The organism is Nodosilinea sp. LEGE 06152, assembly GCF_015207525.1.
Taxonomy (GTDB): domain Bacteria; phylum Cyanobacteriota; class Cyanobacteriia; order Phormidesmidales; family Phormidesmidaceae; genus Nodosilinea.
The window spans coordinates 110607-164978 of the sequence record NZ_JADEWR010000013.1 but is presented as its reverse complement, the minus strand read 5'-3'; the positions used below and the strand labels follow the sequence as shown (position 1 = coordinate 164978).

General features: G+C 56.5%; 66 protein-coding genes and 1 pseudogene (2 of these 67 running past the window's edge). 41 read left to right on the top strand and 26 right to left on the bottom strand.

Annotation, left to right across the window (positions count from 1 at the left end; all coding sequences use genetic code 11):
* Positions 1-1464, bottom strand: partial view of a mechanosensitive ion channel gene (locus IQ265_RS18590; RefSeq protein ID WP_194056279.1) — the 5' portion only. The gene continues 204 nt to the left of window position 1, outside the view; the window shows 1464 of its 1668 coding nt (coding positions 1-1464); its start codon is at positions 1462-1464; the stop codon falls past the left edge of the window.
* Positions 1465-1701: 237 nt separating this feature from the next.
* Between IQ265_RS18590 and IQ265_RS18585 the strand changes: the two genes are divergently transcribed.
* A complete protein-coding gene (locus IQ265_RS18585; protein ID WP_194056277.1) occupies positions 1702-2157 on the top strand; it encodes an SRPBCC family protein in 456 nt (151 codons plus the stop codon).
* A gap of 452 nt (positions 2158-2609) precedes the next feature.
* Here the strand turns inward: IQ265_RS18585 and IQ265_RS18580 are convergent, their stop codons facing one another.
* Together IQ265_RS18580 and IQ265_RS18575 are read right to left on the bottom strand one after the other, a co-directional pair.
* The gene (locus IQ265_RS18580) at positions 2610-3056 is read right to left on the bottom strand and encodes an RNA-binding protein (protein WP_194056275.1); all 447 of its coding nucleotides are present in this window, start codon (positions 3054-3056) and stop codon (positions 2610-2612) included.
* A gap of 703 nt (positions 3057-3759) precedes the next feature.
* The gene (locus IQ265_RS18575) at positions 3760-6303 is read right to left on the bottom strand and encodes a zinc metalloprotease HtpX (RefSeq protein WP_194056273.1); all 2544 of its coding nucleotides are present in this window, start codon (positions 6301-6303) and stop codon (positions 3760-3762) included.
* A gap of 188 nt (positions 6304-6491) precedes the next feature.
* Here IQ265_RS18575 and IQ265_RS18570 point away from each other — a divergent pair, with 188 nt between their 5' ends.
* Positions 6492-7238: a sulfite exporter TauE/SafE family protein gene (locus IQ265_RS18570; RefSeq protein ID WP_194056271.1), complete on the top strand. Its 747-nt coding sequence runs from the start codon at positions 6492-6494 to the stop codon at positions 7236-7238.
* Positions 7239-7265: 27 nt separating this feature from the next.
* On the opposite strand, the gene IQ265_RS18565 is transcribed toward IQ265_RS18570, so the two are convergent.
* From IQ265_RS18565 to IQ265_RS18495, 15 genes are all read right to left on the bottom strand, one after another.
* On the bottom strand, positions 7266-8561 hold the full coding sequence (locus tag IQ265_RS18565; RefSeq protein WP_194056269.1) for a DNA repair exonuclease: 1296 nt from the start codon (positions 8559-8561) through the stop codon (positions 7266-7268).
* Positions 8562-8628: 67 nt separating this feature from the next.
* Positions 8629-9732 carry a peptide chain release factor 1 gene (gene prfA / locus IQ265_RS18560; RefSeq protein ID WP_194056267.1) on the bottom strand — a complete coding sequence of 368 codons (1104 nt, stop codon included), beginning with the start codon at positions 9730-9732 and terminating at the stop codon, positions 8629-8631.
* 60 nt (positions 9733-9792) lie between these two features.
* The gene (rpmE, locus tag IQ265_RS18555) at positions 9793-10044 is read right to left on the bottom strand and encodes a 50S ribosomal protein L31 (RefSeq protein WP_194056265.1); all 252 of its coding nucleotides are present in this window, start codon (positions 10042-10044) and stop codon (positions 9793-9795) included.
* A 159-nt stretch (positions 10045-10203) separates the two neighbouring features.
* Positions 10204-10617, bottom strand: a complete 414-nt coding sequence (gene rpsI, locus IQ265_RS18550) for a 30S ribosomal protein S9 (protein ID WP_194056263.1) — start codon at positions 10615-10617, stop codon at positions 10204-10206.
* Complete coding sequence (rplM, locus tag IQ265_RS18545; protein ID WP_194056260.1) at positions 10617-11075, bottom strand: 50S ribosomal protein L13; 459 nt, start codon at positions 11073-11075, stop codon at positions 10617-10619. The genes rpsI and rplM overlap by 1 nt, the downstream gene beginning before the upstream one ends.
* A 71-nt stretch (positions 11076-11146) precedes the next feature.
* On the bottom strand, positions 11147-12019 hold the full coding sequence (truA, locus tag IQ265_RS18540) for a tRNA pseudouridine(38-40) synthase TruA (RefSeq protein ID WP_194056258.1): 873 nt from the start codon (positions 12017-12019) through the stop codon (positions 11147-11149).
* Positions 12020-12086: 67 nt separating this feature from the next.
* Positions 12087-12437 (bottom strand): 50S ribosomal protein L17, encoded by a 351-nt coding sequence (gene rplQ / locus IQ265_RS18535; protein WP_194056256.1) that lies wholly within the window; start codon positions 12435-12437, stop codon positions 12087-12089.
* A gap of 88 nt (positions 12438-12525) precedes the next feature.
* The gene (locus IQ265_RS18530) at positions 12526-13473 is read right to left on the bottom strand and encodes a DNA-directed RNA polymerase subunit alpha (protein WP_106919546.1); all 948 of its coding nucleotides are present in this window, start codon (positions 13471-13473) and stop codon (positions 12526-12528) included.
* Between the two features lie 74 nt (positions 13474-13547).
* Positions 13548-13940 carry a 30S ribosomal protein S11 gene (gene rpsK / locus IQ265_RS18525; protein WP_035991933.1) on the bottom strand — a complete coding sequence of 131 codons (393 nt, stop codon included), beginning with the start codon at positions 13938-13940 and terminating at the stop codon, positions 13548-13550.
* Between the two features lie 176 nt (positions 13941-14116).
* The gene (gene rpsM, locus IQ265_RS18520) at positions 14117-14500 is read right to left on the bottom strand and encodes a 30S ribosomal protein S13 (protein ID WP_194056254.1); all 384 of its coding nucleotides are present in this window, start codon (positions 14498-14500) and stop codon (positions 14117-14119) included.
* A gap of 205 nt (positions 14501-14705) precedes the next feature.
* Positions 14706-14819: a 50S ribosomal protein L36 gene (gene rpmJ, locus IQ265_RS18515; RefSeq protein ID WP_071527191.1), complete on the bottom strand. Its 114-nt coding sequence runs from the start codon at positions 14817-14819 to the stop codon at positions 14706-14708.
* A gap of 179 nt (positions 14820-14998) precedes the next feature.
* On the bottom strand, positions 14999-15400 hold the full coding sequence (gene psb27, locus IQ265_RS18510; protein ID WP_194056251.1) for a photosystem II protein Psb27: 402 nt from the start codon (positions 15398-15400) through the stop codon (positions 14999-15001).
* Between the two features lie 151 nt (positions 15401-15551).
* Complete coding sequence (locus IQ265_RS18505) at positions 15552-17465, bottom strand: R3H domain-containing nucleic acid-binding protein (protein ID WP_228038071.1); 1914 nt, start codon at positions 17463-17465, stop codon at positions 15552-15554.
* The gene (locus IQ265_RS18500) at positions 17458-18762 is read right to left on the bottom strand and encodes a circadian clock protein LdpA (RefSeq protein WP_194056249.1); all 1305 of its coding nucleotides are present in this window, start codon (positions 18760-18762) and stop codon (positions 17458-17460) included. The genes IQ265_RS18505 and IQ265_RS18500 overlap by 8 nt, the downstream gene beginning before the upstream one ends.
* Positions 18763-18846: 84 nt before the next feature.
* Positions 18847-19314, bottom strand: a complete 468-nt coding sequence (locus tag IQ265_RS18495; protein ID WP_194056246.1) for an NAD(P)H-quinone oxidoreductase subunit N — start codon at positions 19312-19314, stop codon at positions 18847-18849.
* 141 nt (positions 19315-19455) lie between these two features.
* Here IQ265_RS18495 and IQ265_RS18490 point away from each other — a divergent pair, with 141 nt between their 5' ends.
* From IQ265_RS18490 to infA, 22 genes are all read left to right on the top strand, one after another.
* Positions 19456-20598, top strand: a complete 1143-nt coding sequence (locus tag IQ265_RS18490) for an ISAs1 family transposase (RefSeq protein WP_194056244.1) — start codon at positions 19456-19458, stop codon at positions 20596-20598.
* 412 nt (positions 20599-21010) lie between these two features.
* Positions 21011-21646, top strand: a complete 636-nt coding sequence (gene rplC / locus IQ265_RS18485) for a 50S ribosomal protein L3 (RefSeq protein WP_194056242.1) — start codon at positions 21011-21013, stop codon at positions 21644-21646.
* A 68-nt stretch (positions 21647-21714) separates the two neighbouring features.
* A complete protein-coding gene (gene rplD, locus IQ265_RS18480) occupies positions 21715-22347 on the top strand; it encodes a 50S ribosomal protein L4 (RefSeq protein ID WP_194056240.1) in 633 nt (210 codons plus the stop codon).
* Entirely contained in the window at positions 22340-22645 is a 306-nt protein-coding gene (locus tag IQ265_RS18475; protein ID WP_194056238.1) for a 50S ribosomal protein L23, read from the top strand. The genes rplD and IQ265_RS18475 overlap by 8 nt, the downstream gene beginning before the upstream one ends.
* A gap of 57 nt (positions 22646-22702) precedes the next feature.
* The gene (gene rplB, locus IQ265_RS18470; protein WP_194056236.1) at positions 22703-23566 is read left to right on the top strand and encodes a 50S ribosomal protein L2; all 864 of its coding nucleotides are present in this window, start codon (positions 22703-22705) and stop codon (positions 23564-23566) included.
* A gap of 68 nt (positions 23567-23634) precedes the next feature.
* On the top strand, positions 23635-23913 hold the full coding sequence (rpsS, locus tag IQ265_RS18465) for a 30S ribosomal protein S19 (RefSeq protein WP_035991915.1): 279 nt from the start codon (positions 23635-23637) through the stop codon (positions 23911-23913).
* 24 nt (positions 23914-23937) lie between these two features.
* On the top strand, positions 23938-24294 hold the full coding sequence (gene rplV / locus IQ265_RS18460) for a 50S ribosomal protein L22 (protein WP_073609630.1): 357 nt from the start codon (positions 23938-23940) through the stop codon (positions 24292-24294).
* A 72-nt stretch (positions 24295-24366) separates the two neighbouring features.
* Positions 24367-25098, top strand: a complete 732-nt coding sequence (rpsC, locus tag IQ265_RS18455; RefSeq protein WP_194056234.1) for a 30S ribosomal protein S3 — start codon at positions 24367-24369, stop codon at positions 25096-25098.
* A 72-nt stretch (positions 25099-25170) separates the two neighbouring features.
* Entirely contained in the window at positions 25171-25590 is a 420-nt protein-coding gene (gene rplP / locus IQ265_RS18450; protein WP_194056232.1) for a 50S ribosomal protein L16, read from the top strand.
* Between the two features lie 3 nt (positions 25591-25593).
* Positions 25594-25866, top strand: a complete 273-nt coding sequence (rpmC, locus tag IQ265_RS18445; RefSeq protein WP_194056230.1) for a 50S ribosomal protein L29 — start codon at positions 25594-25596, stop codon at positions 25864-25866.
* A gap of 16 nt (positions 25867-25882) precedes the next feature.
* The gene (gene rpsQ / locus IQ265_RS18440) at positions 25883-26134 is read left to right on the top strand and encodes a 30S ribosomal protein S17 (protein WP_035991905.1); all 252 of its coding nucleotides are present in this window, start codon (positions 25883-25885) and stop codon (positions 26132-26134) included.
* 9 nt (positions 26135-26143) lie between these two features.
* Entirely contained in the window at positions 26144-26509 is a 366-nt protein-coding gene (gene rplN, locus IQ265_RS18435; RefSeq protein WP_035991903.1) for a 50S ribosomal protein L14, read from the top strand.
* Positions 26509-26856, top strand: coding sequence for a 50S ribosomal protein L24 (gene rplX, locus IQ265_RS18430; RefSeq protein ID WP_194056228.1), 348 nt, complete (start codon positions 26509-26511; stop codon positions 26854-26856). Before rplN ends, rplX begins: the two co-directional genes overlap by 1 nt.
* A 63-nt stretch (positions 26857-26919) precedes the next feature.
* Positions 26920-27465: a 50S ribosomal protein L5 gene (rplE, locus tag IQ265_RS18425; RefSeq protein WP_194056226.1), complete on the top strand. Its 546-nt coding sequence runs from the start codon at positions 26920-26922 to the stop codon at positions 27463-27465.
* A 26-nt stretch (positions 27466-27491) separates the two neighbouring features.
* The gene (gene rpsH / locus IQ265_RS18420) at positions 27492-27893 is read left to right on the top strand and encodes a 30S ribosomal protein S8 (RefSeq protein ID WP_035991897.1); all 402 of its coding nucleotides are present in this window, start codon (positions 27492-27494) and stop codon (positions 27891-27893) included.
* Positions 27894-27989: 96 nt separating this feature from the next.
* On the top strand, positions 27990-28529 hold the full coding sequence (rplF, locus tag IQ265_RS18415) for a 50S ribosomal protein L6 (protein WP_194056224.1): 540 nt from the start codon (positions 27990-27992) through the stop codon (positions 28527-28529).
* A gap of 3 nt (positions 28530-28532) precedes the next feature.
* Positions 28533-28892 (top strand): 50S ribosomal protein L18, encoded by a 360-nt coding sequence (rplR, locus tag IQ265_RS18410; protein ID WP_194056222.1) that lies wholly within the window; start codon positions 28533-28535, stop codon positions 28890-28892.
* Between the two features lie 70 nt (positions 28893-28962).
* Positions 28963-29484: a 30S ribosomal protein S5 gene (rpsE, locus tag IQ265_RS18405; protein ID WP_194056220.1), complete on the top strand. Its 522-nt coding sequence runs from the start codon at positions 28963-28965 to the stop codon at positions 29482-29484.
* Between the two features lie 36 nt (positions 29485-29520).
* Complete coding sequence (rplO, locus tag IQ265_RS18400; protein WP_194056217.1) at positions 29521-29967, top strand: 50S ribosomal protein L15; 447 nt, start codon at positions 29521-29523, stop codon at positions 29965-29967.
* 109 nt (positions 29968-30076) lie between these two features.
* Positions 30077-31390, top strand: a complete 1314-nt coding sequence (gene secY / locus IQ265_RS18395; RefSeq protein ID WP_194056215.1) for a preprotein translocase subunit SecY — start codon at positions 30077-30079, stop codon at positions 31388-31390.
* Positions 31390-31944: an adenylate kinase gene (locus IQ265_RS18390; RefSeq protein WP_194056213.1), complete on the top strand. Its 555-nt coding sequence runs from the start codon at positions 31390-31392 to the stop codon at positions 31942-31944. Before secY ends, IQ265_RS18390 begins: the two co-directional genes overlap by 1 nt.
* Positions 31945-32000: 56 nt before the next feature.
* On the top strand, positions 32001-32225 hold the full coding sequence (infA, locus tag IQ265_RS18385) for a translation initiation factor IF-1 (RefSeq protein WP_017297627.1): 225 nt from the start codon (positions 32001-32003) through the stop codon (positions 32223-32225).
* A gap of 6 nt (positions 32226-32231) precedes the next feature.
* Here infA and IQ265_RS18380 read toward each other — a convergent pair whose 3' ends face one another.
* Entirely contained in the window at positions 32232-33275 is a 1044-nt protein-coding gene (locus tag IQ265_RS18380) for a DUF1611 domain-containing protein (RefSeq protein ID WP_194056211.1), read from the bottom strand.
* The gene (locus IQ265_RS18375) at positions 33256-34311 is read right to left on the bottom strand and encodes a dipeptide epimerase (protein WP_194056209.1); all 1056 of its coding nucleotides are present in this window, start codon (positions 34309-34311) and stop codon (positions 33256-33258) included. The genes IQ265_RS18380 and IQ265_RS18375 overlap by 20 nt, the downstream gene beginning before the upstream one ends.
* Before the next feature lie 402 nt (positions 34312-34713).
* On the opposite strand from IQ265_RS18375, the gene IQ265_RS18370 reads away from it, so the two are divergent.
* The 8 genes from IQ265_RS18370 to IQ265_RS18335 all read left to right on the top strand — a co-directional run bounded on the left by IQ265_RS18370 (position 34714) and on the right by IQ265_RS18335 (position 41007).
* Positions 34714-35307, top strand: coding sequence for a CHRD domain-containing protein (locus IQ265_RS18370; RefSeq protein WP_347404983.1), 594 nt, complete (start codon positions 34714-34716; stop codon positions 35305-35307).
* Between the two features lie 159 nt (positions 35308-35466).
* Positions 35467-36048, top strand: coding sequence for a sigma-70 family RNA polymerase sigma factor (locus tag IQ265_RS18365; RefSeq protein WP_194056205.1), 582 nt, complete (start codon positions 35467-35469; stop codon positions 36046-36048).
* Between the two features lie 4 nt (positions 36049-36052).
* Positions 36053-36853 (top strand): anti-sigma factor, encoded by an 801-nt coding sequence (locus tag IQ265_RS18360; RefSeq protein ID WP_194056203.1) that lies wholly within the window; start codon positions 36053-36055, stop codon positions 36851-36853.
* A 128-nt stretch (positions 36854-36981) separates the two neighbouring features.
* Positions 36982-38415, top strand: coding sequence for an aspartate aminotransferase family protein (locus IQ265_RS18355; RefSeq protein WP_194056201.1), 1434 nt, complete (start codon positions 36982-36984; stop codon positions 38413-38415).
* Positions 38416-39047: 632 nt separating this feature from the next.
* The gene (locus tag IQ265_RS18350) at positions 39048-39707 is read left to right on the top strand and encodes a DUF3386 domain-containing protein (protein ID WP_194056199.1); all 660 of its coding nucleotides are present in this window, start codon (positions 39048-39050) and stop codon (positions 39705-39707) included.
* A 125-nt stretch (positions 39708-39832) separates the two neighbouring features.
* Positions 39833-40381 carry an RNA methyltransferase gene (locus IQ265_RS18345; RefSeq protein ID WP_194056197.1) on the top strand — a complete coding sequence of 183 codons (549 nt, stop codon included), beginning with the start codon at positions 39833-39835 and terminating at the stop codon, positions 40379-40381.
* 30 nt (positions 40382-40411) lie between these two features.
* Entirely contained in the window at positions 40412-40696 is a 285-nt protein-coding gene (locus IQ265_RS18340) for a 2TM domain-containing protein (RefSeq protein WP_194056195.1), read from the top strand.
* Between the two features lie 2 nt (positions 40697-40698).
* On the top strand, positions 40699-41007 hold the full coding sequence (locus IQ265_RS18335; protein WP_194056193.1) for a DUF3181 family protein: 309 nt from the start codon (positions 40699-40701) through the stop codon (positions 41005-41007).
* A gap of 6 nt (positions 41008-41013) precedes the next feature.
* Here IQ265_RS18335 and IQ265_RS18330 read toward each other — a convergent pair whose 3' ends face one another.
* Entirely contained in the window at positions 41014-42024 is a 1011-nt protein-coding gene (locus tag IQ265_RS18330) for a hypothetical protein (protein ID WP_194056191.1), read from the bottom strand.
* 144 nt (positions 42025-42168) lie between these two features.
* A complete protein-coding gene (locus IQ265_RS18325; RefSeq protein ID WP_194056189.1) occupies positions 42169-42573 on the bottom strand; it encodes a DUF6713 family protein in 405 nt (134 codons plus the stop codon).
* A gap of 96 nt (positions 42574-42669) precedes the next feature.
* Here IQ265_RS18325 and IQ265_RS18320 point away from each other — a divergent pair, with 96 nt between their 5' ends.
* Complete coding sequence (locus IQ265_RS18320) at positions 42670-43368, top strand: response regulator transcription factor (RefSeq protein WP_194056187.1); 699 nt, start codon at positions 42670-42672, stop codon at positions 43366-43368.
* Positions 43369-43427: 59 nt separating this feature from the next.
* The gene (locus IQ265_RS18315) at positions 43428-43880 is read left to right on the top strand and encodes a four helix bundle protein (RefSeq protein WP_194056185.1); all 453 of its coding nucleotides are present in this window, start codon (positions 43428-43430) and stop codon (positions 43878-43880) included.
* Between the two features lie 27 nt (positions 43881-43907).
* Here IQ265_RS18315 and chrA read toward each other — a convergent pair whose 3' ends face one another.
* Complete coding sequence (gene chrA, locus IQ265_RS18310) at positions 43908-45185, bottom strand: chromate efflux transporter (protein WP_194056183.1); 1278 nt, start codon at positions 45183-45185, stop codon at positions 43908-43910.
* Positions 45186-45254: 69 nt separating this feature from the next.
* On the bottom strand, positions 45255-45566 hold the full coding sequence (locus IQ265_RS18305) for a PadR family transcriptional regulator (RefSeq protein ID WP_194056181.1): 312 nt from the start codon (positions 45564-45566) through the stop codon (positions 45255-45257).
* Positions 45567-45715: 149 nt separating this feature from the next.
* Here IQ265_RS18305 and IQ265_RS18300 point away from each other — a divergent pair, with 149 nt between their 5' ends.
* The 3 genes from IQ265_RS18300 to IQ265_RS18290 are packed head-to-tail and all read left to right on the top strand — an operon-like array spanning position 45716 to position 48322.
* Positions 45716-46624 (top strand): LysR family transcriptional regulator, encoded by a 909-nt coding sequence (locus IQ265_RS18300; protein WP_194056179.1) that lies wholly within the window; start codon positions 45716-45718, stop codon positions 46622-46624.
* A 17-nt stretch (positions 46625-46641) separates the two neighbouring features.
* Complete coding sequence (locus IQ265_RS18295; RefSeq protein ID WP_194056177.1) at positions 46642-47367, top strand: M15 family metallopeptidase; 726 nt, start codon at positions 46642-46644, stop codon at positions 47365-47367.
* Positions 47368-47404: 37 nt separating this feature from the next.
* A complete protein-coding gene (locus tag IQ265_RS18290; protein ID WP_194056175.1) occupies positions 47405-48322 on the top strand; it encodes a hypothetical protein in 918 nt (305 codons plus the stop codon).
* Between the two features lie 216 nt (positions 48323-48538).
* On the opposite strand, the gene IQ265_RS18285 is transcribed toward IQ265_RS18290, so the two are convergent.
* A complete protein-coding gene (locus tag IQ265_RS18285; RefSeq protein ID WP_278002772.1) occupies positions 48539-49804 on the bottom strand; it encodes an FIST N-terminal domain-containing protein in 1266 nt (421 codons plus the stop codon).
* A 395-nt stretch (positions 49805-50199) separates the two neighbouring features.
* Here IQ265_RS18285 and IQ265_RS18280 point away from each other — a divergent pair, with 395 nt between their 5' ends.
* Complete coding sequence (locus tag IQ265_RS18280) at positions 50200-50427, top strand: Calvin cycle protein CP12 (protein WP_194056173.1); 228 nt, start codon at positions 50200-50202, stop codon at positions 50425-50427.
* Between the two features lie 123 nt (positions 50428-50550).
* The gene (locus IQ265_RS18275) at positions 50551-50907 is read left to right on the top strand and encodes a Spx/MgsR family RNA polymerase-binding regulatory protein (protein ID WP_194056171.1); all 357 of its coding nucleotides are present in this window, start codon (positions 50551-50553) and stop codon (positions 50905-50907) included.
* Positions 50908-50935: 28 nt separating this feature from the next.
* On the opposite strand, the pseudogene IQ265_RS28840 reads toward IQ265_RS18275, so the two are convergent.
* A pseudogene (locus IQ265_RS28840) lies at positions 50936-51076 on the bottom strand (CsbD family protein); the annotation flags it as partial.
* Positions 51077-51247: 171 nt separating this feature from the next.
* On the opposite strand from IQ265_RS28840, the gene IQ265_RS18270 reads away from it, so the two are divergent.
* The gene (locus IQ265_RS18270) at positions 51248-53308 is read left to right on the top strand and encodes a hypothetical protein (protein WP_194056170.1); all 2061 of its coding nucleotides are present in this window, start codon (positions 51248-51250) and stop codon (positions 53306-53308) included.
* Between the two features lie 452 nt (positions 53309-53760).
* Positions 53761-54372, top strand: the 5' portion of a protein-coding gene (locus tag IQ265_RS18265) for a DUF3747 domain-containing protein (RefSeq protein ID WP_194056168.1). 696 nt of this gene lie beyond the right edge of the window; the window shows 612 of its 1308 coding nt (coding positions 1-612); its start codon is at positions 53761-53763; its stop codon lies off the right edge, out of view.

Here is a 54372-nt window from a genome sequence, read left to right as displayed (position 1 = left end):
CTGGGCCAGCACCCTGGCTTGCCCAGAGCCCATCGAGTTGACCAGGCGAAAAGCCAGGTTGGCCAGGTAGAGGCCGATAGCAAATACCACCACCCCACTCAGCACCCTTGCCCCAATGAGCAAAATGGCTTGCACAATGTTGGTCAGGCCAGGGAAATTCAAAATTTCGGTAGCTGTAACCACGCCAAACAGCACGATCGCAATCAGGGTGAGAATGCCCATCAGCTCCGAAGGCGTCCGGCCTGGGGTCTGCACAGATGCGATCGGGCGACCCTCGGCATCTAGGCCAGGCTGTGCTGTCGCCCCGCTGCCGAGGTTTAGCTCTGGCAACCCGAGAACGCCCATAATGCTGTCGAAGCCCGCCCCTCTCAGCAGACTCGTGACCAGGTCGGCCACAAAGCGACCGACAAAGTAGGCCGCAGCAATGACCACCCCAGCCATAATAATTTGGGGAATGGCGGCGAGCACCCGCTCTAGCATTGAAACGGCAGGGGCCGAAATAGCGTCAATATCGAGCTCATTCAGGGCAGCTACCACGGCGGGTATCAGCACCAGCACGTAGGCCACGGTGCCCGCCAGACTCGATAGAGACATGCCTCCAGCGGTTGAACTAGTAGTCTGAAGCCCCATGCGACGGCCGAGCTGGTCGGCCCCTGCGGCTATCAACAAATTGGTTACCACGCCACGCACAATGCGGGCGATCACCCAGCCAATGGCTAGAACAATAGCCGCTGTTACAATCCGAGGAATGGCCTGTAGGAAGGAGTTAATTAACCCTTCCACCGGGGCTAGCAGGCCCGGCAGCTGCAGGGTGCCTAAAATCAGCGGAATAAACAGCAGCAGAATGAACCAGTACAGCACGTTGCCGATGGTTTCGTTCAAAACGATCGGGCTGCCGCCTCGCTCTACGCCGGTCTGCTCAGCCAGGCGATCGTCTAGGTTGAACCGCCCTAGACCATTGACGACCAGCGATCGCACCAGCGTTGCCGTCAGCCAGGCCACACCCAGCAGCAGCAGGGCTCCGCCGATGCGGGGCAGATAGAGGAAGATTTGGTCTAAAAAGTTGTTTAGCGGTGTCGATACCCCGGCCAGATTAAGGACGTTTAACGCCGCTATGATGGCGAATAGAAAAATAACCCAGTACACCACCGTTGAGACCCATTTCTCAACCTGCACCGGGCTTTCAGCTGGGCGGCCCATGGCCCAGTTGGCCAGTCGATTGTCTATATCGGTGCTGCGGAGAAGTTTGCGGACGGCTAGCGCCACCAGGGTCGCTACCAGCCAGCCCAGCAGCAGCACCGCGATCGCCCCAATCAAGCTGGGTAAAAACTGCCCCAATCTTGCAGCAGCTTCTTCTATGAAGCGATTGGGGGACGTTACCGGATTTGCCAGGGGCTCGCTGTAGTCCGGTTCAGCTCCAGGCTGTGACACCTGAAGCAGCGTTAGTGGAAAAAAATCAATCATGATCCTTGTAGTTGAGAGCGGGCTGTAAAGAGAGCATCGTGCATGGGGGCAGCTTGCGCGATCTCGACAATGGGCTATTAACTACAGGAAACAAACCACCCACGCAACATTAATTGAGTAGGCAGGCCACCGCATCAGCCTAGAGACATAAGACCGCCAAGGTTCGGTACGATAGCTATCGCCAGGGAAACGTTCCCGTACCGCCACCCGGGCTGATTCTCTCAGGAGACCGTCAGGATGTCTACCCGCCAAGTGTTTGAACACAGTATTTCTGTGCGCGCTAGCACCACCGACGTCGAGCAATGCCTGACGCGTCTAGACCTGATGCACCGCTGGCTCAACCCCGCCCTCCGCTGCGAGCCAATTGGGGATTGGAGTACCGATGTAGGTGCCCAGAGCCGCTTTATGATTCAGCTTCCCTTTAAGCAACCTACCCTGATTAGCACGGTAGTTGAACGAGCTCCAGGGCTGGTTGTCTGGTCGTTTCGGGGCTTTTTTGACGGCTGCGATCGCTGGGAGTGTTGCCCCGATGAGATGGGTACACGCCTGCTCAATCGCTTTGAGTTTGAAATTTCTAACCCAGTGGTGCAGGCTGGTTTCAACTGGTTTGCCGTCGGCTGGACAAAGCGCGATATGGCCGCTCAGCTACGTCGCCTCAAACAGGTGGCCGAAACGTTGAAAAATCACGGCTAGGTCGGTGGGCCAATGCAAATGTAGGACGGGCTCGCGATAGTGTAACCCATGCAGGCGCTGGGTTTCGTACCTCAACCCAACCTACATCGACTGATAGTTAATCGCGCTTGCCTACTTAGTTTGCTTTGAGAACTGTGGCACACCAAAGCTTTAATAGAACGCTGGCGCATCTATTGTTGTCATCCCATCTACATCCCGCGTCAAAATCTTGGAAAATTACTCCCGACGCTTGGAGGGGCGATCGCTGCATACCTCCGGCATAGAAATTGCTGGACGGGATGCAGCAAAACGTCGATGTCTCTCGTGAGGGTGAGTCATAGAGCCTTTAGCTACGCCTAGCTCAATTCATGCTGCTATTCGGCACTGCCCCACCGTGTAGACGCGCCAACACAAAGGCCGCAGAGGCTGATTGCTTCTGCGGCCCAGTTGAGGTTGCTAACGTTGAGATTTACCTAGCTAGACGTAGTTTGAGCCGCCAGCATCTGCTTGAGCTTCTCTAGCTCTCCCGCCCAGCGTGGATCAGGTTGAACGGCACCACCGCTGGTAGCCGCTGCCGCTGGGGCAGCTTTACGAGCACCGCCCTTATTGGAGCGCTTGCTGCTAGTTTCGCCGCTAGTAGGACGCGCATCTGCTTCGCCCTCGGGTTTGGTACGGGGCAGAGCTTTCTCAATCTTGAGGGGCATATCAGCCAGCACCTGACCGTTCAGTTTCTCGACGATTTCATCGGCCTTTTCGTCAGTTTTTACCGTTACAAACCCAAATCCGCGACATTTGCCGGTTTTTTTGTCGGCGATAAGCTTTACAGAGACTAGATCGGCATTAAAGTCAGCAAAAGCGCTTTCAAACTCCTGCCGCTCTAAGTCCTTAGAAAGATTGCCAACATAAAGGCGAATTGACATTTGAATACCTCTGGTGTTCTAAAACTAAAGGCAAATGAATCGAAATCGATAACCTTGCCGAATCGAGTTTGGAATTTAGGCCGACTGCTACCTGCCTACAATGCTGCTAATTTAACCAACTACTATCAAGATTGCAGGCTCTGACCTAAAACCACCAATCAGGCCGCATCAAAATGTCAAACGTAAGTCTTTTAGTAGCTTAACAAATTCCGGCTCTGGAACTCGCCCAAATTTATGACTGTATTTATGGCTAGGGCGCTATCACCTGAACATGAACGAAGAGCTAAGGAAAAGCAGTCTCTACCTCGCCCTATTAAGAAGTTTTATGACAGTTAGCTTAAGAGTCACAAAAGCTGCCTGGCTAGTCATCTCCCCGAAGAGAGAGCCATTTTCCACGTATTGGGTAGAGTTGAGCATACCAACTGGCAAAGAGCCGGATTCAAAACCAATCGACTACACCACTTACCAAGGTAACACGGCATTTGCGCGCTGCCGGGCTAAGGTGCTGCACTCAACCGCAGTCTCTAAATAAAAACCAGCCGGCAAGGGCTGGTTTGTTTGCTGTGTTGAGAGTAGGAGAACCCAATACCTAACCAACCCCGAAGCCAACTCATGGACAGATCAGGGAACCTAGGCATGTGTTTCTGTAAACTAATGTAACACTGGCAGAGCTTTGCTGCAACATTACTTCACATTGGCCCGCTTATCCGCCCCTAAAAATGGTCAAGATGCCGATTCCGCTGCTGATCAGGCTAATCAAAGTAGCCCAAAGAGGGCCATAGGTAGAGAAGCTGTGGCGCTGATCGATTTTTACCTGGTTAATATCTACCCAAAGCATGCCGCCACTGTAGCGGCTCCAGCCGGTAACCGTAACCATTCGGCCTACCCAGTTAACCGGATGGGTTTGAGGCTGAAGCAAGCCCTGCACCGTCCCCAGTGGTACAGGGTTGACTAGCTTAACCAACCCCGATGAATCATCGAGGTAAAGTTCTTGGCAGCCCCAGTTGCCGGACCCCGTCAGGCCCCGCAGTTTGCCTCGCAGGCTGACCGGCTGTCCCTGCACCGGTAATGATGAGGAATGCAGCAGCAGGGTGGACACCGTTTCCTCCGGCGGCTGGCTGGCTGGCTGATTGCCAGGTTCAGGGAAAAGCACGTTAATGCGCAGCAGCAGGCCCAGGCCAAGCCCTAGCCACAGCCCACCGACCAAAATACTGGGGTCTTGGTAGAGCCAGCTCAGGCGCTGCCAGCCCAACCGATTGACCACTCCTCCCACGAACCACAGGCCCATAGCCAAGCCGCCGCCAGCTACTAGGCCCGCCAGGGGGCCTTTCTGAAGCAGCAGCAGGGGAAGTGACACTTTGGTTGTGCCTAAAGCGGGCTGCTGGAAGGATTCGGGTGCGAGGCTGAGGCCAGGTTGACCCCGAAGTAGTGCCTGCTGGTGGAACCAGAGCAGCCGCTCGCCCAGCGGTGCGTGGGAGGCGTTAACCCGCAGCCACTGGCGGTAAGGGTTGAGACCATCTACGGCTAAAAGGGTACTGAGAATGGTCGCGCGATAGTCGGAGACTGGCCCCTCAGGGCCAACGCCCTCTGAGGCAGCTAGCAGCCGACCTGGGGTAATCGCCTGACGGCCGCTGACAGGCATCAGTACTTCCAAGCTGGTGTGGAGCGGGTGAAGGGTGCCGTGCTGTTGCAGATAGGTCTCGATCGCAGTTGTTGAGCCAACCGCGACCTCAATGACCTGAGCGGGTTGCTGGGTTAGGGCCACAGCGCGACGATCGTCCCAGCGGCAGCACAGCCGCGATAGCCACAGTACAGCCTGCCGCAGCAGCCAAAACAGGCCGTAGAGAAGACCCGCTCCGCCGCCCAGCAGACCTCGAAGCAGAGGCTGGCCGAGAGCATCTGCCCTCTGAGCCAGCCAGCGGTACCCGCTATGCAGCAGCAGCAGCGGCAGCCCGACGGCTGACAGCACCGGCAGACTGCCGTTGACCATCCGGGCCAGTTCATAGCTGTAGAACGCCGTCAGCGTTTGATCTGACATCTGCTCTAAAAGCCCCTGGCTAATCACAATCCGGGTATAGCGGGGCAGCCAGCCGTAGCTAAAGCACAGGGGGGCCGAGTCGGCAATTAGCCGCAGTTCTGGCATTGGCCACCCCTGCTGGCGGCACACCTGGCGCAGGAGACGCAGCGTGCCAGGGCTGTGGGTTTGCAGCTGACGAATCGATAGGGGCCGCTGACGGTACCAGGTTGCCAGCGCCAGATCCATAAGCCAGGGGCTAGCTAACGCCAGCAGCACCAGCCCGCTGACAACCCAAATCGTATAGGTCTGATAAGCCTCAGGCAGACTCAGCTGAACAGGCCAGCGCACCCAGCGCAGCAGTCTGTCTACTGTTCTTAAGGTGAAATGGAAGGCCCAGTTGGTTACCCATATCAAGGCGATCGCCGTTAACCCCTGGCCCAGCCATAGACCTAGGGGGCGCTTCGGTAGAGGCACCTGGCGCTGGGGCCGAGCCTGCTGGGGCTTAGACGACGGCGCGGCAGGCGACGGTACTGCAGGCTCAACCGGCAACGGTGGCGAGGATGCCGAACGGGAGGCTCCAGCTGGTTTTGACGGCACATCTCCACCCTCTGCATCAGTCTGCTGATTGAGCTGCTGATAGTGAAACAGAGATCGCATTTCTGGCTCCGCAGCATCCTGATCCTGAGCCGGTGTGGGCTGGGTCGAATCATCGACATCCTGGGTTGCGGGCTGAACTGGTTTAATGGACCGCTTGGCAGGGACAGGTGTAGGCGGTTGGGGAGCGACTGGGGGCCGCTGCGACAAATTTTTAGAATTTTCTAAGGGGACGAAGCCGCTCAAATCTGACCCGGCGGCGGTAGTTTGAGGCTCAGCGTCTGGGGTACTAGCGCTTGGGGCACTGGCGATCGCGGCCGATTTAGACTGGCTCAGAACCTGATCGGCCCACTGCTTAGCCTGGGGTGAAGGGCTGTCGAGTAGCTGGTGACAAACGCGCTCGACCTGGTCATTCTGGCCTAAGCGCTGGTGCACTCGCACTCGACCCATCAGGGCTTTGAGGTAGTAGGGCGATGTCCGTGGGAGCTGCTCTAGGCGCTGAAACCGGGCTAGGGCCTGGTCATAGTCTTGGGCCTTAAAGGCTGCGATCGCCTGTTGATAAAAGGCCTCAACCGACAGTTTTCCGGTGTGCCTAGAACCAGAGGCTTGAGAATTGGAGTCTGTGGGCTGCGCCATAGGCCGCTATTAAAATTAAAAAGGAGGTGAGGAGAAAAGTTAAAGCATAACCAACTATTCCCCATCTGTTTCTGTTTGCCTGCGTTTAGGCATTAAACGATTGGAGTGAACAACGGGGCAGGACGCGCTTACTGAGAAGCATTGTTGCTGCCTAGACTAAAATTTTAGTCACAGTGTTGCCGCTACCTATGATTGCTTTGAGCTTGTTTGTGGCTAGTTTTCTGGCCTGGTTTCTCAGCATGCTGGCAGGGGGTGGTAGCCCGTTCATTCTAATTCCCATAATTTCGCTGCTGCTGGGCACGCAGGCCGTAGCACCCGTTATAACCACCGGGCTGCTGATTGGGAATGCGCAGCGAGGGTTTGTCTTCTGGCATGACATTGATTGGAACGTGACTGTCTGGTACGTGCCGGGTGCTACCGTAGGCGCTCTTCTCGGTTCCTACGGGCTGACTCAAATCCATGCCGAGAGCCTGCAGCTACTGCTGGGAGCCGGGCTGTTAGTTATGGTTGTCAACTACCTGCTGCCTGCCAAGGAAAACTGTTTCACGATCCAGGCCTGGTATTTTTTGCCGCTGTCTTTGGTCAACGCCATTGGCTCTGCCCTGGTTGGCAGCACCGGCCCGATTATGAACCCGCTGTATCTCAACTATGGGCTAGAAAAAGAAGCCATGGTGGCCACCAAAGCTTTTAACAAGGCTGTGCTGCACCTCGTTAAGCTGATCGCCTACGCCGCTTTTGGCAGCTTGAGTGGAGAGTATTTAGCCTACGGTTTAGTGATTGGTTTGGGAGCCGTACCGGCTAACTGGTTGGGTAAACAGGTGCTGGCAAAACTGTCGGCCCAGCAGTTTCGGCAGCTAGTCTTTGCCTTTGTGGCCGTCAGCGGTGTAGCTATGATTTGGCAGCAGCGCCATTTTCTCGCCGTTTGGTTCATGTAACCCTGACCGAGGGCAGGCGCTCTGGACTCATTCTTGGGATGCGGCTTGGGGCTGTGGAGCTGCGATCGCCTCATCAAGGCCCAGCAGGGTTTCTACTAACCCATACAGATCGATCTCGTCAGCCCCGGCAAGCTGACGATCTTTGAGGTCAGTTAGCCCACGAGCCAGCTCTGGAGCGCGAGTCTTGTAGTCGCGGTGCGCCGTGAGCATGTCTTCAAAAATGGATTGCTCAATTTCAGTTCGGTTTTGACCTTCGCTCAAGGGCGTTTGGTAAGCTACGTCTTCCACGTCATATTTGACCAAGACTACCAGCGCATTGGTGGCCGCTTTGAGGCTCTCCTGGAGGCGGCGCGTGTCTAGCTCCAGGCGATCGAAGCCCACCTGACCCGTAATTTTCAGCTCTAGAATAGGAGCCGTGTCGCCCTGATGCTCAGCGGCGGCGGCGATCGCTTTATCCATCGCCATTTGGGTTAGCTGATCCAGGCTCTCCTGGCCTCTGGCTACCAGCTCCAGTCGCACAATGGGGCGCTGAAAGTAGTCGGTTTGCAGCCGTGCATCAACGCCCTGAGGCGACAGCTCTACCAGGTACGCGCCCCGCTGAAAACGACTTTCTTCTACGTTGTTGGCCTCTAGCGAGCCGGGGTTAAACACCCAGCCCTCAGCGGTGTAGTTCTTGTGGATATGACCCAGGGCTAGGTAGTCAACCCCGGCGTCCTTAAGCGGCAACAGCTCGCTGTAGCGCAGCGCCCCAGCGTAGCGAGCAATTTGCCCCTCCAAACCGTGGTGAAAGAGCAAAACAGTATAGTCAGGGCCACTGGGCAGTGCTTGAATGGCCCCTGACAGCAGCTCAATAGCACGGGGAGCGGTTGCTCCATACCAGTTTGAGCCAACGACGCGCACTCCGCAGGGCAGGTCAATATAGGCCCCAGAACGCGTGGCTTCGTCCCAGGGGGGGAGGCGATTTTCGGCATCGGCTCCGTCGTTGGGTTCAAGTAGCTTGAGTAAATCCCACTCGGCTAGGTACTTGAGCCAGCTGGTGCGAGTGCCGTAGGGGCGATTGTCGTGGTTACCCTCAATTGCCAGCACCGGAATTTCGGCATCTTTCAGCGCCTGTAGACAAATCTGAGCCTGATTAAGGGTAGCGGGCTTGATGTTGCGGTGCTCGAAGAGATCGCCCGCGATCGCTACAAAATCTACCTTTTCTTCAATGGCGTAGCGCTCCAGCACCGTCTGTAGGGCACGAAAAAAGTCTTTGGTGCGCTCTGGGGTGTCGTAGCGGTCAAACCCGAGGTGAATATCGGCAATGTGGAGAAATTTCGCCATACGCTTTCCTGGGGGCAATAGTCAAAAACTGGCCTCGCGGGCCAGTGCAACGAACCCAGGCTAGCACCTACACAGGAGAAGATGACTCGGCGGCTAGCTCCTCCAGACGCTCCTGCTGGTCACGGCTGATGCATGATTGAATCAGCACGTCCACATCTCCTTCCAGCACTGGGGTGAGCGTAAAGTTTTGATTGAGGCGGTGGTCGGTAACCCGGTTGTCTTTGTAGTTGTAGGTGCGAATTTTTTCCGATCGCGCCCCCGTACCCACCTGCGACTTGCGCATAGACGAGACGGCCTCCTGCTGCTCCCGAAGCTTCATGTCGTAGAGCTTGGCGCGTAAGATCTGCATGGCTCGCTCGCGGTTTTGCAGCTGCGATCGCTCCTCGGTACAAAAAATTCGAATGCCCGTCGGCTTGTGGAACAAATCCACCGCTGTTTCCACCTTGTTAACGTTTTGGCCACCAGCACCGCCCGATCGCGCCGTCGTCAGCTCAATATCCTTCGGGTCTATCTGTATCTCTACATCATCGACCTCAGGCATAATCGCCACAGTAGCGGTAGAGGTATGGACGCGCCCACCCGCCTCAGTCACCGGAACGCGCTGCACCCGGTGCACCCCAGCCTCAAATTTGAGCTTGCTGTAGACGCGATCGCCCGCAATCTCCAGAATCGCCTCTTTAAACCCACCCATATCGGCGGTAGATTCACTGAGCAACTTTACCTTCCAGCCCTGCCCCTCGGCATAGCGAGAGTAGAGCCGCACCAGATCGCCGGCCCAAATGCTGGCCTCATCCCCACCGGTCCCGGCCCGAATCTCCAGCATGATGTTCTTGTCATCATTGGGGTCGCGGGGCAGCAGCAAAATTTTGAGGCGAGTTTCTAGGGCCGCTAGCTTTTCATCCAGGGCTTCTACCTCTAGCCCCGCCATTTCCTTTAGCTCAGGATCGCTGTTTGCTTCCTTGTAGATTTCCCGTGCCTCTGCCAGCTCTTGCTCAGTAGCCTTCCACTCGGTGTAAGTATCTACGGTTTCTTCGAGTGAGGATCGAGCCTTAGCAATACGCTGAAACTCATCCGGATCCTTAGCAACATCAGGATCGCCTAGTCTCCGCGTTAGCTCCTGGAACGTTTGCTCCACAGAGTTGAGTTTTTCAATTAAGTACGCCTCGGCCATAGGGTCCTCTTGTCTGCCGTCTAGCTAGAACATCTACTCTAAGTGCTACAGCAGAGTTGGCTAAGCGTTATCGGCAGCCTTGTCGTCAGTGGCAGCGGCTGACGTATCAGTCATGCCGTACTTACGCATAAAGCGCTCAACCCGGCCCTCGGTGTCGATAATCTTTTGGGTGCCAGTGTAGAAGGGGTGGTTTCCAGACCATACGTCTACATGTAGCTCAGGCTTGGTAGACCCAACGGTCATAATTTCCTTGCCGTCACAGAAAACCTTGGCTTCGGGATACCAGGTGGGGTGAATCTCAGACTTTGCCATAACGATGGATTAAAACAACATCAGCAGAAGGAAAACGGGCGCAATTAGGTTCGGTTAAGAGGCTCTGACCATCACGATTTAGTTTAGATCAAGATTCTCTACAGAGCAGGCTTAACCGCACCAAACAAAACTAGTCCTTGAGAACTTAGCGTTTGGAGATTAACGCTTAGAGAACTGAGGTGCCTTACGGGCTTTCTTCAGACCGTACTTACGGCGTTCCTTAGCGCGGGGATCGCGGGTGAGGTAGCCTTCAACCTTCAGCGGCTTACGGTTTTCAGGGTCAAGTTCACACAGTGCTCGGGCTACCCCAAGGCGAATGGCATCAGCCTGACCAGTTAGCCCACCACCCTTGACGTTAACCAAAACATCGTAGGCGTTTTCCAGACCTAACACCTCTAGGGGAGCCTTGGTGGCGTTTAGGTAAGCCGGGTTGAACTGCAAATAATCGTCGCCTGGGCGCTTGTTGATGACCAACTGACCGCTGCCAGGTACCAAGCGCACTCGGGCGATAGACGTCTTACGGCGACCGGTGCCCCAGTACACAGCCTGTTGAGATTGATCGGTAGCCTGCATTATTTCGCTTCTCCAGGAATGGTGTTTACAACATGAATTTCAGGGCTTTGGGCCTGGTGGGGGTGCTCTGGCCCGGCATATACCTTGAGCTTGGTGAACTGCTTACGGCCCAGAGAATTTTTCGGCAGCATACCCTTCACAGCCTGCTCAATAATGCGCTCAGGAATGCGAGCCTGAAGTTTGTCAAAGGTTTCTACCTTCATGCCGCCGGGGCGACCGGAATGGCGACGGTAGAGTTTGGTACTGGCCTTGCGACCGGTAACCACAACTTTCTCAGCATTAACCACAATAACGAAATCACCCGTATCCATGTGAGGGGTAAAGGTGGGTTTGTTTTTGCCGCGCAAAATAGTGGCAATTTCAGTGGCCAGCCGTCCCAGGCGCTGACCTTCAGCGTCGATTACGTGCCACTGCTTCTGTACAGAATCGTGGGGGGGAATGTAGGTCTTAGTAGTCATAGCGCTTGAGCTGCCTTTCTTGGATGAACCACGTTAATAAAACAAACCATCTAATCAAACTTGAATTGGCTTTAGGCTACAGCTGAACCCCAGAAAAAGTGGGGCTGGGTGTCAAACCATGCCTCTGGGGCAAAGGGAGTATGGTCGTAGCCGACCCGGAGTAGGCACAATCCCTGAGCCGGAGCGGCATATTTGACGCGGTGACGCTGGCGCTGCTGCCAAAGCTGGCCAAACTCCGCTGGAGTTAACTCTCCACTGCCTACCTTTACTATCAGGCCCATAATCAGCCTCACCATGCCGTACAAAAAGCCTTTGGCCTGAAGCTCAACGGTAAGGAAGGTGTCCTGACGGCGGCATTCAGCTGCCTGAAGGTCTACCCAGGAATGGCTTTTGCCCGATCGCGTCCGGTGGAAAGCGGTCATGTCGTGGTGGCCAACCATGTCATCCAACGCCGCTTGAATTTTGCCCTGATCTAAGTATTGGCGGTAGTAGTGCCACACAAAGGGACGCACAAACAGGTTGGGCCGCTGCCCGGTGTAAAAGGTGTAGCGATAGCGTCGCCAACAGGCCGAAAACTGGGCATGCCAGGTATCGGGTACTGTTGCTGATGCCCGAATCAGGACGTCGTCAGGCAGACGGGCGTTGAGCACGTCTGCCCAGCGGTGTGACGGAATGAAACCCGGTGCATCAAAGTGGGCTATCTGAGCGGCCGCATGGACACCAGTGTCGGTACGCCCTGCGCCGCTAAGGCGTACGTCGTAGCCTAGCACCGAGCGAATCGCAGCCTCGATCTCGCCCTGTACAGTACGAGCATTGGGCTGCCACTGCCAGCCGTGTAGATGGGTACCCACGTACTGCACCACCAAAGCAACCCGCTGAGTTGCCTGGGCAAACTCGACAGGTTGGCTCTCCAAACTGCGCTGTATGGGTGATGACTTCTCCATGGGACACGGACAGGTACAAACAGTGGACTAATGGACAGAGGTGACCTGAGCAAACGTTGAAAAATGCTTAGGTCAGCTCGATAATAGCCATTTCGGAGTTGTCGCCCCGACGGCGAACGGTTCTGACGACGCGGGTGTAGCCACCATTGCGATCGCCGTAGCGCTCATCGGCTTGGCTAAACAGGGCATGAACGAGTTGTTTGTCGTAGATGTAGCCTAGGGCCTGCCGACGGGCCGAAAGCGAACCATCCTTAGCTAGAGTGATCATGCGGTCAGCCTCTTCGCGCACCGCTTTAGCCCGAGCCTTGGTAGTCGTAATTCGACCGTGACGGATGAGCTCCGTGGTCAGGGAGCGAAGCAGGGCTTTACGCTGGTCTGCAGGCTTCCCGAGTTGATGAACGCGACAGCGGTGACGCATGGTACTTAACTCAGATGAACAACAAAATTAAAAGCAACACAGGGAAAAATTAGAGGAGGCTAGGGCTAACCCTAAAGTAACTCTCTCGTCAAGCCGTTTTTGAAGCCTTCTCCAAGGGTAGGGTAATCCCTAACCGCTCCTGGAGAGCCTCGATAACCTCTTCGGCAGACTTTTGGCCAAAGTTTTTGATCTCCAGCAGGTCTTCCTGGCTGAAGTCCAGCAAATCTGCCACCGAGTTGATCTGGGCACGCTTCAGGCAGTTGTAGGCCCGCACCGAAAGCCGCAGCTCTTCAATAGGAATTTGATTGTTTGGATCTTCTTCCTTAACCTCTTCGTCAAACTTAGGCTCGAGGGTGACGTCTTTGAGCGGTACAAAAAGACTGACCAAAATATCAGCGGCCTGACTCATGGCCTGCTGAGGCGTAATGCTGCCGTTGGTCCAGATATCCATAATCAGCTGGTCACGCTGCATGGAGCCAGAAACAACTACTTCCTCGACGGTGTAGTTGACCTTCTTGACCGGCATAAATACTGAGTCAATTTGAATGAAGTCAAGGGCGGTGGCGTCGTCTTTGCTGCGCTCTACGGCCCGGTATCCCTGACCTCGCTCAATTCTGAACTCCATTTCCAGGGTGTGGCCATCGGCAACGGTAGCCACATACTGCTCAGGGTTAACCACTTCCACTTCAGAGGGTAATTCAAAGTGCCCGGCGGTGACTCGGGCTGGCCCCTGAACCAGAAGACGACCGATTTGAGGCTGACTAGAATAGCTCCGCAGCACAATCTCCTTCATGTTGAGGAGAATGTCGAGGACATCTTCTCGGACGCCAACAATCGTAGAGAACTCATGGGTGGCGCCAGCAATTCTGACGGCTGTAATCGCAATGCCCTCCAGGTTAGAGAGCAACACTCGCCGTAGAGCATTGCCTACTGTGGTTCCCTGGCTGCGCTCCAGGGGTTCGATTACAAATCGACCGTACTGACTCTGATCGCTTTCAACGACAGACTCTACGCAATCAACATGAAACTGTGCCAAAATCCTGCCTCCCTTAAACCTCGCAATACCCTGTCCACCGATGGAGCTACGTTCCTAATGCTTAAACTGAGCGCTTAAACTCGACGGCGTTTGGGTGGCCGGCAACCGTTGTGGGGGATAGGAGTAACGTCGCGAATTAGCGTTATTTCTAAGCCTGCTCCCTGTAGGGCACGAATGGCGGTTTCACGGCCTGCCCCAGGCCCACTTACCATTACTTCAATCTGGCGCATGCCCTGATCCATAGCCCGTCGGGCAGCGCCATCTGCCGCTGTCTGAGCTGCAAAAGGGGTGCCTTTTTTAGCTCCTTTGAACCCGCTAGATCCTGCCGAAGCCCAGGAAATTGCTTCCCCTGATTGGTCAGTGATGGTCACGATGGTGTTGTTGAAGGTTGAACGAATGTGGGCGACCCCACTGGGAACGTTCTTTTTACTCTTGCGAGGTCCGGTCTTTCGGGTTGGTTTGGCCATGGCGTTGTCACTAAACTTAGTTCAAGGAAACTTAGATCTGAATCACGTAACTGTCGGTGAGCAGTCAAAATTGGCAAGCACCGCTAAACAGTCGGAAAAACTCGCCACAAAGGTCAGCGAGCTTTCATACCTCAACCCTCCAATAGTAGCTGGGGGTTTAAGAAGTAGGACTAACTCTACTTCCGCGGCGCTTTCTTCTTACCTGCAACGGTGCGACGAGTGCCGCCCCGACGGGTGCGAGAATTGGTGCGGGTACGCTGACCCCGGACGGGCAGACCTGCCCGATGTCGCCGACCTCGGTAGGAGCCAATATCCATTAAGCGCTTGATGTTCATGTTCTCAAGCCGCCGCAGGTCACCTTCTACCTGGTAATCGCTTTCGACAGAATCGCGCAGCTTGGCCACGTCACTGTCTGTCAGGTCTTTAACGCGCACATCAGGACTGACCCCGGTTTTGGCCAGGATCTCCTTGGAACGGGTAAGGCCAATACCGTAGATGTAGGTCAAGCCAATTTCAACTCGTTTGTCGCGTGGTAAGTCCACGCCTGCTATCCGTGCCACCTTAACTATCTCCCCCAATACTTGGTTCTAACCAAACAGCCCCGTAGCGGCTACCCAGTAACTTTACTCGGGCTGCTGCCCAGATCTAGAAAACCCTATTAAACTGCTAAAACAGTCTGTTTTAGCCACTTTGCTCATCTATCTTTGCTCAATCACTGTTTGATGGGTTAGCTCTTCTCAGCAGGAAAAAGCCGCCGCACCAAACTTACCCTTGCCGCTGCTTATGCTTGGGGTTTGAGCAAATCACCATGACCCGACCGCGGCGGCGGATGACACGGCACTTATCACACATCTTGCGCACAGACGCACGGACTTTCATGTCCAACTCGCACTTTACTACAGAATTGCTATGCTAGCAAACCAACGCCAACCCGTCAATTGCAAATTTGAACTTGCCCCACGGGTTTCGCAGTCTCGGTGTGGCGACGACGGCGGTAGGGGCAAAAAGAAACCGCCCCGAGGCGGCTTCAGCTAGTTAATTAGTTTGCTCGCAGGTTTCTAGGCTCCTCGGTTGAGGGCCGATTCTACCTGTTTGAGCTCTTGCTCGACTCGGGTTTTGAGCTTCTCGGGCAGGGGGCGGTTGGGGTAGCTGCTGTAATGCCCTGCGATCGCATTCAGCGCAGTTCGCATTGTAGTGAACGAGCTGAGGTTGGCGACTGAAGAATCTCGGCGATAGCGAGAGGCAAAATCACTGATGACGGCTTTGGCCTCGGCTTGAGCCTCAAGTTTTGCCGGATCGTCGTCAGGCAGCGCGAGCGAGTTTCTGAGGCTATCCACCAGCATCAGGGTGTCCTGGCGATAGTCGCCAGTGAGCATGCCGCTGGTGCCTGCACTGCACCCTGTTAGGCCAACGACGGCCACCAGTACCAGGGCTAAAAGACGAGCAATTAAGGATTTCATAGGCTTCTTTGAAAAAGTTCAGGCCGAACGACAGGCCCTGAAGAATAGGCACTGAATCCTGCGCCAAAGCTGCGCTGGTGTCATTTCGGTGCTCTTATTCTATAGCGCCCTGTGGTCATAGTATTTTGGGTTTTGACCGGGACTCTCTGCCCTAAGCTGGATAAATACGCAGTCGGCGGTTGGGTTCTTCGCCGCAGCTGAGGGATTTGAGCCGGTAGTGTTCGGCCAGCTCGTGTTGCATTTTGCGAATACGGGCCGATCGCGGCAGTAGCTCCACCGGCTGCCCCTTCGGAATCACAATTTGCTCCACTGCTAGGCGAGCTTCTTCCAGGGCTTCTAGCTCATCGTCGCCGCCACTGTGGCTAAACAGTTCTAGATCCACCGCGGCGGGGTTATCGTCTAGATCCAGCAGCCGCTGTAGGGCGCGAGTAATTTGAGGAATGCTGTTGGACTTAACCAAGTGAACCGGAATCTGCCGCCCCTGGGCCATGTGTTTGAGCTTGGCCTGGGCTTTGGCATGCGATCGCAGCGCCAGCACCGCATCCGCGTTGTCTAGGTCTTTAGTGACTACCACTGGCATGTGCAGCGTTTGAATCACCCGCTCTAGCTGGTGGCGGCTGAGGCCGTAGGGGTAGAGGCGCATGGCATCTTCCCCATTGGGACCCACAATATCGCCGTCATCGACCGTGTCGAGTAGGTGAGCAAACACAGGATCTGTCGTCGGTTCTGGGTTAAATGCCTGCCCCAGGGGCCGGACATTGCTGCCGTTGCCCAGGGTGCGTTGGGCCACAGCAGAGCTAGCGGTAGGCGGCACCATCTGCCCAGCCGCTCGCCAGCCCAAACCCGATCGCGAGGGCTTGGCGACCTCTCGTCCTGAGCCAGGTAGCTCGTGGGTAATCACCACCTTCTGGTTTTCATCAACAGTGCGAATTTGCAGCCCCGGCTGTCGCCCACGCAGAAGGTTATCAATGGTGACAGTCACATCGTCATGGACGGCCCAGCGCTGGCGCTCCAGCATTTCTACCGCAATGTCAAAGGTGGGTGGTGCTTTGCGCTCCAGCACGCTCTTCTGGCTGCCCCGGCGACGGGCTTCCTCATCCCCGAGGGTGACCGACTGAATGCCGCCGATTAGGTCAGAGAGGGTGGGGTTCTTAATCAGGTTTTCGAGCCGATTGCCGTGGGCGGTGCCAACGAGCTGCACTCCGCGCTCCGCGATCGTGCGAGCGGCCAGGGCCTCTAGCTCGGTGCCAATTTCGTCAATGACGATGACCTCAGGCATGTGGTTTTCCACCGCCTCAATCATCACCCGGTGCTGCTCCTCGGGACGGGCCACCTGCATACGTCGCGCGCGACCAATGGCTGGGTGGGGGATATCGCCATCCCCGGCAATTTCGTTGGAGGTATCGATGATGACCACCCGCTTTTGCAGATCATCGGCCAGCACACGAGCAATTTCGCGCAAGGCGGTGGTTTTGCCGACGCCAGGGCGGCCCAGCATGAGAATGGAGCGACCGGTTTCGACCAGATCGCGAATCATGCCAATGGTGCCAAAGATCGCCCGACCTACCCGACAGGTGAGGCCTATTACCTCACCGGATCGGTTGCGAACGGCGCTGATCCGGTGCAGAGTTTTCTCAATTCCGGCGCGGTTGTCGCCGCCAAAGGTGCCAACCCGCTTGATGCAGTGATCTAGGTCGACGTGGGTGACGGGCTCCTCAGCTAAGTATTCCACGCTGTTGTAGAACCGGGCTTCGGGCAGACGACCCAGATCTAAAATGACCTCAATCAAACTTTGACGCTGGGGGTGCTGGGTCAGCCGCAGGCGAATCGCAGGCGGCAAAATACTCAGGAGCTGATCTAAGTCGTCGATAGGAGGGGCTTGGGCAGGGACAGGCTGTGGTGGGGCTGTCCCTTCAGGTTCGGTGGGTAAAAAGTCCACGGCGAGATTGTGAGTGGCAGAAATGTTGTTGGCGGAGCTTTTGTCGGAGGCACTGTCAGGGGCACCGTTGCCCAAGTCGTTGTATATTTCGTTGTTGACGCGGTCACTGTTGCTTGAGCTAACCATACCGTGTGGGTAAAAAATGTCTATCTATCTTGAGCTGGTTCACTAGTTGTTGAGCTAGGGCCAACCCCTGACCTAGGGCACTGTTATCAAGGCGTTGCCAAGGGGCGACGGGGGCTGTGTCAGACGTAGGGCTGCCCCACTGACCGTTAGAAGGCTGGTTTAGGGAGGCGTTTCCTAACCAGGGCTGAAGTTCGTAGTCAATGGCATCGAGCAGCGGCAGCACCTGCGATCGCCCGTAGCCACCGTAGGCAATACCTGAAATCGTGTTGCGGACTAAGACTGAACCATGGCTGGCCATCCCACCGCTCTGGGAGGACGCCAAGCCGCTAGGGGGAAAGTCTGGGTAAGAAGCAGAGGGCGTGTTTTTTATCAAGCCAAGAGCGAGCAACTTATCTACAGTGTAGCCATTGGTGCCACCAGCGGGTTGAACGTGACCCGGTAGACCAGCCTGTAGAATCTTTTGGGCCAGGCGAATGGCGGCATGGGTTGTACCCTTGCCCAGGTCACCGCTCATCGGGCGGCCGTCGGTCTGCCAGATCAGTGGCACTGCAAGGGGAGCCATCAGGTTGTAGAGGTCTTGCAGATAGGGCACTACCCGATCGTGGTCAGGGCAGCTGATGGATATTAGTTTGAGGTGAGGTCGCCAGGGCTGAAGCCGCTGCCAAAGCTGCTCAAACTGGGCCTGGTGCCCGGTCTGGGTGTGAATTTCAACGGCATCAATCTGGACCAGTTGTTCACTGGAAAACGCTTCTGGCCGAGCCATGTAAGACTGCGCTTCAATACGGTCTAGCGGGCAGACGGCTATGCAGCGACCGCAGCCGTAGCAGAGATCCGGCTTCACCCCGCCCTGACTGGCTGAACGAAACTGAATCGCGGCGGTGGGGCACACGGGCTCGCAGGGGCGATCGCAGTCCGGCGGACAATGGGCCGCGTCGAAATGCGCTTTGCGAAAATGGGGGTCTTCGCTGTCGTTGAGGCTGACCATAAGCCAGGGTAGGCCGCGATTTGCCAGCGCAGACGCTTTGCGATCGCCCAAACGCTCAGTCAGCCATACCGCATCCTCCAAGCCCTGGCGAGCAGCGGCCACTACGGCCCCATCGGCGGCCACATCAATACAATCGGCCCCGGCTAAAGCGTAGAGCATGGCCAATCGCCGTATGGTTGGCATGTCCTGGTAGCTGGCACCGCAGATCAGCTTGACCCAACTTCCCGCCTGTAGCGATTGGTAGGGAGATGGCGACGGGTTTTCTGCGGTGTAGCTCCCGGCAGCAGTCCCAGGGGCGGTTTCAGTATCCATGCAGGTGGCAAATCCTGGCAGGGGGCATCCAGCTTTTCTAGCGCAATTTGGACGTCGCGGGCTGGCTTGAGGGCCAGAGCAGGGCTAGATCAAATTGGCTAGGGGTTCCCAGCTAAAAGAGCGATCGCCACCCACTTCAACCACCACCTTAACCCGAGGCTCGATAGTCGGCAGGCTGACCAGGTAAGACAGCTCCTGGTGCGACAGAATGTGTCCCTCAATCAGCCAGAGCACCATGCCTTTGGCCTTAGCAGACATCGACTCAAGGCGATAGGTCAGCATTGGCGGAATGAAATAGGTGTAGCCCACTGCCGCACCGCTGCCCAGCGTTTTTTTGCCCAGGTGGGGCGGGCGCACGCCGTGCACAGCCGTGAGGTAGGACGATAGATCCCCCAGACCGCGGGCCGTCAGCTTCATCGTTTCGTAACCAGTGGCCTTGAGGCGGCGCTCGTAGCGGCCTTCAAACCCACCTTCTAGGGGCATGCGCACGGCGATCGCGCCATTGCTTTCCAAGTCCTTAATGAAAGGTTTACCCGTTGTTAGCAGCGCCATAGTTGCCCTCGGCCAAACAATATCAGGTGTTATTGTACTGTGTTCAGGACAGAGTAATGTATCAACATGGGTTCCCGCCAGGGCAAACGCATACTCGGCGAGTAGGGATACTAATGGATAAGTTTGACATCGAGGCTATCCATGTCCCCTTCAGTGCCACCGACCGATTCACTGTTAAGCCACTTTGGGGGTCTAGAGGATCCTCGTACCGGCTATCTGATTGAGCACCGCTTGGTGGATATGGTGGCCTTGACCATCTGTGCGGTGGTCTGTGGCGCAGAGACCTGGGTCGATATCGAGGCCTACGGCCAGAGCAAGGTGGATTGGCTAAGCACCTTTCTGGCGTTGCCGCACGGCATTCCGTCCCATGACACGATTAGTCGGCTGTTTGCCCAACTCGCTCCCGAGCAGTTACAAGACTGCTTCCTGAGCTGGATTCAAACCGTGGCTCAGCTTAGTGCTGGAGCGGTCGTTGCTGTGGATGGCAAAACCTTGCGGCACTCCTATGACCGAGGCCAGGGTAAAGGCGCTATCCACATGGTGAGCGCCTGGGCGGCTGAGAATCGCCTAGTGCTGGGGCAAGTTAAGGTGGACGAAAAATCGAACGAAATTACGGCGATTCCTGACCTGCTAAAGGTGTTGGCTCTCAACGGCTGCATCGTCACCCTCGACGCCATGGGAACCCAGAAAACGATTGCGAAACAGATTATCGGTCAAGGCGCTGACTATATCCTCAGCCTCAAAGGCAATCAAGAGGGACTGTACGAGGATGTTCAACAAGTCTTTGCCTGGGCGCGGCAGCAGAACTTCAAGAACATCCCCCACGAGGCCTATCAGACGATTGATAAGGGCCACGGTCGGCTCGAAATCCGGCGTCACTGGTTACTCGACTCCGTTGAGCATCTGGTGGATGCCGACCAATGGGTGGGGCTGAAGCGGGTCGGCTTGATTGAATCAGAGCGCCGTCTCTCCGGCCAAGCCCCGACGATTACCCAACGCTACTATCTCGTGAGCCTTGATGGCGGTGTGGAGCGCTTTGCTCAAGCCACTCGCAGCCACTGGGGCATTGAAAATAGTCTCCACTGGTGCCTGGATGTGGCCTTTCATGAGGACGACTCCCGCATTCGCACAGGCTATGCTCCCCAAAACATGGCTGTCATTCGACACATGGCCCTCAACCTGCTCTCTCAAGAATCCTCGGCCAAGGTTGGCAAAAAGGCGAAACGCCTTAAAGCTGGCTGGGATAACACTTATCTCACCAAAGTCCTGGCTAGCGCAGGGTGAGTATGCGTTTGCCCTGGGGTTCCCGCGCTTTGATTTGTTCGCTCTCTAAGAGAGATTTCTGGACCCAGAAATCTTTTTAGGGAAAAGCTATAGACATAATCAAGCCAGGGATGTACCATAGTAAATCGCCGACAAAAAGGATACTGAGTGGTTCAGTGAACTGCCCAAGTCCTGGCATTTGGCTGTTCTGATGCCGCACCACCACTGGTGTTTGCGGATTTGGCTAAGAGTTCGCCTCAATCAGAATCAAGCCAGCTTTCTTTTGAATTGTGGCCGATTGTATCGGTACCGCTCGCCTTGGTGAGCTTCTCCACTGTGGGGTGTTCAAAAGTTGATGTCGTTGTAGATGCGCAAAGCTCTCAGCTTAGAGAGTCCTGCGCATTTCGTAGTGTGTTAATAGGGAGACAGGACTGTGGCAGTCGGTATTCTTGGCAAAAAACTGGGCATGACCCAGATATTCGATGAGGCAGGCAATGCTATCCCCGTCACGGTGGTGCAGGCTGGCCCTTGTGTAGTCACTCAAGTCAAGACTAAAGACACCGATGGCTATGCGTCCATTCAGCTAGGTTTTGATGAGGTGACCGAGAAAAAGCTGAACAAGCCCGAGTTGGGCCATCTCGCTAAATCCGGTAGCGCTCCTCTGCGTCACCTGAAGGAGTACCGTGTCGAGACTGCTGACAGCTACGAGCTGGGGCAGGCGATCACCGCTGACACCTTCACAGCCGGTCAGATCGTAGATGTCACCGGCAAGAGCATCGGTCGGGGCTTCTCCGGTTACCAAAAGCGCCACAACTTTCGCCGTGGTCCCATGGCCCACGGCTCTAAGAATCATCGCCTGCCCGGTTCGACCGGTGCCGGTACAACCCCTGGTCGGGTTTACCCAGGTAAGCGTATGGCCGGTCAGTACGGTAACACCAAGGTGACCATTCGCAAGCTAGAAGTGGTTCGGGTAGACCGCGATCGCAACCTGTTGCTGATCAAAGGCGCTATCCCCGGCAAGCCCGGTGGGTTGCTGAGCATTGCTCCAGCTCAATGGGTTAAGGCTTAGGTTTCAGCAGACGGCAGGCGGTTCAAGCCTTTAGGCATGCAAAGCTTTTTAAGGGATAGGTTCAGACAATGGTTGAGTGCGTTGTAAAAAACTGGGAGGGCGAAGAGGCGGGTACGGCATCCCTAGATCTTCAGGTTGCCAAAGAAGAGTCTGCCTCTCATATCGTCCATCGCGCCCTGGTGCGGCAGATGAACAATGCCCGACAGGGCACGGTTTCCACCAAAACCCGCGCTGAGGTTAGGGGGGGTGGGCGCAAGCCCTGGCGGCAAAAAGGAACGGGCCGGGCCCGGGCCGGATCTAACCGCTCTCCCCTCTGGCGTGGCGGCGGCGTAATTTTTGGCCCCAAGCCTCGTGACTACAGCGTCAAGATGAACCGTAAAGAGCGACGACTCGCCCTGCGCACCGTCCTTCAAAGCCGGATCGATGATCTGGTGGTGGTTGAGGGGTTTGAGGATAAGTTTTCCCGGCCCAAAACCCGCGAGTTGCTCAATGCGATTGATCGCTGGGGCATTGACCCTAACGCCAAAATTTTGCTGGTGATTGCTGAACGGCAGGAACTGGTTTATCTGTCGGCCCGTAACATTGAGAACGTCAAGCTAATCACTGCCGCCAATCTCAATGTCCACGATCTGCTCAACGCCGACCATCTCGTAATTACGTCCCCAGCCCTTGAGGCCATCCAGGAGGTTTACAGTGATTAATGCCGCAAATACCCCATCTCTGGCTGATCTAATCCGTCGGCCCCTGGTAACCGAAAAAGCTACCCTCCTACTGGAGAATAACCAGTACGTCTTCGAAGTCGATCCCCGTGCCAACAAGCTGCAAATCAAGGCGGCGATCGAAGAGCTATTCGATGTCAAAGTGGTTGCGGTCAACACCTACAACCCTCCTAAGAAAAAGCGCCGGATGGGCCGTTTTGTGGGCAATCGCCCCCACTATAAGCGCTCTGTGGTCACTCTGGCTGCTGGAGACTCCATTCCCCTCTTCCCCGATCTGTAACAAAGTTTAGGTTCAGATTTCTCAGCCGTTTTTGCCGTGTAGCCAGCAAGTATTTCCATGGGCATCCGTTCTTACAGACCTTATACCCCAGGCACGCGCGAGCGAACTGTCTCCGAGTTCGCCGAGATTACTCGCAGCGAGCCAGAAAAGTCGTTAACTCGCTCCAAGCATCGTCCTAAGGGGCGCAACAATCGGGGTGTGATTACCTGTCGTCACCGAGGGGGCGGGCACAAGCGGCTCTATCGAGTTATAGACTTCCGTCGCGACAAACTTGGGGTGGCGGCTAAGGTTGCCTCGATTGAATATGACCCCAACCGCAACGCCCGTATCTCGCTACTTCACTATGAGGATGGCGAAAAGCGGTACATTCTTTGTCCAGCTGGGTTAACGGTGGGCAGCACGGTCATTTCGGGGCCAGATTCTCCCTTAGAAGTTGGCAATGCTCTGCCTCTCTATAAGATTCCCTTGGGCACGACGGTGCACAATGTCGAGATGCAGGTTGGCAAGGGCGGACAGATGGTGCGCTCAGCTGGAGCTGGAGCCCAGGTAGTCGCTAAAGAAGGTGATTATGTCACTCTCAAACTGCCTTCTACCGAAGTACGCATGGTGCGTCGGGAATGTTACGCCACCATCGGCCAGGTAGGTAACGCTGATGTCCGCAACGTCAGTTTGGGTAAGGCTGGCCGCAAGCGCTGGATGGGTCGCCGCCCCGAGGTGCGCGGTAGCGTCATGAACCCAGTTGATCACCCTCACGGTGGTGGTGAGGGTCGGGCACCCATTGGGCGTTCTGGCCCGGTTACTCCCTGGGGTAAGCCTGCTCTGGGCTACAAGACCCGCAAGAAAAACAAAGACAGCGACAAATACGTGGTGCGTCGTCGCCGACGTGTGTCTAAGCGGGGTCGTGGCGGTCGTAACGCCTAAGCTTTGTCTACAGATTTCTGTCTTGGTTGATTGGCTGTTTCTTGAACTGTTATTGGCGCTGAAGCATCATGTCTCGCTCATTGAAAAAAGGCCCCTTTGTGGCCGATCACCTGCTCTCTAAAATTGAAGCCCTCAATACCAAGGGCGACAAGCAGGTGATTAAAACTTGGTCGCGGGCATCGACTATTTTGCCCCAGATGATTGGTCACACCATTGCGGTGCACAACGGCCGTCAGCACGTGCCGGTCTACGTTACTGAGCAGATGGTGGGCCACAAGCTGGGCGAATTTGCTCCCACACGAACCTTTCGTGGCCACGCTAAGACCGATAAAAAAGCTCGTCGTTAGGTATTAGGTAGAGGAACTGGAGAAATGGCTGTAGATACCTCAGAGCAGGTTAAAGCGGTGGCCCGCTACGTTCGCATGTCGCCCCGTAAGGTGCGCCGAGTGCTCGACCAAATTCGCGGCAAGAGCTATCGAGATGCGCTTATCATTTTGGAGTTCATGCCCTACAAGGCCTGCGAACCCATTATCAAAGTGCTACGTTCGGCGGTTGCCAATGCTGAGCACAACAACGGACTTGACCCCGCTGGTTTGGTCGTGAGCGAAGCCTTTGCCGATGCTGGTCCGGCACTAAAGCGGTTCCGCCCTCGAGCGCAGGGGCGGGCCTACCAAATTCGCAAGCCGACTTGTCACATCACCATTGCCGTAGCTCCGGCTGCCGAGTAATCGGTGTTCGCTAAATCGATACCGCCGTTCAAACACCAGTTGTTTAAGCACCAATTTCCAGAGGGTTAGTTCGTGGGACACAAGATTCATCCAACCGGGTTTCGCCTTGGCGTAGTTCAAGAGCATCGCTCTCGCTGGTTTGCCGAGGGAACTCGCTATCCTGATTTACTGCAGGAAGACTACCGCATTCGCGAGTATGTTCAAAAGACGTTGAACAATGCTGGCATTGCTGATATTCGCATTGAGCGCAAGGCCGACCAGATTGATCTTGAAGTGCGCACGGCTCGCCCCGGGGTAGTCGTAGGGCGCGGTGGCGCTGGTATCGAAGCCCTGCGCGTGGGTGTGCAAAAGCTGCTCAAGGATTCTAGTCGTCAGATTCGCGTCAATGTGGTTGAGGTGAATCGGGTCGATGCTGATGCCGCTCTGGTCGCGGAGTACATCATTCAGCAGCTAGAACGCCGGGTGTCGTTCCGTCGGGTAGTTCGTCAGGCAATTCAGCGAGCTCAGCGGGCTGGGGTCGAGGGTATCAAGATTCAGGTGAGCGGCCGCCTCAACGGTGCTGAAATTGCTCGTACTGAATGGACTCGCGAGGGTCGGGTTCCTCTCCATACCCTGCGGGCTGACGTCGACTATGCCTACACTACGGCTCAAACCACCTACGGCATTTTGGGTGTCAAGGTGTGGATCTTTAAGGGCGAGATTATTCCAGGGCAGGAAGAGGCCCCGGTGACTCCTAATGCCCAACCCCGGCGACGGCAGCCCCGACGACGACCGCAGTTTGAGGACCGCTCTAACGAAGACTAGAGCTGGCCCCGTGTTTCTTTGATCGCCCCATTTTTTGATTGCTTTGACCTGTGACTTCACGAGTGCCGATCCATGCTTAGTCCAAAACGAACTAAATTTCGCAAGCAGCACCGCGGGCGTATGCGCGGAATGGCTCAGCGGGGCAGCGATATCAACTTCGGTGATTTTGCCCTTCAGGCTATTGAGCCCTGCTGGCTGACGTCTCGCCAGATCGAGGCGGCCCGACGAGCCATGACCCGCTACGTGCGGCGGGGCGGCAAAATCTGGATTCGCGTCTTCCCTGACAAGCCCGTAACTATGCGTCCGGCAGAAACCCGTATGGGTTCGGGTAAGGGTAACCCAGAGTTTTGGGTTGCTGTGGTAAAACCAGGTCGCATTGTCTTTGAGATTGCTGGGGTGCCTGAATCGACTGCTCGCGAAGCCATGCGGCTTGCTGCCTTCAAGCTGCCCTTTAAGACCAAGTTCATCGCGCGCGACAGCAAGGAGGCATAGGTAATGGCACTGTCAAAGATCAAAGAAGCCCGCAGTTTGAGCGATGAAGAACTGCTGACTGCGATCGCCGAAATTAAGCGTGAGCTGTTTCAACTTCGCTTTCAGAAGGCCACTCGGCAGCTGGACAAGCAGAACCACCAGTTTAAGCATGCTCGTCACCGCCTATCTCAGCTAATGACGGTTCAGCGGGAGCGTCAGCTAGCCGCCCTAGACGAAGAGGTGGCGGCCCAGGCCAACGCAGCGTCAACGGCCACAACAGAATCGGTATCAGTGTAGGGAATAGGTGAAGCAGATGGCGGTTAAAGAACGAGTGGGGATGGTGGTCAGTAACAAGATGGATAAGACCGTCGTGGTTGCTGTGGAAAGTCGGACCTCCCATCCTAAGTACGGCAAGATTGTGGTGCGCACTAAGCGCTACAAAGCCCATGACGAGGAGAATACCTGCCAGGAAGGCGATCGGGTGAGGATTCTAGAAACTCGTCCCCTGAGCCGAACCAAGCGCTGGGTTGTGGCTGACATTGTTAATCGCGCGGCAGACGCATAGGGGGAGATTGTGATTCAGCAAGAATCGTACTTAAACGTGGCAGATAATAGCGGTGCTCGGAAGCTGATGTGCATCCGTGTGCTGGGCGGTAACCGTCGCTATGCCGGTGTCGGCGATGTGATTATCGCCGTTGTCAAAGATGCCCTACCCAACATGGGTGTGAAGAAATCGGACGTGGTGCGGGCCGTGGTCGTACGTACTAAAAAAGGTTTGCGCCGCAGCAGTGGCATGAGCATTCGCTTTGATGACAACGCGGCTGTAATCATTAACCAGGACGGCAATCCCAAGGGTACTCGCGTGTTTGGCCCGGTTGCCCGTGAGCTGCGCGACAAGAACTTTACCAAGATTGTGTCGCTGGCACCGGAGGTTCTCTAATGGCAACAACAACTAAGACACCCGTGCGCCACAAGGTTCACGTACGCAAAGGGGATACGGTTCAGGTGATTGCCGGGCGCGATCGCGGCAAAGTGGGCGAAGTGCTCTCCGTCATTCCTAAAACCAGCCAGGTGATTGTGCAGGGCGTCAACATTCGCACCAAGCACGTCAAGCCTCAGCAGGAAGGAGAATCGGGGCAAATTGTTACCCAAGAGGCTCCTATCCACAGCTCCAACGTCATGCTGTACTCGGAAAAAGAGAAAGTGGCTAGTCGGGTCGCCTACACATTCACCGAAGACGGCCGTAAGGTGCGGATGCTGAAAAAGACCGGAGAAATCATCGACTAGGCCCACCAGCTGACTCTAGAAAACTAGTCCTGACCAAGCCCAGGAAAGCAGAAGAAACGACCCATGACCGACCAGCTTAAGACAGTATATAAAGACACAGTAGTACCTAAACTGATGGAGCAGTTTAAGTACGAAAACATTCACCAGGTACCCAAGGTTGTCAAGGTGACGGTTAACCGGGGACTTGGGGAAGCCTCTCAGAATGCCAAGGCGCTGGAATCCTCTCTGAGTGAGCTAGCCCTGATCACCGGACAACGCCCGGTAGTTACCCGGGCCAAGAAGGCGATCGCAGGTTTCAAAATTCGCCAGGGTATGCCTGTGGGAATCATGGTAACCCTGCGCTCCGATCGCATGTATGCCTTTCTAAACCGTCTTATCAACCTGACCCTGCCCCGTATTCGCGACTTTCGCGGTATTAGTCCCAAGAGCTTCGACGGACGCGGCAATTATACCCTGGGTCTGCGAGAGCAGTTAATCTTTCCTGAAATTGACTACGACAGCATCGATCAGATTCGCGGTATGGATATCACCATCGTGACCACCGCCAGCACCGATGAAGAAGGCCGAGCGCTACTCAAGGAATTGGGTATGCCGTTCCGTGACAACTAACACAGGTTTATACGCGTACTAGAACTATGGCTGCTAACGACACAATTGCGGATATGTTGACTCGCATTAGGAATGCGAATCTAGCGCGGCACCAAACCGTGGGCATTCCTTCTACCCGGATGACCCGGAGTATTGCCAAGGTACTGAAGGAGGAAGGCTTTATCACTGATTACTCTGAGACCACCGTTGAAGAACGGCCTCAGCTAGTGGTCGCCCTCAAGTACAAGGGCAAAACCCGTCAGCCCATCATTCGTAATCTCACCCGCGTTAGTAAGCCCGGTCTACGCGTGTACTCCAACCGAAAAGAACTGCCCCGGGTGCTGGGCGGTATCGGCATTGCCATTGTTTCCACCTCCAGTGGCATCATGACCGATCGCGATGCTCGTCGTCAGGGCATTGGTGGTGAAGTGCTTTGCTATGTCTGGTAGCCAGGCCAGTTAGGTAGGGCTTGTGGCTAACTGCCATTCCCCTACTGTCAGTCATAAGGGCGTTATCGAGTGCTAAGGATTTAGGAGTTTTGCATCATGTCACGTATTGGCAAACGGCCAATCCCAGTCCCGGCTAAGGTGTCAATCACGATTGACGGTCAGGATGTTCAGGTCAAAGGACCCAAGGGTGAGCTATCTCGTACCTTGCCCAGTGGCGTTGTAGTGGTTCAAGAGGGCGACACCGTACTGGTGAATCGCAAAGACGATTCTCGGCTAGCCCGTGAGCGGCATGGTCTTTGCCGCACCCTAGTTGCCAATATGGTAGAAGGGGTTTCCAACGGTTACCAAAAGCGCCTAGAAATTCAGGGCATTGGCTATCGAGCCCAGGTACAAGGCCGTAACCTGAACCTCAGTCTGGGCTACAGCCATCCCGTTGTTTTTGAGCCGCCTGCGGGCATTGAATTTGTTGTTGAAAACAACACCAATGTAGTGATCAGTGGCATTGATAAAGAGTTGGTTGGTAACATTGCCGCCAGCATTCGGGCGAGCCGTCCTCCCGAACCTTACAAGGGCAAGGGTGTGCGCTACGCCGGTGAGCAGGTCAGACGTAAGGCCGGTAAGTCAGGGAAGAAGTAAGCCATGAAAGCAAGTCGTAAAGAATTAACTCGTCGCCGTCACGCCCGCATTCGTCGCCGCGTGTTTGGCACCCCTGAACGGCCTCGTCTGGCCGTGTTTCGCTCAAATCAGCACATCTACGCTCAGATCATTGACGATACGATTCATCACACTCTGGTGGCTGCATCGTCTGTTGAGCCTAATGTCTTGGAGGATGAGGCGGGCGCAACCCAAGAATCGGCTGCGGTAGTCGGTAAGTTGGTAGCTGAGCGAGCATTAGAAGCTGGCATAACTCAGGTTGTTTTTGATCGAGGCGGCAAGCTTTACCACGGTCGAGTAGCGGCCCTAGCCAATGCGGCTCGTGAAGCCGGTTTGAGCCTCTAGAACTTAACCCGCATAGCTTCAAATCGAGAACACTTAATTCTGCTTGATGTAAATAAGTCTGGGAAAAGGCATGGCAAACCGTCGCAAAGAAGCGCGTACTAAAGAGAAAAAAACCGATTGGCAGGAGCGCGTCGTTCAAATTCGTCGTGTAACTAAGGTCGTGAAGGGGGGTAAAAAGCTCAGCTTCCGGGCCATTGTCGTGGTCGGTAACGAGAAAGGCCAGGTCGGCGTCGGCGTCGGCAAGGCTGGGGATGTGATTGGCGCTGTAAAGAAGGGCGTGGCCGATGGCAAGAAGCACTTAGTTGATGTGCCTCTGACTCGCTCCTATTCTATTCCTCACCCCTCCAGCGGTATTGGTGGTGGTGCGAAAGTATTTATGCGCCCTGCGGCCCCTGGTACTGGGGTAATCGCGGGTGGTGCTGTCCGCACCGTGCTGGAGTTGGCGGGGGTACGTAATGTACTGGCCAAGCAGCTAGGGTCTAACAACCCCCTCAATAATGCCCGGGCGGCTGCAGATGCCCTGGCCTCTCTGCGCACCTTCGCTGATGTAGCTGAAGAGCGCGACATTCCAGTCGAAAGTCTGTACGTTTAATTTCTTTCGATATCGCTGTTTCTATTTTCCTCAGCCATGAGAATCAACGACGCACAACCACAAGCAGGCTCTAAGCGCCGCCGTCGCCGCGTTGGCCGCGGTATTTCGGCGGGCCAGGGTGCCAGCTGCGGCTTCGGTATGCGGGGCCAAAAATCGCGATCGGGTAGCGGTACTCGGCCTGGTTTTGAAGGCGGTCAAATGCCTCTTTACCGCCGTATTCCCAAACTCAAGCATTTTCCTTTGGTAAATCAGAAGGAATACACCATTATCAATGTTAAAGGTTTAGCTGACTTAGCTGCGGGTACCGATGTATCCCTTGAGTCACTGCTAGAGGCTGGTATTCTAACCACCAATGATGGCCCCCTCAAGGTGCTAGGCGATGGTGAACTGGGCGTAGCTCTGAATGTAAGGGCAGCTGCATTTACCCAGTCGGCCAAGGAAAAAATCGAGCAAGCTGGCGGCACCTGCGAAGTGGTCGCATAGCGATATAGTTCTCCTATCCCTTAGACTGGGGGAGGGGGAGCATCTATAGGGTCTATAGGTGCCAACTGCCGTCAATGTATTGCTAAACGTAGGGCTGAGGTATTGTTGCATGGTCGTAAGTCGGGGTAAAAATCCCAGCGCGCAGGAAACGTTTATGCAGATGGCGCAGGCCGCTGGCCTGCGCAGCCGCCTGCTGGTGACCCTGGGACTGCTGGTATTGGTCAGACTGGGAATTTTTATTCCAGTACCAGGGATTGATCGTCAGGCTTTTGCCGCATCAATTCAGTCGGGTAGCCTAGCGGGCTTTGTGGGGTTTTTGGATATTTTTGTGGGCGGCGGTCTGTCGGCCCTTGGTATCTTTGCCCTAGGTATTTTGCCCTTCATCAATGCCTCGATTATCATGCAGCTGCTGACGGCGGCTTTACCTCAGCTTGAAGATCTACAAAAGAATGAGGGCGAAGCTGGGCGACGCAAGATTTCTCAAATCACTCGCTACGTCGCTTTGGGCTGGGCGATTTTGCAGAGTACGCTGCTGGCGTCTTTTTTGCTCTATCAGTTTGCACAGGTTCCGGGTCCGGCCTTTATCGCCCAGACGGTGATTGCTCTGACCGCAGGCTCGATGTTTGTGATGTGGGTGGGTGAGTTAATCACCGAGCGCGGTATTGGGAATGGTGCCTCGCTGCTGATCTTCCTCAACATTGTGTCGACCCTGCCTCGCTCTCTGGGTCAAACGATTGAGCTTGCTCAAAGCGGCGATCGCGGTCTGGTCGGCGGCGTCATCATTCTCATGCTGGCCTTCTTGGCCATGATTGTCGGCATTGTCTTTGTTCAAGAGGGCACACGCCGTATCCCAATTATCTCTGCTCGCCGTCAGGTCGGTCGCAAGCTGTACCTAGAGCAAAGCAACTATCTGCCCCTGCGCCTCAACCAGGGCGGCGTGATGCCGATTATTTTTGCCTCTGCGGTGCTGGTGCTACCCATTTCGCTAACCCAGTACGTGACGAATCCGGCATTTAGCCAGTTTGTAAATAACTACCTGAACCCAACTTCCTGGTTCTATGTTTCGCTGTACCTCGTTTTAATTCTTTTCTTTAGCTACTTTTATTCGTCGCTGGTGATGAACCCCGATGATGTCTCCCGCAACCTGAAGAAGATGGGAGCTAGCATTCCCGGTATTCGCCCTGGTAAAGCTACTACTGAGTATATCAGCCGTATTCTGAACCGATTGACTTTCCTAGGTGCCATTTTTCTGGGCATGGTGGCGGTTGTACCTAGCGCCGTTGAGAGCCTGACTCGGGTCCAAACTTTTCGCGGCTTTGGTGCTACCTCACTCCTGATTTTGGTTGGTGTTGCCATTGACACCGCTAAGCAAATCCAGACCTACGTAATTTCTCAGCGCTACGAAGGAATGGTGAAACAGTAGTGACCCGACTTATTTTTCTAGGTCCACCGGGGGCGGGTAAGGGTACTCAGGCTGCCCTGCTAGCTAAAGATTGTGAGGTTCCTCACATTTCTACAGGGGATATTTTGCGTTCGGCGGTGACAGCGGGTAGTGAACTTGGTCAGAAGGCAGACCACTACATGAGTGCTGGCGAACTTGTTCCTGATGAGCTGATTCTTGACCTGATCGAGGAGCGCTTGGGTCAGGATGACGCCCAAAAGGGCTGGCTGCTGGACGGCTTTCCTCGAAATGTGCCTCAGGCTGAGTTTCTACAAAAGCTGTTGGAGCAGATCGAGCAGCCTACTGACTTTGTGATCAACCTAGACGTTGCGGACGATGTGATTGTAGCTCGGCTGCTGCAGCGAGGCCGCAAGGATGACGAGGAGTCAGTAATCCTAAACCGCCTTGAGGTTTACCGTCAGCAAACTGAGCCTCTGATTGAGTTTTACCGCAACCGCCAGCAGTTGGTGTCGGTGGACGGAAATCAGACTATGGATGCAGTGTATGCCGATCTCAAGCGCCTGGTAATGGAGTAGTGGCTGGGGTTATGCTAGAGTTCAGCGTGTTATTTTGTACTTAGGGAGAAGTCAGCTTGTCTAAGCAAGACCTAATTGAAATGGAGGGTACCATTACCGAATCGTTACCGAACGCGATGTTCCGGGTGGATTTGGACAATGGTTTTAATGTGTTAGCCCACATTTCAGGGAAAATTCGTCGTAACTACATCAAGATTTTGCCGGGCGATCGCGTCAAGGTAGAACTCACCCCCTACGATTTGACTAAGGGGCGCATCACCTATCGTCTCCGCAAAAAGTAGCTTCGCCTAACTTAAGATTGGCGCTAATAGTTTCTCAGCCCCTGTACGGAAGATGTCTGCACAGGGCAGTTTTGTTTGAGCCTCTACTTCCTGTACCGCAGTCTCGGCTTCGGCAGCGGTGAGGTGGCCGGTATTGAGAGCGATCGCGACCACTTTGGCCGGATAAAATGCCCCCGCGGCTGTGGTGACCTGTTCATACAGCGCCACCACACTGGGGAGATCGGGGATTTTGACCGTGGGAAAGTTTTGAATGTGGCCTTGTCCTGCCCGATGAACTAGTACTAGGTGCGTTGGCTGAGTGCCCCTCAGTAGCGGTAGTGTTGCCGTTGAAGCTGGGTTGAGCAGCGAGCCCTGCCCTTCTACAAAGACGAAGTCGTGCTCAGGGCCGTAGCGCATGAGCTGCTGTTCAATTGCTCCCGATGCGTAGTCAACCCGAATGGCATCTAGGGGCACGCCGTCATCTCCCAGCATGAGATTGGTTTGCCCGGTGGCGATGACTTTGGAGCGCAGCCCGCGCTGCAGACAGGCGCGGTGCAGTTCGAGGGTGGCAGACATTTTACCAACGGACATGTCGGTGCCCACGGTCAAGATACGCTTGCAGACTAACTGACTGGCCTGGCCACTGCCTACGGTTAAGCCCTCGGGCTCTTTTCGCACATCCCAAATCCACTGGTCGGGTCGGAGCCAGGGCTGCAGGGCTGGATGGTCGGCCATAGGCGTATGTAGCCCGTTGACGATACTTAAGCCCGCTTTGACGGCCTGCTCGATCTCCTGAAACCAGGCATCAGGCAGTTTGCCGCCGGAGGGAGCAATGCCGATGGTGAGAACGTCTGGCGTGAAGGTGAGTGCTTCTGTCAGCGATTTAACCACAGGAATTGGTTTATCGATGCCGGTGAGGTCAACTAGCGATCGCCCCGCCGCCTGGTAATCGATTACCGCTACAATCGGCGACTGACTAAAGCGCAGCAGAGCTAACCCCGTTTTGCCCATCGTGCTCTGGGTGCCTTGGTGCATGAGCAGGGCGATGCGGCTATCGGGCTTGAGGTGCATAGTTGAGTCCAAGTCCAGGTTGGTTGGAGGGCAGCAGGCGACCCTCGACCAGCGTGAGGCCAGTAAAGGGATCGTCGCGCAGGTTGAGGTGGCTGTCGAGGTCGAGGTAGTGGGCCAGGGGTGAGAGCTGGGCCATTGCGCCGTTGGCCAGGCTGCTGTCGGAATAGCAGCCAAACATAACCTGCAGACTGCAGGCCCGGGCGGTATGAATCATTCTCAGCGCTTCGCTAAGCCCACCTGCTTTCATTAGCTTAATGTTAATGCCGTCTGCTAGATTCGCTAGATGGGGAATATCGGAGCTGTTGAAGCAGCTTTCGTCCACAAAAACCGGGATGGGCGAGTTTTGTTTGAGAGCGGCCAAATCAGCGTTCTGGCTCACGGGCAGGGGCTGCTCGAGGTGGGTGACGCGGCGATCGCTTAGCCATGCCGCCATTGTCTTGGCATTCTCCAGGGTCCAGCCGCCGTTGGCATCGACGCTGAGGCTGACGCTGGCGGGAACGTGGTCGTAGACGGCCTGAAACATTGCTTGATCGGCCTCAATGCCGTTGGGGCTACCCAGCTTTACCTTAAGGGCACGGGCCGAGGTTTGCTGTAGCCAATCCTGCGATCGCTGCTGGGCGGCTTCGGGCGAGGAAATGCCGACAGTTACTGAGGTGGGTTGAATGCGGTCTAGATCTAACCCCAGCAGTCGCCAGACTGGCTGCCCGGTGGCCTTGCCGCCCCAGTCCCACAGGGCCACATCTATGGCGGCGCGACTCGCGGAGTGAATGGATAGCTCTGCCACAACGGCCTCAATCGCCTGACGCTCAAAGGGGTGGTAGGGGGCGATCGCCGTCTGCACGCGAGCTAAGTCTGCTTGCAGCATCTCCAGGGTTTGCTGATGAGTGCCAATCGAGAACGGGGCCGCTTCGCCCCAGCCCTCGATACCCTCGGCGCTGAGCCTGAGCCAGAGGTTAGTGGACTGGGCCGTGGTGCCGCGACTGATGGTAAGCGGTACGCGCTTGTGGACGGTGAAGGGCTGGCAGGAAAGCTTCATACGGCGCGGCTAGATCTAGGTGATGTTGCATAGGGGGCAGGCGTCGGCTTTGTTAAAACGCTTGCTCGCTCGGTAGCGTTCCAGTATTGCGCTTTTAAGCATTGCGTATGTTCTAAGCTACCAGGTCAGCGCAATATAGCGCTTTTGGCCTGCTTCTTAACAGGTTTTGGGGGCAAGGCTTTGGGAGTATTGGGCGATCGCCCTGTTCTGTTGCCACGCTGCGCCTATCCCGTCTGTATTGTTTTGTCTGCATCCAAACCAGCACGGTTGACGTACTAAATGTAAGTCTCTACCTGCAGGGACACCAATCGATCTATTGGCAATATGGTGGATGAAAGCACTATGTTTAGTGAACGAAAAAATCGACGGAATGGCTTCATCGTCTTGGTGACTTGCCTCTTTGTGGTTCTCCTGTATTCTCCAATGGTGGGCCGGGTGTTAGCCCAATCGCCGCTGGCAGCATCGAGGGTTGCGGTATCTGCACCCGCCTTAAACGACGGCTTTGCTATCGGCGCGCAAATTGACGCCAACCTGGCGGCGGCCACGGCTCCTTTGCTGGCCCAAGGAAGTGCTGCTCGCCCCATTGTCACCTACGTGGCCATGCTCAGCAGCCAGAATGTGGTGCCTAACTCCCCGGTGACCAATGCCCGTGGGGTGGTAGGTGCGGCTCTAGCAGGCGATCGCCTGGTAGTGCGAGGCAGCTTTCGTGAACTGACGAGTGCCATGAGAGACTATGGCACGGATCCAGTTGATCCCCCTAACCCCAATATTACCTCCGCCTTCCACGTTCATCGGGGCAGCCCTAGCGAAAACGGGCCGTTCCAGTATGCGTTGGAGGTGACCATGGACGACACCGGACGGGGCGGCAGTGCGATGGGCGACTATACCCTTACCCCTGAGCAGCTTCAGGCCCTGCAAAACGGCATGCTGTATATCGACCTGCACACCACCCGCAATCGAGGCGGTGAGCTGCGCGGTATTCTAATGCCCGCCTAGGCATTGTGGGCAGGTTATCCCATCGGGTGGCGGCTAGGGCGGCGGCTCGATGGGATGGCAATAGACACAAATCATGGCATTGTATAGAACATGACTGTGGTACATCTTCGCCTCAAGGCAACCGAGACGGCGAGGCTAGTGTCTGAGCCTTCGGCGACTATGGAATTTGAACAACCGATCCCGACCGATGCCGGAACGCTGAGCGATGCAGACCTGTGGTTGGCCCTAAAGGCAGGACAGACCAGTGCTTTGGGAACGCTCTACGATCGCCACAGCGGACTGGTCTACGGAGTAGCGTTTAAGGTGTTAGGCCATGCCCAAGAGGCAGAAGACCTAACCCAGGATATTTTTGTCAAATTAGTTCAGTCCACGGCCTACAACCCACAGCGCGGCTCGTTTCGAACCTATCTGGCTATTCTGACGCGATCGCGGGCCATAGACCGACTGCGATCGCGTCAGACGGCCCGTGACTCTGTGGCTCGCCTCCAGGCTGGGGATCAGCCCCCTACCCCCACCCCGGCCGACGCCCTGGCCCAAAGCGAACGTTCTGAGGAGGTTAGAGCAGCGCTGGCCCAGCTCTCGGCTAACCAGCAGCAAATTCTGCGGCTGGCCTACTATGAGGGTTTGTCCCAGGCCACCATTGCTGAGCAGCTCGATACTCCCTTGGGCACCGTCAAGACTCATTCCCGCCGGGGGCTGCTCAAGCTCCGGCAAATTCTCCAAGATCGCTGGGGTAATTAGTATTATGACCGGGTTTATTTCACCCGAACAGCTGCAAAACTTGCTGGCTGGCTACGTTCTCTACGACCTCAGCCCTGAGGAATCGGCGACCCTGGCTCGACTGTTGGCGGCTGACCCTAGCCTGCAACAGGACATCGACCAGATGCAGCAGGCCCTAGAGATGGCCTACGATGGCGAGCCGATTTCTCCTCCGGCTCACCTGAGGCAGGTGGTGCTAGGGGCGGCTGGTCCCGCAGACGGGGTTGCAACCCAACCAGCACTGGCGGCGGGCGCAGTGCTGGCGTCAGACAGACCCCAGTCGGCTCCTGCGCCAGTGGTGCGATCGCGGCTTCGCCAGCTGGCCTTAGGAGCCGCCGCGGCGCTGATCGCAGGGTTAAGCCTTAGCAACCTACTGCTCTGGCGCACGCTGCAGCTAGAGCGAGCCAATCGCCCCAGCGGTGAAACCATTATGGTTGGCCTGGGCTCGCCCGATGCCACCACCCCGGGGCAGGCCCAGGTGGTGCTCAACCCAGATACCCTGGCGGGTTCGCTGACGGTAGAAAACTTGCCGCCGCTGGAGCCGGGCCGTGTGTATGTGCTGTGGACAGTACTAGACCCCAACGCCCCGGCCACCGTAGACGAAAAGAACGCCATTCTAACTACGGTATTCACCGTCGATGAGCAGGGCAGTGTGACGCAACCGATTGATCTGCCTGCGGTGTACCGTCGCGATCCTGACCTGGTGCGGGCGATCGCCATTACCCAAGAACGGGCCGACGCGCCCCAGGAACATCTATCGTCGCCTATCTTGATTCAGCCCCTGTAGAAACGTTTTCTGACTTAGAGAGTAGAAGTTAGACGATAGGAACCCAAGGATTGCTTCGCAGGGCGATCGCCTTAGCAAGGCCGCATTAGCGGGATAATTAAGCCATGTTCCCACGCTAGAGGTGCACGTTGGCTTTTCTTGCTCTGCCCGCCAATGCCTTTGTTGACCCCCAGGGCCACAATCGAGCGGCTATTGAAGCCGTGTTTCAGCAGGTGGCGGCGCAAATTCTTGACTATCTGGCTGGGGCGAGTGACCACGTGCCGCTGCCATCGGTGCAAGGCATTCCTGTTCGGGGGATTCCTGAACAGCCAACGGCGATCGCCCCCCTGCTCGACGCATTGGGCGACCTGATGGCCCAGTCAATGAACCCGTCTCACCCCGGTTACATGGGCCACATGGACCCGCTGCCCAGTACGGCTTCTATCGTCGGTGACTGGGTGGCGGCGGCGCTCAACAACAACATGTTGAGTGTTGAAATGTCTCCGGCCCTATCGCGGCTAGAGCCGCTGCTGCTGGCGGAGATCGCCCAGCTGTTTGGACTGGGCGAAACCGCTGGCGGGCTGTTGACTAGCGGCGGTACGCTGGCCAATCTGCAAGCCCTGACGGTGGCTCGCAACGTCCATCTGGGCAGTTTGTACGAGGGACTAGCCGGTGGGCCGCCGCCCGTAATTTTTGCCTCAGAGCTGGCCCACACCTCGATTCAAAAGGCGGGTATGCTGCTGGGGCTGGGGCTGAATGGGGTTGTGCCGATACCGGCCAGCACGCGAGGCCAAATGGATGTTGGCGCTCTGGAGGCGAAGATTCAGAGCGCGATCGCCCAGGGGCACAAGCCTTTTGCGGTGGTGGCGACGGCGGGGACGACGGTGACGGGCAATATTGACCCGCTGCCAGACATTGCTCGTGTCGCCCAGGCCTATGGCCTCTGGTTTCACGTGGATGCGGCCTATGGTGGCGCGATCGCGTTCTCGCCCAATCACCGCTACCGATTGGCAGGCATTGAGCAGGCCGATTCGGTCACCTTCAACCCACAAAAGTGGCTGTACGTCACCAAAACCTGCGCCTCGGTGCTGTTTCGCGATCTGGGCTTGCTGCACAGCCACTTTCGGGTCTCGGCCCCCTACATGAATACCGAAGCCGACTGGGCCAACCTGGGCGAACTGTCAGTGCAGGGCACCCGCCACACTGACGTGCTAAAGCTGTGGCTAACCCTGGCCCACCTGGGTAAGACCGGCTGCGCCGAACTGATCGATGCCAGCTATGCCCTCACGGATCACTTCGTAGCCTTGGTGCGGCAGCGGCCGCAGCTAGAGTTGGCGAGCGACCCAGACATGAACCTGATTTGCTTTCGGAGCTGCCCGTCGGCCCTACCGCCTGAGCAGTGGGACAGCTGGAATGCCGGCCTGCAGCAGTACTTGCTGAATCAACACCAAACGTTTTTGTCGCTGCCGGTGTTTCGAGGGCAGCGGTGGCTGAAGGCGGTACTGCTCAACCCGTTTACCACGGCGGCCCAGCTCAGCGATCTGTTTTTGGCCGTAGACGAATATGTGCAGAAAGTGCGGTAGGATGGCTGACCTGGCCGTAGTTTCTTGCAAAGCACAGCAGAATAGACTCGTGTCTATGGCCTGTTTGAGCTACTCCGCTGGCCCGGTAGTTGAGGACATAATTTGCTAGCTAAAAAGCTCAGTGCTGGGACACTGCCAGGCGCGTAGGCTCGCAAATCCGCAGTTGTGCTTGAATGCTCACCGGGGGCGATCGCACCCCTACCCAACATCGCAGCCCCACACATTATCCACAGCCTCAAAAAAGACTGTGGATAACGTGCTGATCAGGCACCTTGAGAACGAGATCAAGGCCAAAAAGCCCTGCTGAATAAGGGTCTTGAGGATGCAGCCAAAAACGGCGCTACAAAATTGCCTGTGGAAAAAGGTCGTCAAAACAAGCCTTCAGGGACCAATTTGCCAGCAATATTTTCAACCGCATCGGCTTGGGCAAGACGTAGGGATTCCCATAGTAGAGAAGCTTTCTTAGTCAAACTGTAAACTAGACTACGTTGTTGGCCAACTTTAAAGTGGGGACTTGATTGGCCTGCTTGAGGTCAGGCGCAGACGGTGAAAGGTTAGAATCGGTATGCTAGAGAAGCCCTAGTGCAACAGCCCCACGCTGTTGCCGACCGACATTCACCAGGAGATTTTTGATGGTTGAAACTCAACTCGCCGCACGGGACTTTTTTCGGGCGGCCTACGAAAACCGCTACACCTGGGATGCGGCTTTTCCTGGCTATACTGCCGATGTCACCTTTACCCACAATGGCCAAAGCCATACGGGCCAGGTCAAGGTCAGCGCCGACCTCAAGCTCGAAGTGACGGGCATAGCCGACGATACGGCTCAAAAGGCAGTACATGGCCAGCTGTTCGAAGTCTCCATTCACCGAGTTCGACGCGGGTTTGAGGACTCCCACGGCAACAACACCTTTAGCTACGGCGAAACCCTGGCCGATGGGTCAGTAGAAATCCTCATGGGTGGCAAAGCGGAAGGCGATCGCTACCAGATCAAAGATAACGAAGTGTCTATGGTGCATCGCCACATTCACGGCGTAGTCGTCACTATTCACACCTACAGCAGCCACAACACTGGGTCAGGCTACCTATCGCACCGCTACGACTCGGTCTACCACGACCCCAAAACTGGCGAGCAAAAGGGCGGCCTCAGCGATTTTGAGGACCAGTATACCGAGGTGGGCGGCTACTATATTCTCTCGCGCCGCGCCATTGAAACCACGATTGAGAACGGCACCGAAATGCAGGAAGACTCGCAGGAGTTTGTGTTCTCTAACATTGCTCTGCTAGAGGCCTAAGCGCCAATTGCTGAACCCAGCAATGCATTGCCCGCGCTGCCTGTCTTGGTGGGGCGGGTCTTTTCTGGTTTCGGCAGCGGCTGTTGCGGTATTTACTGTTTCAGTCTTCGCGTCTCATCTCTTGGATGACGCCAGTGCGTACCCAGTACTCCAACTTGCCCCGCCACGCGCTAATGGTGTGCGCGGCCCTGGTCGAAAATCCGATCAACTTAGGTATGCTCTGCCGCACTACCGAAGCCTTTCGGCTGGAGGCGCTGGTGCTGAGCGATCTAAAGCTGGCCCAAAACCGCAAGTTTCGTCAAGGAGCGGTGGCGACCCATCGGTGGCAGCCGCTCCTTGAGTGCAATCCGCAGAACCTACCCCAGTGGTTGTGCCAGCAGCGCCAGCGGGGCTACACCCCGATCGCCCTCGACCTTCAGCCCCAGGCCGTGCCCCTAACCGAACTGTGCTTTCCGGAGCGGGCGGTGCTGGTGCTGGGGCGTGAGCTGACGGGTATTACCCCAGCGGTGGCGGCGGCCTGCGACCAGAAGGTAGCGATTCCTCAGTATGGGGTGGTGCAATCGCTGAATGTGCAGACAGCGGCAGCCCTGGCTATATATGCCTACATTGGCCAGTGGGGCATGGTCGCCCCGTCTTTAGCTCCCACCCCTTTGGCCCCCACGCCTTTAGAATGAAGGTGTAGCTTTGAATGCAATAGTTGGCCTATGCCGCCCCGTTGGCCCCGTAAACCGACCCGAGAAGACCCTGCCTATCGCCGCTTAGACGATCGCATTAACTTTGCGGTGCATGTGGCCGCTTTTATTGCCGTCAACTCTGGGCTGTGGTTTTTTCATACCCTGAATCCGGCCTGGGTGCCCTGGGTCGCTAAAGTAACGCTGACCTGGCTGCCCGTGCTGGTGGGCCACGGTGTTTACATCTTCGCGATCGCAGATTATTCCCCCGTGCCGCTGTCTCCCACGGCTAACCCTGATCTCGATGGAGAGTCTTAGTGATGTCTAACGCGTCTACAGCCCGAGCCATTGAAGCCTTAGCCGCAGCCATTGGCGACAAAGTTTACCTCGACATCGCCAAGTGGCACCTGTACCTGGGCGATGCCAAACTGCACACCTCCCTGGCCGAAAAGCTTTACCCCCTGGTGGTAGGCGATCAGGTCACAGAATCTGCTGTGGCTGATATCTTAACCAGCACCCCGGTTGCGATCGGCGGCGGTCAAAAAACGGTGCCGATGGCCGACCTGATCCCAACAGCTAGCAAGGCCGATTTGCTGGAGGCGATCGCCGACTACCAGCGCGACCTGTAGCCAGCCCTAGCGACGAGGAGGACGACCGTCGGTGCGGTCGTCACGGTCTGGACGACTCTGGGGATAATTGGGGGGGCGATAGGGGGGGCGCTTTGGTGCGAGATCGTCCTCCGGCCAGAGTTCCATTGCATTGACGTCGATGGTTGGTACGTTGTCGTCGCGCAGGTTTGGCCCCGAGGGCAGCCCAGCGGTGGCGTCGGTAACAGCCTCACGTAGCTGTTTACGCAGGTGGCGAGTGCGCTTTTTGACGTTGCCCAACAGACCGCCCAGCTTGTCCTGGGCCTCAGCCTGGAGCTTTTGGCGGCGATCCTGGGCTTCGGCCCCCAGCTTCTGGCGCTGGTCTTGAAGGCGATCGTTAACCTGCTGCTGGGCCTGGCGGGTAGTTTTAACGGCGGCATCCCAGCTCTGGCGAGGGTCGGGCACCCGATCGAGAGGAATGCGATCCAGGGGAATGCGCTCAAAGGGCGATCGCGGCGTTGTGGGTTCTGGGGGCTGCGGTATGCCAGCCTGAATTAGGCGTGCTGAACGCAGCGCGGCATCTTCCGCCATCATGCGGCGGCGGCCCGTGCTAATTACGGCTATTGGGTCGAGGGCATAGAGGCCAGGAGCCAGGCCGCAGCCCTCCTCAGGAATGAACAGGTATTGCAGAATGTTGCCGGTGGCTGGGTCAAAGCGGTAGTCGGTGAGTTGGCCAGTGCGATCGCCGTGGTCTGACCATAGCTCAATTACGCCCAAGGGCAGGCAGTCTTGCAGGTGCTCATCAATGGCCGCGATCTGTGCCCCCGCCTTCACCACTACCCCATCGCGCCCAATCGAGCCAATTTGGGACCACAGAAACCGCCGACTCTGGCGGTGGAGCAACCCCCCGGCGCTGCAGCCAATGCCCTGAACCTGGTGAGTGCGGCCATTGACCCAAAGCTCGGCAATCGAGCCAAACTCTTCGGCGGTGTCTAGGTTAATAGCCAGACGGTTGAGCAACTCGCTCTTCAGCATGCCCTGGGGAAATGGCCCGTCCATGTCAACGCTCCTGCGATCGCTAGCCCAAGCCGTCTTTGGCTCGGAGGGGTCTGTACTTCAATGGTAGTCGATCGAAAATTTAAGTTTGCAACGAGGACAGGTTGGGGATGAGGACTCGAATTTGACCTTGAATAGGGCAGGTGGCTAGACCTCATCTTGAGCTGGAACAGGTTGCCTGAGCCTGCTTGCGAAAACAACCCCCAAATAGAGCAATCCAAGCAAGCCACCGCCGTAAATTAGGCCCACAGAAAGAGCTGAGTCGAAGCTGTAGAGGGGGTGATGGTCGAGTCGTTTGTGCAGTGCCGCATGGATGACGAGAAAGGCCGCGATCGCCAGCCTTGACCAGCGTCGCACCCCCAGCGCCTCGCTGTTGGTCAGCCACAGCAGCCCCGCCACCAGAGGAATGTGCACCAGCACAAAGGCCGTCTCAGCAGTAGCCTCGGGCAGACGGCGCAGCACAAACAGCAGTCGCCACTCGGCCTGGGTCATGGCGTCGAGTTCGTGGGCCATGAGGGTGGCAAAGCCCAAATAAAACAGCAGGTTTTGCATTCCGTGTACCTTCTGGCTACCTTCTGGGGCTGAACCGCTTCCGGCCTCTCAATTACGAGTTAAAGTGAGCATGAATAGGTCATCTGGGACAATGTTATGTCTGATCAAGCCGGAAACATTCTATTGGTAGACGACGAGCCCGGTCTACGGGAGGCGGTGCAGGCCTACCTAGAAGACAGCGGCTTTGCGGTGCGCGCCGCCAGCAACGCCAAGGAAGGCTGGGATTTGCTGCAGCAGGAAACCCCCGACGTGCTGATCTCCGACATTATGATGCCCCAGGTCGACGGTTACGCCTTTTTGGCCCAGGTGCGCGACGATGTGCGCTTTAAGGGGCTGCCGGTGCTGTTTTTAACGGCGCGGGGCATGACCACCGATCGCATTCAAGGCTACAACTCGGGCTGCGACGCCTACCTTTCAAAGCCCTTTGACCCCGAGGAGCTGGTGGCTGTGGTCACCAACCTGATTGGTCGCCGCGCCGCCCAAACCCCCGACTCGGGCGACGTGCCCGACATCGCCGTCATGGCCCGCCAGATCGAAGAAATTAAAGCGATGCTGAGCCAGAAGGGCGGCATTGCCAAGGTGACTTCAGACATTCGCATTGACCTCACTCCCCGTGAGCAAAGCGTGCTCGACTTGGTTGCAGAAGGGCTGATGAACAAGGAAATTGCCAGCCGCCTCGATACCAGCGTGCGCAACGTCGAGAAGTACGTCAGCCGCCTGTTCAGCAAAACCGGCACCAACAGCCGCACCGAGCTGGTGCGGTTTGCCCTGGAGCACGGCATGGTGACAACCTAGGCGAATTTTGGATTTTGGTGGGTAGGCACGCTGAGGGCAGGTGCATTTGGGTTCGAGGGTTGGATGAACAGGCTTTTAAGCAGCGGACAAAGGTGCTGGCTTTGCGGGTTATTCGACTAGTGGAGGCGTTGCCGCGAAAGCGATCGACGGATGTAATTGGCAGACAGCTTATTCGGTGCGGGACGTCGGTCGGTGCGAATTACCGAGCGGCCTGTAGAGCCAAGTCGGTTGCAGATTTGATCGCTAGGCTTGGCATTGTAGAGGAAGAGGCGGATGAGTGTCATTACTGGCTGGAGCTTCCGGTAGAAGCGGGTGGCATTCCTGAAACCCAAGTCAAAAGCCCTATGCATGAGACCAATGCCATCCTGGCTATGACCGTTGCCTCCATCAAAACCCTACGAAGCCGCAAAACCAATCCAAAATTCAAAATTCAAACGGCGTTGCTGGATGCAGGTATGAATCAAAACTGCAAAGCCTCTTGTAGGGGCAAACGGCCGTTTGCCCCTACCTAAATTCATGCTTCAGTTCAGCAACACCATTCAAACAATGGCTCCTGCCAGCAGCCCCGCGATCGCCCCAGCGGGCACCAACTGCCAGGTGGGGCGGCGGAATCGCATTAGAGCGATCAGAGCAGCAAGACCCACAGCAATAGCAACGACGGTGCGGGGCAGGGTGGGCTGAATCAGCGCAGCGGCGGCGAGGGGAATGGCGGCGGCGGCGATCGCACCCAACGCTGCCGGCAGCACCCCCTTGAGAAAGCTCTTGGCCCAGGGGTTTTGCCGCAGCCGCAGCAAAAAGGGCGAGGCAAACATGATGAACAAAAACGATGGGGTAAAAATTGCGATCGTGGCCACCAGTGCCCCCATGGCCCCAGCTACCTTATAGCCCACAAAGGCGGCGGTAATCACCACCGGGCCGGGGGTAAGTTCGCCCAGGGCCACGCCGTCAATGAACTGGTCGCGGGTCATCCACTGAAAATCATTCACGACCGCCGTTTCGAGTAGGGGAATAATCACCAGGCCACCGCCAAAGATAAACGCCCCTGTCTTGAGAAAAAAGGTGGTCAGGGGCACAAAATAGTCTTGAATACGATCTAGACCCCAAAACCCAGATGCAGCCAGGGGTTCAGCCGTTGCGCTAGCCAACAGATGAGAAAAACCCTGGGTGATGGGCCACAGGGGCGCGAGCCAGGCGCTGGTGCGGGCAGATGGTCCGGCGGGCGGTGGGGTAGCGGGCCGATACAGCACTAGCCCGGCTAGACCCGCCAGCAAAAATAGGAGCAGTATGTTGACGCGAAACGCCAGGGAGAGGACGAGAACTGCGATCGCAATAGCCACCCCCTGCCAGTCTTTGATCGCCTTTTTGCTCAACTTCCAGCAAAAACCAAAAATAACGGCGATTACCACCGGAGAAATGCCCAGAAAGAGATCCTCAATTTGGGGTACGCCCTGAAACCGAAAGTAGGCCCAAGAGAGGCCCAACACGATAAAAAAGGCCGGGGTAATGAAACATAGACCAGCGACCAGCGCCCCCAACTGCCCCGCCCGCACGTAGCCAGTGTAAATGCCGGTTTGGGTTGAAGCCGGGCCGGGCAGCATTTCGCAGATCGCTACCCCTTCGAGAAACTGCTCCTCTTTCAGCCAGCCGCGCCGCACTACCGCCTCGTCGTGAATCATGGCGATGTGGGACTGGGGGCCGCCAAAGCCGATCGCGCCTAGCTTCAGGAATAGCAGGGCTAGCTCTTTCAACCGGGTTGGTAGATCCTCTGGCGATGGTTCCACGGCTAAAGGGTCTAGATCGGGCGACTGGTGGTTCATGGGCGCACAATAATGCCAAAGCCAACGTATCGGAATTCGATAACGAAATCCTATATCGGGCAATACATTCTACGAATCTGATGCTTCAAAAAGTTCGCCAAATAGCTCTTGAACTTTTTGTTTGGCATCGTCTAACCGCAATTTGCCTAGCTCGGTGGCTGCGTAGAAGCGCCGAGTTTGGCGACCCTCTGTCTCCTCTACCGAGGTGAGATAACCCTTACGTTCCATATCGTGGAGCATGGGGTACAGGGTTCCTGCGCTGAGCTTATAGCCGTGGCGGCCCAGTTCCTCAATGATGCCGAGACCAAAAATCGGCTCCTGCGCTGCGTGGTGAAGAATGTGCAGCCGAATCAGGCTGGAGTAAAACTCGCGTCCATCCATAACGTGCCGGTGCGTGTGCAGGGGTTGGCGTGGCTAGGGTTATTATTTGCCGCCAGCACCCAGGACGCAAACCAAAATCGATATCGGCTTGCTTTAACAACTTCTATGTTGCTAAACTCGGTAGGTATTTCTACTGTGTATTGCCTGCTATGAATCAGCAATCGCCCAGCACAAAGGGAATTACCCTCCATCAAATGGAGGTTTTTGAGGCGGTTGCTCGCCACGGCAGCTATACGAAGGCAGCCGAAGAGCTGTACCTAACCCAGCCTACAGTCTCGATTCAGGTAAAGCAGTTATCCAAGACTATTGGCCTACCCCTGTTTGAGATGGTCAGCAAAAAGCTTTATTTAACCAGGGCGGGCGATGCCCTGCTGGCGACCTGCCGCCGAGTTTTGACCCAGCTCTCGACTCTAGATCAGGCGCTGGTGGCTTTTCAGGAGTTAGAGCAGGGGCTGGTAAAAGTTGCCACGGTCGAAACTGGCAAAACTGCCCTGGTGCAGCAGCTTAAACCGTTTATGGACAGCTACCCAGGGCTAGAGCTTTCAATGCATGTCGGAAGCCATCATCAGCTGCTAGAGCGGCTGCAAAATAATGAGGACGATATTTATTTGTTTAGCCTGCCGCCAGCGCTGAACGGGGTTGAAGTATTGCCCTGCCTGGAGGTACCGCTGCATGTTGTGGCGCACCAGCAGCATCCTCTAGCCAGGCAAACGGTGGTAACTCCCCAGCAGCTAGCCCAGGAGTCGTGGATTTTGAGTGAACCGGGGTCGGCCAGTCGCCAACTGCTGGAGGATTTTTTTGCGGCTCAGTCAATTAAGGTGCGCAGGCGACTGGAGTTGAGCAGTAGCGAAGCCATCAAGGCCAGCATTCGGGCTGGGCTAGGTATTGCGGTGCTGCCGGCCTCAGAACTGTCTCGCCTAGACCTTGAAACTGACTTGGCTATTCTGCCCATAGCAGAATTTTCGCTGCGGAAACAATGGCACCTGGTGTACCTGAAAGGGAAGTGCTTATCTCCAGGAGCAGCGGTATTTCTCGACTTTGTTTTGGAACGGTTTTGAGCGGGGAAAGGAGCGCTATGAAACCCTACCAGGCCATTCCTATCTGCGACTGTGGCGAACCGCTGGTGCCGATTGCGGGCGATCGCATCGCCCTAATACAACCCCACCCCTACCAGGTGTTGGGGGCACCCTACGGCCACCAGTCGCCCTACTACCTGCGAGCAGGCGTGTTAGCGGCCCTTCTCGAGGCTCAGGAGGTGCTGCAACAGCGACAGCCAGGCTGGAAAATTCAGGTGTTTGACGCCTTTCGCCCCCTGGCGGTGCAGCAGTTTATGGTGGAGCGCACGTTTTTAGAGCAGGTGCAGGCCCGTGGATGGGTAGCCGAGGGCCTGACGACGGCCCAGCGCGAAGCCGTTATGGCGGAGGTGATTCAGTTTTGGGCGGTGCCCAGCGACGACCCGGCGACACCCCCACCCCACAGCACCGGAGCGGCGTTAGATGTCACGTTAATGACCGAAACCGGCGCCGTGGTAGATATGGGATCGCCCATAGACGAGGTATCGCCGCGATCGCACCCCGACCACTTTGCTGCCAGTACTCTGCCCAGTCAGCAGCAGTTCCACATCCATCGCACCCTGCTGAACCAGGTGATGGTAGCGGCCGGGTTTCGCCGTCACCCCAACGAGTGGTGGCATTTCTCATTGGGAGATCAGCTGTGGGCTTGGCAACGGCGGCAAGAAATCGGCTGCGAAGACTTTTTGGCCCACTATGGGCGAGCCTCGGTAGACTTGTGGGTACAGTGATACCACCGGGTATGGTCACTTTGAGGAGGCAACGGCGATGGAAGTTTGGTCATGGATACGCCTGTCGGCAATCAGTCGGTTTTGGAACGTGTTGCCCGCTGCCCTGGGGCTGGCCCTGGTGGCGGCAGTTCCAGCTCAGTCCCAATCCATAGCTATTCTGCAATCGTCGCTACAGCTGGCGGTGTGCTTGAACGATTGGGATAGCGCGATCGCCCGGGCTGGTGACCTAGAAAAGGTGCCTGGCCTGCCGGTTAAGACCCAGGCCGAGCTGGTGATCCTACGCCGTCAAATGCAGTTTCTGCGCCAAAACCAGGCTGTCGTGACCAATATCGACGCCTGTCAGCCGGTGCTGGAGGGCTTTGGCCTGCCAGGCTACAGCGGGCGGCCGTTGCAGCTAGAGCGGGCCGCAGCATCCCAGGTGGGCCTCCGTAGCTCTACCCTGATTCCAGACCAAACGATTCGACAACTGGAAGCCTTCTGGGAGGCTGGGCTAGGGGTTAGCGCCGACACCCCGCTTGACCCTCTAGCCGAGGCCCGGCGTATCAACACCCGTAGCGGCAACGGCGTATCCACAGGAGCCGTCAGCCGTTACGTCGACGTATACGCCTTTCTCGGTGCCGAAGGCGATACTCCCAGTTTGGACCTAGACGTTATTCAGCAGCGGCCAGGGATACTCTACACCGACGACAGTGCCCTACTCTTCCTATTCGACGCCGAGGGCCGACTGCTGGGTGAAGCCCGCACCACCTCAGTGCTGCAACCCCGGATAGAGACTGGGCCTCTGCCCACCACAGGAGTTTTCTACGCTGCTGTAACCACTCCCCAGCACCGACCCGTGCTTGATGAAGGTGGCTTTGTGACCGGCTGGCAAGGAATTGGTACCAGCGCTGTGACCTACACGCTGACGGTACGGGGGGTAACGCCATCGCCGGAGTTAGGGGTTGGGGGGCGGTGAGGACGGTGGGGAAATGGGGAAGGTGAAGAAATGAGGAAAGGGGAGTGCAAATCAAAGTGCAAAACTTTGAATTCTCAATTTTGTAAGTCTTTCGTGCTGGCTTCGCCTACGCGCAGCGTTCCCGGAGGAGAATTTTTGTATTCATCCCTAACCCTGCAGAAAACTGCTCCCTGTCTAGATCCCTCCATCTCCTTATTCCCTATCTTCCTCACCTCCTTACCCCTCCGTCTCCGCTGACGGCTGGCGGCAAATGCCAAAGACCGACGTAAACCCGTGTAGAAACGTTGTCTGCCCTACGGGGCCGATTTCGCCGCCGCAGAAAAAACCTCCCAAAGGCAGCCCCGGCAGGTATTGAGCAAATAGGCTGGAGTCAAAGTTGGCCTGGTCGTAGAGGCCCTCGCCTCGCCCGGCGCAGGCAAACATGAACGCTCCGGCGGTTGTAGTGGAGGCAGGGGCCTGGCGCTGGTAGCGCTGCAGCAGGTTTTCTAGATCGATCGCAGAGGTATGGGCATCGCGCAGGTGGAACTGCACTCGCTGGCCAGGCCGCAGCCGATCGCCCACCGCGATCGCGCCCATTTTGGGGTCAACCCCCAGCAGGGTGCGAATCAAAAAATCGCCCTGGTCGAGGGTGAGCTTAAAACTGTCCTGGGCAATGCCAATAAAGAGGGAACTCTGGGCCAGCTGGCGATCGCTTTCCGGCAGGGTGTCAAATAGCGCTTGCAGTAGCTCTAAGGGCGGGCGAGGGTCGTCGCCATCGGCCGTGCCCAGGGTCAGCAAAATGTTGCGCTCGGCTTTGTCTACCCGATAGACCGGGCCGATGGGGCGGCACCCCTGAGCCACAATGGTATCTAGCACCAAAGGCCCTGAGAGGGCGACCCCCACCACACCTTCGCTGTGCAGGGTGCGATCGCAAAATAGCCCGCTGTGGCGACTAAACCCGTCTATACCGGCCAAGCCACCAATTTTTACCCCGCTTGGGTAGGCAAAATCTAGCCCCTGCAGCAGGTCATTCACGCCCGATGAAAAGGGGTCAGCCATCAAAATAAACTGGGGGTTCTGCGCTGGATCTACCCCAATCAGCTCCGACCAGGCCGTGGGCGGGCTGTCTAAGTCGGGCAGGTCATCGCTCGACACATGAAAACTCTGCACCGATACCCCCGGCAGCTTGGCCACCGTCAGGCTGAGGGCAGGGGTATCTTCGAGTTCTTGAGGCTGGCCCTGGGCACTGGTGCCAACAATGCCGCCGCCGCTGCACCCCACCAGGGCCGGTATCGGCAGCAGGCTTTGCAGCAGGGGCAACAGCCGGGCAAACTCACTGGTAAATGAGGATGAAATAAACACCAACCCCAGGTCAGGGGCCGTCGTTAAGCGTCCCTTGAGCTGCTCGACTACCTCCTTAACGGCCCCTTCTAGGGAAGGGCAGGTGGACACAGCGTTAGCCCACTCCATGGGCGGGTAGCCCGGTTGGGGAATATCGGTCATCGGGTACGTCCCCTCCTCTTGTGGTTCCAGTCTAGATCGGAATGCCCATGATCTCGGTAGATCCAGCCTAGCGAACAATGTTCAGCAGACACCCCTGCCAGGGTAGGGATGTGTAATATGGAAGTAGGTACTTCTACTGGGTTCCCTTGCTGAGCCTGCCCACTGGGCTCACCTCTGGGAGCCATCGGTAGACAGCGCCAGGTCAGCGGTTTTTCCTGTCAAGGGAGTAACCCTCCCGCCGTGGGGTAGAGTTTCCATCGCTAGGCCACCTAAACCAGTGAAGTATACTGAGCCTGAAGCCGGGATAGTCCATTGACCCCCAGCGGATGCATCCCCTTGAGTTGTCAGGCGGCAGTTCCCCACGGTAGTTGTTTACATAACGGTAAAGGAAGCAAATGAGCGAGAACATCAAAGAGCGCATTGAGAAAGAAATTGAAGATGCCCGAAACGCCTGCGACGTCTCCGGCAGCAACTCTCAGGAGTGTGCCGCTGCTTGGGATGCCGTAGAAGAGCTGCAGGCTGAAGCCTCTCACCAGCGCGAGAAGGGAACGGACAGAACCTCCCTGGAGACCTACTGCGACAACAATCCTGAAGCTGACGAGTGCCGGGTTTACGACACCTAGGCGATCGAGACTTTTCTCGAAGAGCTTAAAACATCGTAAAGAAACGTCCCGGCCACCGGGGCGTTTCTGACATTTTTGCCTACTTTCAAATCCTTGAACCACCGATTCTAAATTGAGGCTGCTATGGCGCTACTGGTTTACGGCATTCCCAACTGTGGTACCTGTAAAAAGGCGCTGCAATGGCTCGACAGCCACGCCATTGCCTACGAGTTTGTCAACACCAAAGACTGTCCCCCCAGCGCAGAGCTGGTAACCGCCTGGGTTGACGCTTTGGGCAGCAAAGCTATGCGCAACACCTCTGGGCTGTCATACCGCGCTCTGGGCGACGAGAAGCAAACCTGGGGCGACCCTGAATGGGTTAAGGCCTTTAGTCAGGATGCCATGCTGCTGAAGCGCCCCCTGTTTGTAAAGGATGGTAGGGCGGTACTGGTGGGCTTTCGGGCCTCTGAGGCGATGCTAATGGAGACGCTAGGGGAGTAGGCAAATGAGGTAAGTACGAGGTGGTAGAAGAGTGGCGCACCTCGGCCTCGGCCTGCATGGCCTTGCCTCTGAGCTGGGCTTCGCGATCGCCAGTTAGTTTGCCGCTCGCCCCTTGAACCTTGCCTTCGATATTTTGGGTCGTCGCCTTGGTGCGCTCTTCTACGGGCATAGTCTTTAGATCTCCAGACGACGAACTTTTCCTACATCCTGCGCTTTGAGTCAGAGGGCTCCTTGCGCGAAAGGGCAGAGAAGGGGCTCCACCAAAATGGGGGCATTGGAGTATCCTGAAGCATCATGGGCGGCTTGGTTAGAAACGGAACGTGAAGTCAGGGCTGGAGCTATGGAGTATTGGGAATTTCTGCTGCAAAAGGAGGGTGACCAAAGCTGGCTCCCCCTCGATGCTTCCCAGGTAGAAATTATGGAGGGCCGCTATCGCGTAATGGCCCATACCAGCCAAACCAATACCCCCGTGCAGATTCAGATCAGTCAGCTGCTGCACGGTGATCAGGAGCAGCGATCGGGCCTTCAGGAGGCAGCCTCCAAGCGGCGCACCCTGCGTCGCCAGGGCGAGACGAACAGCAACGGTCTGATGGTGGTTATGCCCTTTACCCGTTTGCGAGAGGGCACCTGGGATGTTCAGTGCGCCAGTGCGAGCCAGCCTGAAGAAACCATGTCGGCAGCGGCTCAACCAGCGTGGTGCTACGCGGTACAGCTGCGGGTAGTGGGCCAAGATTCCGCGGATGACGGCGACTGGTTCGCTGACGACGGTAGTGAGGGCTTGGGCGCGATCGCCGCTGCCGGTCTACCATCCGATCCCTTCGCTCCCGAGGCATCTGCGCCCGACATTGATCTGGAAGCGGCGGCGGCAGCTATGGATGCCTTTCAGACCCAGCTGGCGGCGGGATTAGCCAATCAGGCCTTACCCTACGGCCTGACGCTGCCCCACACCGCGCTGCTGGGCAGCGAGGGCGAAAGCCTAGGCCTAACGGCGACGGTGATCGGCCCAACCCCCAGCGGCGACGTCCGTTCACGGCTGACGCTGGTAGTGCGACTATCTGACCCCCAAACGGCCGTTACGGTAGCTCTGGCTCCGGCTCCGCTGGCTGTAGCCGCGCTGCCCACTACCGTTACGCTGACTGTGGCGGTGCCGCCTCAGCTTTCGACCCGGCTGCTGCTGGGGGAAGTGGGGCTGCTGGTTGGGGCCGAGGTAGTAGCTCTGCAGCGATTTACGGTAACGGTAGATGTGGCCTCGCTATTTGATGCGATCGCCAATCAGGCGGAGACCAACACTGACCTAAACATTGTCTTTCCGGCGGAGACCGCCGATGCTCCGGAGGCTGCTGCCACCTCGCCCTCCCCCAGTCCCGATCTCAAAACCTGGGATATTGCCAGTCGCGCTGCTCCACCTCGGGAAATGCCCATCCTGACCCTACCTCGCGGCGGTCCGACCTTACCCCCAAAGATCTATTACCCATCTCCCCACGAGGCGGCAACGCACCAGCCTACGCTACCTCCTGTAGGACGGCCCAAACCTTCGTCTACAGCGGTTCCCGACCCTGCCCCAAAAGCTAGACCAGCGGCTGAGCCAGGTGCTCCGACCCGTGATACAACCGCCGGTTCAAACTTAAACCGAGGGCTGAGTCTACCGCCAATTTCACCCCCTCCCCAGACGGCTGACCCCCAAGCTACGCTGAGCGGCCAGCCGACCGCTTCTAACCGCAAGCCCCGCGGGCCGGCCCCGCAGCTGATCTCCCACGAGGCTATGGGGTTCAAAGATTTGAAGCTGCAGGATCGCTTCTGGGCCAGGCTTAACGATCTGGCGGTTAACCTACAGCAGGAAGCCCTAGACCGTTCCCACCAGGAAACCGCTGAGGCAGCGGCGGCGGCAGTAGAGGAGGCCGCCGAGGCCCCGCCGGAGTTCATTCCCTTTGCGGGCGAGGTAGTGATCTATGCAGATGAAGACCCTGCTCTCAGCGCTGCCGCCATGGCGCAATCTACGGCTTTTGAAGACCCTGATCTCGAAGCCGCTCCTGAAGCGATTACTCCGCCCATGCCAACCCTGGTATTGCCCGAGGGTGAGTTGACCGCTGGCGAACCCGTCCTGGTAACTCTGCGGGTGCCGTTTCATCCCAACCGCCTGTATCTCAAAGTTTGGATTACTGATCCTCAAACTCGCAGTCTCGCTGACGAGCCGCGCCAGGTGATGAATCTGTTGCCTAACGGGCAGGGGCAGATGGAAGGTAATCTGCAGCTGACGGTGCCCTTGGGCTGCCTAGAGGCCCGATTTGAGGCGATTTCTATCGATATGGTGACTCAGCAGGAGAGCTACAAAACTTCGATCAGTCGCGCCATTACCCTGCCAGGGCTCACCTCGCCAGGGCTAGATGAGTTTCAGCTCTAGGGTGCGGCGTAGTCCCCACGCGCTAAGGGCAAGGTAAAACCATGAGGTTTTGCAACGAATCCTAGGAAAACCCGTAAAAAATAGGGTTGTATACCAGGGATGAACCTACAATAAATGGCGGCTTTTCAAGCCGATTAGACCCATTGACCCTGGTCGAGCGGGTCTGAATCTAGGTTTGGAAAGTTTCAATCGTTGCCTTGGGGCGATGGTTGTTTGACCGATGGCTAATTTGGTTTTTTGAGGCTTTGCTGAGTCAAGCGCATAATCCTAATGTTGAGCCGCAAACCTGCGTTATCAGCCAGTCTGGTAAGTGGTTGAGGTTAGAGGTTGCCCTCGATCGCCAGGGCTTAAGGTAGAGAAATCATCCCCACATCACAAATCGCTATCTACTATCTAGGAAACTAGGACGGGTGACAATGAATCCTATGTCGAAGCTTAAAGCGGCTGCGTTGATGGCAGTCACTCTTGGGGTGCTAGGTGGGGCAGGGCAGGCTATTGCCCAAAACCGCACCCCAGTTCAGCCCATGGTTCGTGAGACGGGCACACTACTAGCACAGACCTTTGGCAACACCGATATCAATGCGGCCAACTTTCTGGTGGTGGCCGTACCCGGCAGTACGTCTCAGCCCTATCGGCTGTATATCGTAGAACAGCTCCAACCCAACCCTCCCTGCTGGACAATTGCTAACCCCGGCGGTGAGCCCACCCAGGTCAATGCCCTGTGGAACACCTTTGACTTTACCGGCGTTTGTCGCCTACAGCGCGACACCAACGGCTATGCCATTCGCTTGGCAGGCCAAGACCTGTCAGGTGTTCGCTTTGAGGTCAACCAGCGAGATGGCGATCTGCTGCTGCAGTTTGCTCCTAGCACTGTTTCGCGCGATCGCATTACCATTGGTCGCGCCAACGGCATCAGCCCCACTGGCTTTACCCAAATCGATCTCAACCCCGGCTGGTCGCTGACCAAGCGTACCTTCAATGGGCAGATCGTGAGCTCGCACCTGGTATATTTCACCAACGACCTCACCTTGGCCCAGATCCAGGGTCAGCAACCTGGTGGAGTG

Bases quoted from the DNA above. Each gene is read 5' to 3' on its own strand.
- IQ265_RS18585 (WP_194056277.1), top strand. From the start codon at position 1,702: ATGTCTACCCGCCAAGTGTTTGAACACAGTATTTCTGTGCGCGCTAGC.
- IQ265_RS18580 (WP_194056275.1), bottom strand. From the start codon at position 3,056: ATGTCAATTCGCCTTTATGTTGGCAATCTTTCTAAGGACTTAGAGCGG.
- IQ265_RS18575 (WP_194056273.1), bottom strand. From the start codon at position 6,303: ATGGCGCAGCCCACAGACTCCAATTCTCAAGCCTCTGGTTCTAGGCAC.
- IQ265_RS18570 (WP_194056271.1), top strand. From the start codon at position 6,492: ATGATTGCTTTGAGCTTGTTTGTGGCTAGTTTTCTGGCCTGGTTTCTC.
- IQ265_RS18565 (WP_194056269.1), bottom strand. From the start codon at position 8,561: ATGGCGAAATTTCTCCACATTGCCGATATTCACCTCGGGTTTGACCGC.
- prfA (WP_194056267.1), bottom strand. From the start codon at position 9,732: ATGGCCGAGGCGTACTTAATTGAAAAACTCAACTCTGTGGAGCAAACG.
- rpmE (WP_194056265.1), bottom strand. From the start codon at position 10,044: ATGGCAAAGTCTGAGATTCACCCCACCTGGTATCCCGAAGCCAAGGTT.
- rpsI (WP_194056263.1), bottom strand. From the start codon at position 10,617: ATGCAGGCTACCGATCAATCTCAACAGGCTGTGTACTGGGGCACCGGT.
- rplM (WP_194056260.1), bottom strand. From the start codon at position 11,075: ATGACTACTAAGACCTACATTCCCCCCCACGATTCTGTACAGAAGCAG.
- truA (WP_194056258.1), bottom strand. From the start codon at position 12,019: ATGGAGAAGTCATCACCCATACAGCGCAGTTTGGAGAGCCAACCTGTC.
- rplQ (WP_194056256.1), bottom strand. From the start codon at position 12,437: ATGCGTCACCGCTGTCGCGTTCATCAACTCGGGAAGCCTGCAGACCAG.
- rpsK (WP_035991933.1), bottom strand. From the start codon at position 13,940: ATGGCCAAACCAACCCGAAAGACCGGACCTCGCAAGAGTAAAAAGAAC.
- rpmJ (WP_071527191.1), bottom strand. From the start codon at position 14,819: ATGAAAGTCCGTGCGTCTGTGCGCAAGATGTGTGATAAGTGCCGTGTC.
- psb27 (WP_194056251.1), bottom strand. From the start codon at position 15,400: ATGAAATCCTTAATTGCTCGTCTTTTAGCCCTGGTACTGGTGGCCGTC.
- IQ265_RS18505 (WP_228038071.1), bottom strand. From the start codon at position 17,465: ATGGTTAGCTCAAGCAACAGTGACCGCGTCAACAACGAAATATACAAC.
- IQ265_RS18500 (WP_194056249.1), bottom strand. From the start codon at position 18,762: ATGGATACTGAAACCGCCCCTGGGACTGCTGCCGGGAGCTACACCGCA.
- IQ265_RS18495 (WP_194056246.1), bottom strand. From the start codon at position 19,314: ATGGCGCTGCTAACAACGGGTAAACCTTTCATTAAGGACTTGGAAAGC.
- IQ265_RS18490 (WP_194056244.1), top strand. From the start codon at position 19,456: ATGTCCCCTTCAGTGCCACCGACCGATTCACTGTTAAGCCACTTTGGG.
- rplD (WP_194056240.1), top strand. From the start codon at position 21,715: ATGGTTGAGTGCGTTGTAAAAAACTGGGAGGGCGAAGAGGCGGGTACG.
- rplB (WP_194056236.1), top strand. From the start codon at position 22,703: ATGGGCATCCGTTCTTACAGACCTTATACCCCAGGCACGCGCGAGCGA.
- rpsS (WP_035991915.1), top strand. From the start codon at position 23,635: ATGTCTCGCTCATTGAAAAAAGGCCCCTTTGTGGCCGATCACCTGCTC.
- rplV (WP_073609630.1), top strand. From the start codon at position 23,938: ATGGCTGTAGATACCTCAGAGCAGGTTAAAGCGGTGGCCCGCTACGTT.
- rplP (WP_194056232.1), top strand. From the start codon at position 25,171: ATGCTTAGTCCAAAACGAACTAAATTTCGCAAGCAGCACCGCGGGCGT.
- rpmC (WP_194056230.1), top strand. From the start codon at position 25,594: ATGGCACTGTCAAAGATCAAAGAAGCCCGCAGTTTGAGCGATGAAGAA.
- rpsQ (WP_035991905.1), top strand. From the start codon at position 25,883: ATGGCGGTTAAAGAACGAGTGGGGATGGTGGTCAGTAACAAGATGGAT.
- rplX (WP_194056228.1), top strand. From the start codon at position 26,509: ATGGCAACAACAACTAAGACACCCGTGCGCCACAAGGTTCACGTACGC.
- rplE (WP_194056226.1), top strand. From the start codon at position 26,920: ATGACCGACCAGCTTAAGACAGTATATAAAGACACAGTAGTACCTAAA.
- rpsH (WP_035991897.1), top strand. From the start codon at position 27,492: ATGGCTGCTAACGACACAATTGCGGATATGTTGACTCGCATTAGGAAT.
- rplF (WP_194056224.1), top strand. From the start codon at position 27,990: ATGTCACGTATTGGCAAACGGCCAATCCCAGTCCCGGCTAAGGTGTCA.
- rplR (WP_194056222.1), top strand. From the start codon at position 28,533: ATGAAAGCAAGTCGTAAAGAATTAACTCGTCGCCGTCACGCCCGCATT.
- rpsE (WP_194056220.1), top strand. From the start codon at position 28,963: ATGGCAAACCGTCGCAAAGAAGCGCGTACTAAAGAGAAAAAAACCGAT.
- rplO (WP_194056217.1), top strand. From the start codon at position 29,521: ATGAGAATCAACGACGCACAACCACAAGCAGGCTCTAAGCGCCGCCGT.
- secY (WP_194056215.1), top strand. From the start codon at position 30,077: ATGGTCGTAAGTCGGGGTAAAAATCCCAGCGCGCAGGAAACGTTTATG.
- IQ265_RS18380 (WP_194056211.1), bottom strand. From the start codon at position 33,275: ATGCACCTCAAGCCCGATAGCCGCATCGCCCTGCTCATGCACCAAGGC.
- IQ265_RS18375 (WP_194056209.1), bottom strand. From the start codon at position 34,311: ATGAAGCTTTCCTGCCAGCCCTTCACCGTCCACAAGCGCGTACCGCTT.
- IQ265_RS18365 (WP_194056205.1), top strand. From the start codon at position 35,467: ATGGAATTTGAACAACCGATCCCGACCGATGCCGGAACGCTGAGCGAT.
- IQ265_RS18360 (WP_194056203.1), top strand. From the start codon at position 36,053: ATGACCGGGTTTATTTCACCCGAACAGCTGCAAAACTTGCTGGCTGGC.
- IQ265_RS18350 (WP_194056199.1), top strand. From the start codon at position 39,048: ATGGTTGAAACTCAACTCGCCGCACGGGACTTTTTTCGGGCGGCCTAC.
- IQ265_RS18345 (WP_194056197.1), top strand. From the start codon at position 39,833: ATGACGCCAGTGCGTACCCAGTACTCCAACTTGCCCCGCCACGCGCTA.
- IQ265_RS18340 (WP_194056195.1), top strand. From the start codon at position 40,412: ATGCCGCCCCGTTGGCCCCGTAAACCGACCCGAGAAGACCCTGCCTAT.
- IQ265_RS18335 (WP_194056193.1), top strand. From the start codon at position 40,699: ATGTCTAACGCGTCTACAGCCCGAGCCATTGAAGCCTTAGCCGCAGCC.
- IQ265_RS18330 (WP_194056191.1), bottom strand. From the start codon at position 42,024: ATGGACGGGCCATTTCCCCAGGGCATGCTGAAGAGCGAGTTGCTCAAC.
- IQ265_RS18325 (WP_194056189.1), bottom strand. From the start codon at position 42,573: ATGCAAAACCTGCTGTTTTATTTGGGCTTTGCCACCCTCATGGCCCAC.
- IQ265_RS18320 (WP_194056187.1), top strand. From the start codon at position 42,670: ATGTCTGATCAAGCCGGAAACATTCTATTGGTAGACGACGAGCCCGGT.
- chrA (WP_194056183.1), bottom strand. From the start codon at position 45,185: ATGAACCACCAGTCGCCCGATCTAGACCCTTTAGCCGTGGAACCATCG.
- IQ265_RS18305 (WP_194056181.1), bottom strand. From the start codon at position 45,566: ATGGATGGACGCGAGTTTTACTCCAGCCTGATTCGGCTGCACATTCTT.
- IQ265_RS18300 (WP_194056179.1), top strand. From the start codon at position 45,716: ATGAATCAGCAATCGCCCAGCACAAAGGGAATTACCCTCCATCAAATG.
- IQ265_RS18295 (WP_194056177.1), top strand. From the start codon at position 46,642: ATGAAACCCTACCAGGCCATTCCTATCTGCGACTGTGGCGAACCGCTG.
- IQ265_RS18290 (WP_194056175.1), top strand. From the start codon at position 47,405: ATGGAAGTTTGGTCATGGATACGCCTGTCGGCAATCAGTCGGTTTTGG.
- IQ265_RS18285 (WP_278002772.1), bottom strand. From the start codon at position 49,804: ATGACCGATATTCCCCAACCGGGCTACCCGCCCATGGAGTGGGCTAAC.
- IQ265_RS18280 (WP_194056173.1), top strand. From the start codon at position 50,200: ATGAGCGAGAACATCAAAGAGCGCATTGAGAAAGAAATTGAAGATGCC.
- IQ265_RS18275 (WP_194056171.1), top strand. From the start codon at position 50,551: ATGGCGCTACTGGTTTACGGCATTCCCAACTGTGGTACCTGTAAAAAG.
- IQ265_RS18270 (WP_194056170.1), top strand. From the start codon at position 51,248: ATGGAGTATTGGGAATTTCTGCTGCAAAAGGAGGGTGACCAAAGCTGG.